The sequence below is a fragment of the Bavariicoccus seileri WCC 4188 genome (assembly GCF_000421665.1).
Taxonomy (GTDB): domain Bacteria; phylum Bacillota; class Bacilli; order Lactobacillales; family Aerococcaceae; genus Bavariicoccus; species Bavariicoccus seileri.
Genome location: NZ_ATXL01000007.1, coordinates 1 through 57,671, shown reverse-complemented (window position 1 = coordinate 57,671; position 57,671 = coordinate 1). Strand labels below are relative to the sequence as shown.

The following is a 57,671-nucleotide window of genomic DNA, read 5'->3' as shown; positions in this document are numbered from 1 at the left end:
TATGGTTGACTTCTAACTACGTGATAACGATCAATAATCTCTTGCGGAATCTTTTCACTTGCCGCATCGATGATTTCAGGTTCATTAACAATCATAACGTTCTCGGTCTTAGTCTCATCCGTTATAGCAGAAATGTCTAACCGCGAAATTTTCTCGTGAACGATATCAGCGTCCATTTGCATAAAACGATTTGGTTCTTGCTCGACACTAAAATAGCCCGATTCATTCACTAAGACTAGGCCAGAATCTAATGGTAACAGAGCATCAAGAATATGTATCGTCTCACTTTTATCCATTGTTATATGGTAGATTGTTTCATCAGGGTTGATCGATGCAATCTGCCCACCATTTTGGATGACAAGGTATTCGGTCTCGGTTTGGCGAAAACACTTCAAAAAAGGAGCAACGCCTGCATATGGTCTTCCCGTACAAAAAACGATCCGGTACCCTTTCATAATAGCTTTCTCGATAGCTTTGACATTCACATCAGAAAGAGACTTATCATCTCGTAATAATGTGCCGTCCATATCGATCGCAATAACTTTGATTTTATTAGACATATCAAATTCCTTTCACAATCACTCTTAAAAATATAAAGGGTCAAACGATTTCGCTTGACCCTTTCACCACTAATTAGCACTACGACATGCGTTGGGTTAGTTGTCGATACCGTTCGTACCATAGTTTGACAAACTCCGGTGAGAACGGTCCTTTTTCTTCCTTGATCCAATCGACTAGAATCTCAACATTGCGTTTTAAAATACAATCTATATCTTTGGAATAACCCATCTTTTTTCGATGGTATTGATACTCGTCTACATCTAACAGACGTTTCTCACCATCTGGAAATACTTTGACATCTAAATCGTAGTCAATATACTTCAATGCTTCTTGGTCAATAACATAGGGTGACGCCAAATTGCAATAATAAGATACTCCTTTGGGACGTATCATCGTAACAACATTGAACCAATAGTGCTTATGGAAGAATAAAATCGCAGGCTCTCTTGTGACCCACCTACGTCCATCCGATTCAACGACTAAAGTATGATCGTTGACAGCGATGATCGATTGGTCGCTAGTCTTAAGAACCATACTGTCTCGCCAGGTTCGATGTAACTCCCCATCATGTTTATAGCTTTTAATAGTGATGAATTCTCCTTCTTTTGGATGATACATCACTGTTGCCAACTTTCTAAGAGGTGCATGCACCTATTGTTTTCCATAGCCATTTGGCTATATTCAAAAGAAGTATACCATAATTAAGGGGTCAAAACAGTTAGTTATTTAAAAAAGCCTCCCAAATTTTATGTTGTGGTTTTGGAAACGCATACCTGGAAAAATCGCTAGCTGACAACCATTTTAGGTTAGAAACACTTGTTTGGGCATTTGCATTTTGAGGGAATCCTTGCTCAAGAGCACGAACATACCATATCTCTATGGTCCATCTTTGATGACTAAACACATGGACCACAGATTCGATAGGTTTTGTCCCAACAACGAGTTGAGAATACCCCAAGTCGTTTAAATATCTTTTGATCTTTTTTTCTTTTGTTTTGAAGATGCTGTCTTTTTCTTCGACCTCTAAAGAAACATCTGGCAACTCTTCGATCAAAGGCATCATCCAAAATCCCTTCAGCAATCCCTTATCGGGTCTCTTTTCAAATAGGTAAGCTTGATCTTCACTCTCGACAACTAACGCTATATAAGTTTTGTTAACTGGTTTTTTCTTAGGCAATTTGATAGGATATTTTGCCATCGTTTCATTGAGATAAGCCGCGGAAAATGCTTTGACTGGACTATCTTCTACATGGTATCCCTTTGCAGATTCGATATCTGTCCCTAGATCCATCAGAGCTTGATTAAAATCTCCCGGGCGATTTGGATCTAATAGTTCCTGAGTAACCGCTTCAAACACTTTTCTGTTCTTTGGATCACCAACATCGAGATCAATCTCAAATAGTCTAGCCATAATCCGCATGACATTGCCATCAACAGCTGAATAAGGTTTGTTAAATGCAATACTCATGATTGCCCCAGCAGTATAGGGTCCGATACCTTTCAAGTCTCTCACATCTTCATATTTTCTCGGGAAAATACCGTCATGCTTTGTGACGATCGTTTGGGCTGCAGCTTGAAGATTGCGTGCACGACTATAATAGCCAAGCCCCTCCCATGCCTTGATTACCTTTTCCGTATCGGCACCAGCTAGGTCCTTCGGTGTCTTGAACCACTCCATAAACCGTAAATAGTAGGGAATAACGGTCGCGACTTGTGTTTGCTGCAACATAATCTCGCTGATCCAGATTGCATAGGGGTCGGATGTTTGACGCCATGGTAAGTCACGTTTATGGTGGTCATACCACTCTAAAAGTGCCTTCCTAAAAGCTTCTTTTTTATCCTCTGACCACATCTCTATACCATATTCATTAAAATCAATTGCCACATCGCTTCCTCCTCAAAAAAAGGCACTAGGCTCAATTGAACCTAGCGTACTTTTAAAAATCAAACTCATCTCTTAGCCGAAAGAGACATCAATCTCATAGCGATAAACTTGGTTGCTGATTTATTAAAATGCAGCAATAATATAGGTAATACCAGTGACCATGAAGTAAAATCCAATTAAAAATGCCAATGATAATGCTGAAGTCACTGGATTGAATAACAACATGATACCTAAGACAACACACAAGATATTTGTAATAAGCATAAACCAATAATAACCGTTTCCAAATGCCTTATAGCTCTTAGCAAGAAATAGTTCTTCAACTGAGTCAATGATAAACCATATTGCAAAGAAATACGGTAATACCGCTAAACCGACATTCAAGTTGAATAATAAAACAATCCCGAAAATAATATCGAGCACTCCGATTGCTATTAAGCTTTTAGAATAGTAACCACCGAAAAGTCGTAATGACCGTCTAAAGAATAACTCGATAATCCCTTTCACTATTGCAGTTATCGCAAACACGACAACAACAGCTACTAAACTACTTGCAGGATTCGCAAATGCAATCAAGGCAGAAACCACAAACAAAATCCCTAATAATAAATGTCCCCACTCAAAACCTTTTTTCTCTACCATAAAAACCCCTTCTACTCAGCGTTCATTTTAATACCACTTTTTGCTTTCATTATAGAGCACTATTTTTAAAAGTGGCAACTAATAACACCTTCAAACATGGGTTTTTTTCAACCATTGAGAAATCAAATCGTTGCTAAAACCCTTTCTCAACAAAGCTTCTCTTGTCTTCTGATCAAGATCATAGCTTGAAAAGCGTTTCGAATATTTTCTGAAATACTTTTCAGCTACTGGGGCTAAGCGTTCCTCATCCGTGAGGAGTTCAACCTCATTTAGAACTGTTGAAATAGCAGATTGACCGATATCAGGTGAAAAACCTTTCTGTATCAGAAAGGTTCTTGCTTTCGTCTCTACTAGTCGTTTCGACTCTTTTTGATGAGATTTAACAAACTTTTGTGCCATTTTGATAGCATTAGCCAACTGATCTTCAATCGGATAATGGTCTTCTATATTTTCTAGGATGGCTTTTGAGACACCTAACGTGATGAGATCTCTTTGAATCACCTTTGGTCCTTTCTTACCGGCACGGTTAGCTGTTCTCGTATAGGCGGCGGCATATTCCGAATCATTGATCAGCTGCATCTCTGATAATTTCTGCATGGCTTGGTCGATAGACTCTGGGCTATACTCTTTTTCACTCAAATGATCTCTAATCTCTTTTTCAGTTCGTAACCGATGTGTCAAAAAAGAAAGGGCCTCTTGATAGGCACCAAACTCTATCTCAGCCACTTTTATATCGTCAATCGTTTCACTATCTAGTTCTTTACCTTTATAGAGTCCAAATTTTGCTAATACAGATTCGGATATACCAAAAGAGAAAACATGATTAATGAAGACGTTGAACCGTTCCTTATTCCTTTTTTGGACTTCTATTTTCGTAATAAGTTGCTTCTTGGCTTGATCTTTCTTCAAGTGTTCATTATTTGAACTATTTTCCAAAATCTGTGACACCCTCTACTTTTCAGCTCCATCATTACTGTCATCACTTGTTTCCTTAACCACATCTTTGTTGTTGATGTCCTGACTGCCGATGCTTTTTTTATCAGTTGTATCGTCTGCTACAACGGCTGCTGTATCACTACTTTCTGTCACAGTTTCCATCATACCATCAGCTGTTTCTAAGTCATCAGAACGAGGAGTGCTTTCAATCACTAGCAAGAAATTGCCAGATGCCAGATCAGACTCATAGTCCTCTAGCTCTTCTGCAGGGATACCAAGTTGTCCCAAAAATGTATCCTCATCACTGATTGACAACAGATCTTTGAACTTATCGAATAACGTTTCTTGACTCTCAACTGGCTTATCTTGCACAAAAACTTGCACACCAGTTTTGGCCCTCAACTCAGTCTCATCAGACTCGTTGATTGTGAGAATCATCAGCTGATCACTTTGATAGTCCAAATCCTTTATCAAACGATCAACCGCCTCAGCCACTTCATCTATGCTTTCATAACTACCTTCTATTTGTCGGTTCATACTGGCCTCCTGTCTAGCCTCTTCTTTTTAATGTTAGCCTAATTATATTATAATTTTATAAGCTTTCCAACTATAATACCATTATTACTGATTTGAATGACGATAAGACCAAAGACTTTCGTGGATCAATCCGTCATTCTCGTTGCCAATGATTAGAGCCCTTGCATAGCACTTATTAATACGATGAATCAATTGATCATCGAACCGCCAAATAATCTTTTCCCCGAAATAAACTTGCCAACTATTTTTCCTGAAATGCCAATAATGAGCCTTCTTCAAGTTAACCCACCCTTTATGGTTCTTATCATCCATTTCTTGCTTGGTAAATGCTTTTGGAAGATAAAAAGGAAGAAAGAAATGATTAAGATCAAAAACAGGTTTTAAATACCCATTTTCTCGCCATTTGAGATATGTGCGATAATCCGGCTCAAACCGTTGAAACAATCGATGCAATAAAGTCGAGGTTCTAAGAGGAGAGTATGACCAAGAGCCATTTTCATTGAGGACTACCGTTCCTTTGATCACAAAACGACGTGGAATCGGAAAAACTGCGATGATTGTCTTTGTATTTAGAGGACAGTAATGTCTAATGGGCTCATCAGACATTACTGTCACATGATGCGTAGCTTGGATTGTTTCAACAATAGTTTCTATAATCTTTTCTAAGGACCTAGATTTTTTGGTCATCAGCACACCTCCGCTAGTAAAAATACCGAATTATACCTCTCGAATAAAGTTTTGAATTTAACCACAACTCGGGCTAATTTTGCACACACCTAAAGAAATAATTATGCTAAAATAGAAAAGACGCCTTACTCTGGAGGTTAAGAATGAATCCTAAACATTTAATGGATACTGCATTACTCGCGGGAACAATGTTGATTGAAAGTAATGCGGAAACGTATCGTGTTGAAGAAACTATGCATCATATTCTTTCTATATCACATTTTGAAACTGTTGAAGTATATGCTGTTGGGACAGCAGTCATGGCTACTATCGACGATGAGTCGATCAATTCAATCACCGAGATTAAAGCAACAAAACGATCTGACATCAACCTCTCTAAAATAACAAAAGTCAATCAAATTTCCAGAGCTCTTAGCCAAGGCCAAATCGACCTTGAGACAGCTTATCAACAACTCTTGGTCGCTGATACCAAAGAAGTCCCTCAATATGAAAAAGATATAGCAGTGATTATAATGATTGGCGGTTTTGGGACACTATTCAGTGGCCGACTACGCGAATCAATCATAGCCATGATTGCTGGACTATGGCTACCATTAATTACTAGAATCAACGATACTTTAAAAGTAGGAACTTTCTTTTTAAACGTTGTATCTGTAGTGATCATGACCCTATCAACAGGACTGATTCAGCGGTATTTATATGCTGATTTCAACATGGGACTCTCAATCATCGGGACAATCATGCCCCTCGTACCAGGTACCGCCATCACTAACGCCATTCGGGATACATTAAGAGGAGATTACATTAGTGGCTCTGCACGCGCAATCGAAGCATTCATCGTTGCTCTGTCAATTGCATTAGGTGTTGCTTTAGGACTGCTACTATTAGGAGGTGGCGCAGGATGATCTCAACAATTACACAAGTCTCAGGGGCAATCCTGGCTTGCTTTGCAAGTTGTTATTTTTTTGAAGCACCAAAAAAACTACGATTTGTCCTAGCTGCCATGGGTGGTTTATGCTGGGGTGGTTATTTATTCTTCTTACAATGGTATTCCGTTCCCATCTCATCCTTTTTAAGCAGTGTGATCGTAGCTTTCGTCTCTCACTTACTAGCCCGTTACTATAAAATGCCCGTAACCGTATTCTTTATACCTGGATTTTTTCCACTAGTACCTGGAGCAGGCATGTATAAAACCGTCTATGGCTACCTCTTAGAATCACCAGAAAAAGGCGCCAAAGAACTAATGGAAACCATGGCAATCGCCGGAATGATAGCACTCGCAATCTTCACCGTTGATACTGCCTTTAAAGTGTATTCTCAGTTTGTCAAAAGACCCGAAATGCGTTAATATGCTATTAGTGACTTTTTCCCTTCGATCCTATAGCTCAGCGGATAGAGCACACGTTTCCTAAACGTGGTGTCGCAGGTTCAATTCCTGCTAGGATCATAACAGAGGTTGTTTAAGGAGTGTTTAAAAACTGAGGTCGTTCTTGGGGTAGTTTTTCTTAAAATCAAAGAGCTTGATTATCTTAATAGCGAACACAAATTCTTAAGGCATATACACTAAACCCCAGAGGGCTAATCCTTCTGGGGTTTGTTTGTATTTTAACTCTCTATTTTATTACTTAATTGAATTTTTCGATTAATTACTTTTCGATAAAGCATTAAGAATCCACTCAATCCGAAAAGAGATATTAGTATATATAGTAATTGAAAATTCAGCTTAATGACAACCGTGACCAATAATAAGAGTACCCCTGTTCTAACAGCAGTAACTATTGTAAACGGAAATGTATCAGTAAAAATTCTATAAGCACTCCCATTCTTTATTTCACTTGCCATGATATACAAATTGATATTATACGTAACCAAGAACAGATTAAACAGAAAAGAAATAAACTTAATTCCATTTGTAGTAAATTCCGAATGGATTGTACTTTGATAGAACAAGAATGAAAATATATTAAAAGTTAAGAAAGGTAGAGAACGGACGATATTAGACTTAACAGCATGAATATAATATACTATCAAATTTTTATAATCTAATTGCTTATTTTGACACTCAAAAGCCGCTAATAATGATGCCCCAATAGTTATAATTGGTAGACTTGTTAAAACTATTAACAGATTGAGTATAAAAAGCATGACCATTCGATTACAAAATTCATACAACTTTCCATCAATTGAGAACATTATTTCCATCCTTTTTTAGATTTCTATTCCAATTTTGATATATTATCGGCTATTTTTTCATTTCTGTACTTGATGATATCATCCCAACCATTATTTTGACGATTGTCTAAGTAGTTTTGCCAAACTTCTTTACCCTCTTGTTCATTAGGAGATTGTATGAATACTACAAGAGCTTGTACTCTTTCTGTATTAAGTTTCGTTAAATTACGAGCAGCGCGGCCGTCCTTTGGATCAATATCTTCAATTTCAAATCGTGGTTCTAGTTTATCACTTACCCACTCTACCATTTGTCTGATTGAAGTAGCAGGTTGTTGCCCCATTTGGATTGCGTAGTTATCATTTCCAACAAACCAATAAGATCCTAAACCTACTTCTTTGTCGAATTTTGCTATATCTGAATTTCTTAAAGCTTCAGTTTCTTCTGAGTATTGTACTTTGCCATCTACAATATTATAGGTTTCTCCCTCGACACCAAACGTAGTAACCATAGTTCCGTAATTACTTGCTAGGTAAGTCAATAACTCCATCGCTTTCTGTGGTTCTTTAGTGGAAGTAGTTATAAACGTTTGTGTCCATCCCCCTATATTCCCACCAGTAAATGTTGATCTATCGCCATTGCTATTTTTGGGACCATCAACGGCGATATATGTTTCTTCGGGATTACGAGCATTATTATCTGACATGAACTCGTTCAGCCCTTTCGTATTTGTATGAAGATAGGCAAAATACTTGCCTTGAGATAGTTTTTCCTTCATGGTGTTGTCGTTATCCGAAAATTGATCGTTTGTCATTAAACCGTCATTGTAAGCTTCTCTGAAAGTGTTTAACCACGTAATATACTCTTCATCGCTATCACGATCATTAAACTCTCCATCAATTGAAGGGTCTAAATTAAGAAAATCTTGTAACGTCCCCCCAAATGCACCATCCCCACCATTGGCTATATCTAAAGCAGTTGCTGCAAAAGGAACTAATTCAGCACCATCATCAGCATTAGGACTATGCTCTTTTGCATCGTTTAAAGCCTTCAAAAAGCCTTCAGGTGTTGTCATATCTGGACTACCGATAGCTTCATATATATCTTTTCTAACAATAAAGACCTGATCTCCTTGTACATTTCCCTCATCATAGTCTTTTTTTGTAGTTGAGAAGCTAGGATACCCGTATATATTGCCGTCCTCTTCTGTATACCATTTCACTGTCTCTGGTTTTGCAGCTTCGGCCAAGAAATAAGGGTCATATTTTTCTGATAGAATATTCAAAGGCAAAGCAAACTTTTTCGCATCTTGGGCAACCGCTAAATTTTTATCAAATGTCATTAAATCAGGTAAATCTCCACCTGCTAACATTGTATTTAGTTTCTCGTCGTTTCCAGATACAAATTCAACATCAATATTCATATCATCTTTGATTTTCTTTGTAACAGTGTCCTTAGCCCATCCTGGCTGAGCGTACCAATCGAAGTTTACATACCATGTTAATTTTGCAGAATGGTCAGTGTCTTTTTCCCAACTTGGAGTTGATTCATCTATTTCTACACGTGATTCTGGAAGATTTTCTGTTGCTTTCTCGCCTTTTGAAGCATCTCCTTTTCCTCCGCACCCAGTCAACAGAGCACCAAACATAGCTACTATACCAAACTTTTTAATTAAAGATTTATTTACCATAATTTCCTCCTTCTATTCTTTTACAGATCCTAGTGTCATCCCTTGAATGAAATATTTTTGCAAGAATGGGTAAATTATAACCACAGGAACAGTAGTAACAACCATGGTGGCTAATTGAAGTGATTGAGAAGTTGTGCTACGAACAACATTCGTTCCGGTTGCTACTGCGGGCGATAAATTTTCCGAAACGATTCTAAAAAGTAACATTTGTAGTGGATATAATGTTCTGTCATCAACATAGATATTTGCTGTCATGTAGTCGTTCCATTGAAATACTCCATGAAATAATGCAATAGTTGCTATAACTGGAAGTGATAATGGAAGAACAATCTTAATAAATACCGTTAGCGGATTTGCACCATCCATCATTGCTGATTCTTCTAAAGAGTATGGAATGCTTCTAAAAAAATTCATCATGATTACCATGTCGTAAAACGAAAATAAAACTGGCAATATATAAACCATAAAATTATTAAGAAGTCCTAATTGCTTAAAAATCAAGAAGGTAGGTATCATTCCACCACTAACAAACATGGTCATAATACCCATTCTCATATAAAAATTACGCCCAATTAAATCTTTTCTTGATATTCCATATGCAACAATAGCCGTCACAAATGTATGTAGACAGACACCAATAACAGTTTTTAAAACAGATATTACAAATGCCCTGTAGATTGCACTATCTTCAAATACAGTTAAATAACTTTCGAGTGAAAATTTTCGTGGCCAAAAGTAGATGCCTCCTCTTATAGCATCTGTTGCATCATTAAATGATAATGCAATGATATTCCAGAGTGGGAGGGCAATGATGCTAACAAAAAACACCATGAAAATTACATTGATTACGTTAAAGACTTTTTCATCTTTCGATAGATTCCTCATTTGTACCCTCCTTCCTAAAAAACCGACTCATCGCTTATTGTCTTAGTAACAAGATGACTACCAACTACCAATACTAGAGATACAACCGATATAAACAATCCTACGGCCGTCGCATAAGAAAAATCGCCTTGTTGAATACCCATCTTATAAACATATGAATTAATGACTTCACTGGTCTGATAATTAACCGGATTTTGGAGAACTAGTGTTTGATCCAGATTAGATCCTAACAATCCTCCAACCGATAAAACAAATGTCAAAGCTATAATATGCCTAATCGAAGGTATAGTAATATGTATTATCTGTTCAATCTTAGTTGCTCCATCTATCTTGGCTGCCTCATATAGGGCAGGATTAATACCTGTCATTGCAGCTATGTATAAAATTGTATTCCAACCAACTTCTTTCCAAACATCAGAAAGTACAGCGATCGTCCAATACTTATTAGGGTCGGTTAGAAACCTTATAGGCTTATCAATCATCCCAATGTCCATTAGAATATTGTTTACTAACCCTGCATCAGAGAGCCAAGTAATAAACATTCCTCCGAGGATTACCCATGATAAGAAGTGAGGCAAATAGGATACAGTCTGAACTACTTTTTTTAGTTTCGCATTAAGTAATTCGTGTATCATGACAGCAATAATTATTGCAGCAGGGAAGCCTACTAAAAGTTTAAAAAAGCTAATTCCAAATGTATTTTTCATAACATTCCAAAATGTAGAATCTCCAAAAAATTCTCTAAAATACTCGAGGCCTACCCAATCTGCTTCAGCAATTGAACCCAAAACAGAATAGTCCTTAAAAGCTATAATGATCCCGTACATAGGCAAAAAATTAAAAACAATCATCAAAATAACGCCTGGAAGAACCATTAACTGGTATATACTTTGTTTTTTCAGTTTATTTATAAACTTTCTTTTTTTATCTTGTTCTACCTCATTAACATCTGTGGTATGCATCTCCATCCCCCCTTTCCAATACTAAACTAAAACAAACTCTCCAACTTTTGGTGCTAAACTATCAAATCCGATATAGACATTAAAGCTACCTTTGTCAGCACTTTCCTTTAAATTGCTATGAATATACATTAAGTCCTTATCGGTAATCTCAAAAACTACTTCCTCACAACCTAGTGGTTCTACACTAACCTTTGTAAATCCTTTTAGTTCTCGCACTGGTCTAGCAACTTCAGCAATTTTATCTTCAATATACAGTTGAACAACTGTTTTACCACTGATGTTTGACAAATTCTTAATTGTTACAGTAATTTTAATTGGAGCATCCTTTGACAAAGAACCGCTAGAAAACTCTACTTTGCCACATTCAAAATTGCTAAAGCTCAGTCCAAAACCGAAAGGATACAATGGATCGTTTGCTATATCCAAATATTTAGAAATATATTTTTCATCTTTATTGCTTTCGTTTTTAGGTCTCCCTGTGGATAAATAATTATAGTAAATTGGAATTTGACCTACACTTGCTGGAAAAGACATTGGAAGCTTTGCACTAGGGTTAACTCTTCCACATAAAACGTCAGCAATTGCAGCCCCTCCACTTGTTCCTGGGAACCAACACTCAAGTATCGCTTTACAGTAATTCACAATATTGGTCAAATCTATGGGTCTCCCATTTATTAATAGGACTACCACATTCTGATTAATTTCATAAACTTTCTTCAGTAGCTCAACCTGTTCTTGTTGTAGCTGGATGGATGAGCGACTTGCAGCCTCACCACTTTCATCAGAATTCTCACCTAAAGCAACAATCACTAAATCTTGTTTTGAGATAGAGTCAGTGTCATCAATAGTCGAAAGAGTCAGTCGTTCAAATTGTTCTTGTAATCCTTCATAAATAGAAATAACTTCTGATTTATCCCCTATCCAAGACCAAGCCCCTAATAGATCTTTTGTTTGTGCTTTTGGTCCTATTAAACCGACTTTAGTCGACTTAGTTTTAATTGGTAGAATCCCCTCATTTTTTAATAGAACTAAGCTATCACTTGCCACGCTTCTGGTTATTGGTTCTAGTTCTTTTCTAATATTATCTAAATTTTGGTCCAAATTTTCTAATTTCATAAGACCTCTATATGGATCTTCAAAAAGACCTAGCTCATTTTTAAGAGTCAGTATTCGCCATACTGCCTGATTGATTGTTTCAATATTAATTTCCCCATCTTCTATGAAATCACCCAGGTGTTTAATATAACTACTTGTCATCATATCTATATCAACTCCTGCCTCAACAGCCAAACGAGTCGCTTCTTTACTATCTTCTGCTATCCGATGATTGATTAGTTCTTGAATAGCTCCCCAGTCGGAAATGATTATTCCATCAAAGCCCAACTCTTTCCGAAGCACATTCCCTAATAACCACTTATTTGCTGATGATGGGATACCTTTTACAGTATTAAAAGATGTCATAACTAACTTTACTTGAGCTTCAATAGCAGCTTTAAAAGCTGGAAGATGATTTTGGTAAAGTTCCAAATCAGATACAGATACTGTGTTGTAATCTCTACCCGCCTCTGACGAACCATAGCCTAAAAAGTGCTTTACGCAAGAAGCTAGTGTATTTTTATGTAATAGTGATTTCCCTTGATACCCTTCAACATAAGCTTGTGTCAGTTTCGAACTCAAATGTGGATCTTCTCCATTGGATTCTAACACTCGGCCCCACCTTGGATCTCTTACAAGATCAGCCATGGGTGAAAATGTTACATGGATCCCATTGCCTACCGCTTCTTTCGACGATAATTGAGCAACTTTCTTAACTAAATTCGTATCAAATGTGCTAGCTAAAGCTAACGGGATCGGAAATATGGTTTCATATCCATGTATAACATCGGCCATAAACATCAAGGGAATGCCTAGTCTATTGTTTTCCAAATATTTTTTTTGAATATCAATAACTTGCTCGGGTTTATGGGTGCCCAAAATTGAACCAATGGAATATAGTTCACCTGAATTTAGCTTCATTTCTGCCACTGGTCCTGTAATCTCTCCTTCATTAGAAAAAAAATCTGGAGTAACTTGACCCATCTGACCCACTTTTTCTGAAAGTGTCATACTATTAAATAGTTTCTTCAATTCAGAGTTATTCATTTAGCACCTCAATACCGTTTTTTTGAATTACGTCTTTATACCAGTAAAAAGAATCTTTTTTGTATCTTCTTAGCGTTCCTACGCCTTGATTATCTCTATCAACAAAAATTACGCCATATCTCTTCTCCATTTCACCTGACCCAAAACTTACAAGATCAATAATTCCCCAAAGAGTATAACCAATAACATCAACGCCATCATACTTTATTGCTTTACTAACTTCTTTAATGTGGTCTGCAAAATACTGTATCCGATAAAAATCGTGAATTTTATTACCGTTTTCAAGGATGTCATATGAACCGCAACCATTTTCTACAATGAAAATGGGTAGATTATACCGTTGATAAACTTCATTGAGAACGATGCGCAATCCCTTAGGATCAATTTGCCAACCCCAATCATTTGACTTTAAGTACTTGTTTTCAACAAATGTAGCCCCATCTAGATTAGCTACTGGCTGACCTTCACACTTTGAAGTTGTCACAACTTTAGACATATAATAGCTAATCCCAAGATAATCCACCGTTCCCTGACGTAAAATATGCGATTCAGTCTTTGAAATATCTATACTAATATTTCTGGAATTCCAATAAGCTGTCATGTACCTAGGAATTTCCCCTCTTACATGAACGTCACTGTAAAAGTATCTTCTGTTCATCACCTTTATACTTGCTAAAATATCATTTGGATTTGGTTGGTTTGGGTAAACAGGAACATACGCCACCATACCGCCCATAATAAAACTTGGATTGATTTCTCGTGCTATCAACACAACTTTTGCACTAGCAATCAATTCGTTAACACTTGATTGATATATGACTTGCTCTTTATTTTCACCCTCATTTATAAGAACAGCCGAGTTTGTCCAAGTGTGTAAAGAGTGCTCTCCATCTGCTTGGTTATTAATTTCGTTAAAGGTAAGCCAATACTTTACTTTTGATTTGTATCTTTCTAAAACGACTTCAGCAAAATTAACAAAAAGATCGATAACTTTTTTATTTTTGAATCCTCCATATTTCTTATGAATATTGTAAGGGATTTCAAAATGGGATAGCGTGATGATTGGTTCAATATCGTTTGCTATTAACTCATCAAATAGATCATCATAAAACTTCAACCCTTCTTCATTAGGACTAATATCATCTCCGTTTGGAAAAATTCTAGCCCAAGAAATGGAAGTTCTAAAAGCCTTTAAACCTAATTTTTTAAATAATTTGATATCATCTTTGTATTTATGATAAAAATCAATAGCATCGTGACTAGGATAGTATTCATCTTCCACTACACCGTCTGTAATCAACCTTTGTGTTGTACTTGAAGCAGCAGTTAAAACATCAGCGATACTTAATCCTTTATTGCCTTCTTTCCACGCGCCTTCTACTTGGTTAGCCGATACAGCGCCACCCCATAAAAAATTTTTAGGAAATTTACACTTCATTTTTCACCTCTTTCTTGACAAAACAAGTATATATTACAACCGCTTACATTTACATATATCGACCTATTTATGGTTGCGGTTTCACGAAAAAGAAAAAAACACCAGAATGGCACACATTGTACCATTCTGGTGTTTTGTTGAGTGTATATCCTAATAAGAAGACTACTTAATTAACTTATATTATTCCAACAACATTATACACTTCATCCGCTAACATTTCGATCAAGTTTATACATGGTATCTGACTTGTCATATCTTCATGATGATTCAATCTTCGGACTTCTACGTTGTAACTCAAAATATAGTTCGACATTGATGACAGAGAACTGTTAATATTGCTAGTTATTACTACAGTAGTATAATCCGTTTCATTTCTAAAACCATTGATAATTTCGACTAACTCAGTAGTATTACCTGTTACTGATAAAGTAACGATGACATTTTCCGATGTATTTTTCAATTTTGAATGAAGGGGAAAAGTAGGGTCCGTTAACGCAAAACTGTTGAATCCCAAACTTGCAAACCTTCGTGCTGCATATTCGCAAACTGATCCAGAAGCACCAATTCCAAAAAATATAATGTTTTCACAGGTTATAATTTTCTCTGCTATCTGTCTAATTCTAACTTTTATATCAGTAGCATAATTATTCAAATCAAGTAATTGTCTTCTGTCAAACTTGCTAATGTTGTTTCCATAGGATTCGCTTTTAAACTCTGCACGAAACTCGGTAAAACTACTATATCCTAGTTTTCGGATAAATCTCATAACAGATGAAGCTGAAGTATGAGATTCATTAGCTATATCTCTAACCCTCATAAAAGGGATTTTATCGCTATTACTTGACATATAATGGTATATAGATCTATCGACTTCAGATAATTCATTGAAATCTAGTTTTCCAAAAAAAGACATATAATCACTCCCCACTATTAATTAAACCATAACCATACACATATAAAAAAGCGATTACTAGTTTTTCACATTCTTATTATGCTACTAATAAATACGGTTTTTGGTTTATTTAGTGTGCACTTAATTAGTGTCTTGTAGTATAATTCGTAGGATAAAAAAAGGATATACCTCTACGATGAGATATATCCTTTTTTCTTGAAGTTAACCGCTTAGCGAACAACCCTATAGTCGGTGTTCGCTAAGCAACTTCTTCATCCATAAGTCCTTCTATCTTGAAAATTTAAGAACTTATTTTCAGATAGAACTCCTTATGGCTCGAAGTTAACCGCTTAGCGAACAACCCTTTTATTGAATAGTATATATCGAGATATAAATCAAAACTGCGCCAGCTAAGACAAATAAATGCCAAATAACATGCATCATTGGCCATTTTTTCATACAGTAGAAAATCGTTCCTACGCTATAAGTCACACCACCTGCAATCAGCAGAATGATCGGCAAGGTCGCAATAGACTGCGTCAATGAATGTAGCATAATCACTGACATCCACCCCATTACCAAGTAAATGGCAGCCGATACCCAAGCAGGAGCATTCATAATAAAATTCTTGATCACGATTCCAACAATCGCTAGTGTCCAAATACCCACCAAAAACCATCTTGAAGCATCAGTATTCAAACTAATCAGACAATATGGTGTATAAGACCCTGCTATCATCAAAAAAATCGCACTATGATCAAATCGTCTCATCACTTTCCGTGCTCTCGTAAAGCTCAATGAGTGATACAGTGTTGAAAAAAGAAACAATGCTATAAAGCAAACCCCAAAAATAATATTAGCGACCAAATAATTCGAAGATCCCGAAACGACGTTTTTATAAATTAATAAAACAAGCCCAACGATACCTAATATCACGCCAATACCATGAGTACTAGCATTTAGTACCTCTGTTATGATATCCATTTTTCTGATCGTACTCTTATTCTCCACCTTAATCCCCCTCAGGTCCTTACCTAGCGCATCAACGCTAATTCCATGTTGTTCTTTTGTGTCTCAAGGTCTAGTAAAATACGGTGTACTCTACTTTGAACCTCATGTAGTTGCTCATAAATGTCCTCTACACTAGCCTTATTGATTATCAATTGTTCAACATCATTCACTGCCTCAGAAATTTCCTCAGCACCATGATGATCAGTCACTAAAATTGATAACTGGTCAAAATCATTCAATTCCTGGTCAAATAACAACAAATGTTCTTTCAAAGGTTTGATGCTTTGACCGAGTTCCTCGTATGTACTGCTGTTTTTGGTATAACGATTTGCCAATATGAATTTGTGTTGTCGTCTCAACCCCATCAAATAATCAATCATTTGAAGTAACTCGTCGTATACGATATCTCCCATTCTTAATGCTTCATAGATATCTTTCAACACATCACGTTCTTTAGGGTCTAATGCAGCATCATTCAAAAAATTCTCCGTTTGACCAATCGTTGCCAAAGCCAACTCATCACGAATCTCTTGATAGTCTTGCTCTAATTCTACCTGTTCTTTCGACAAATTGCGATACTCTGCTTGAAGTCGATGAAGTTTCTGCTTCAAATGCGCCGTTTTAGCAGCTGCTTCTTTGTATTCTTCAGTCTGCTTTGTCAGATGATAGTGATAACTCCCAAACCGTTTTGTCACAAAAGATAGCACCGTCGATTGTTTTAGCCGCCTAATATCAGCTTTCTCCCGCTTGGCATTAGCGCGTGCACTCCGGTAAGCTTGTTCGCATTGTTCTATCCGCTGCTCTTGTTTTTTGACCTGGCTTGAGATTCTATGTAGTTTTAGCAATAACTCTTCTTGTTTTGGTTCTATTACCATAACACTAAGACTCCTCTGCTTTGGTCAAAACTTCCTTTGCAAACTTTTCGATAGCTAGTACATCTTCTTCCTCAGCATTAAGATCAACTAGAACTGGTTTGCTCCCACGGATTGCACCTGTTTTTTCAAATTGCTCATCAAAATCAAGTGCTGATTGACAAAACTTTTCATAAAAAGTGTCCCCTGACCCAAAGGCTCCAAAGACTTTCCCAGATAGATCTTCATCTGCTAAATCCTCATAAAAATCAACGATCTCATCGGGTAAGTCACCATCAGTCCCATAAGTATAGGTTCCGACTAAACAAATATCATAATCCAAGTAATCAGCTGGATCGGCTTCTATACAATTTTTTACCGTCACATCTACCCCTAAATCTTTTAAAGATTCTGCTAAGATATCAGCAATCTCTTCCGTATTACCGGTCAAAGAGGTATAAACGATCAATGCATTTGTCATCAGATATTACTCCTTCGTCTCTTTTAATTCATCAATGTCTTCTTGTAGACGTTCAATAGCTTGTTTTTGCGTCTCTACTTGTTTTTTGAGTTCTTGAAATTCTTCAGTATAGATGATATTAGTCGATCCCTTTGATGGATCAACTGCAGGTTCTTGATTCAATACACCCACCACAAAGACGATCATAAAGAGGAACAATACGATCAAAGCTATCGATAACCAACTGTTATGACGTAATTCTTTAGCTAGTTTAGCTTGTAGCTCTGAAACATCACTTTCCATCTGATTAAAAAGGTCTTTTGGCTTTTTAGGATCCTTTTTCATTGTTATATCAAAAGCTCCTTTATCAGATTGCCCAGTCACCTTGCTTGAAAATAGGGACTTCTTTACCATCTTTTGTTATACCATAAACATCCATTTTACTTGAACCCACCATGAAATCGACGTGCGCATCCGATCGGTTTAAGCCTACTTCTTCTAGTTCATCATCGGTTAAATCTGCACCGCCCACTACACTTGTTGCATAAGCAGACCCTAGAGCTAAATGGTTAGAGGCATTCTCATCAAATAAAGTATTAAAGAACACGATACCCGATTGAGAGATTGGAGATGGATCACTTACCAAAGCGACTTCTCCTAGACCGTTTGCCCCTTTTGTTTCAAAAACAAGTCTTCTGATTGTTTCTTCACCCTTGTCTGCCGTTACATCAACAACTTTGCCATCTTTAAAGGTAAAGTGCATACCTTCGATAATGTTACCTGAATAACTTAATGGACGGGTACTTGAAATATAACCCTCAGCTCTTCTATGATCTGGTGCAGTGAACACTTCTTCAGTAGGCATATTGGCAATAAAGCGAACGCCTTGTCTACTAGTGGACCCTGCAGCTTCCCAAACATGGTTCTTTGGAAGGCCAACTTTGAAATCAGTACCGGGTGCGACATAGTGTAATCCGTCAAACTGTGTGTCATTCAATATATCAGCTTTTGTGACCAAGTTATGTTCATGCTCATCCCAAGCCTTGATGGGATCTTCAGTATAGATTCGGCATGTTTTAAATATCTCTTGCCACAACCGATCAACCGCTTGATCGCTTGGAAGATCTGGGAACACTTTTTGAGCCCATTTTTCTCCAGCGGCTGCCGCTACTGTCCAGCTGATCTCGTTGCTTTGAACAGCCTGACTCATTGGTTTGAATGCCTTGCCCCTGTTCTTCATGGCTTCTGATAAAACGTCATGAGAAACACCTTTTAAAGCATCTGGATCACTGCTAACCACACTCAAACGACTTGCTCTTTTTTCGAGCAAGTAGCGCATTTTTTCTAATTCATATGTTGCAGGTTGTGTCACCCGTTCTTTCTCACCATATAAAAAGGTTTGATGCGAAATCACATCATCAGTATAAGAAACAATTACTTCAGCTGCCCCTCTTTCGTAGGCAACTTTAGTTAGAAGACGACCAAGTTCATACTGATCACTCGCTATCGTTATCCCAACCGTTTCACCGGTTTGGACATTTAACCCCTTTTCTATCAACAAATGGGCATATTTTGTAAGCAGATCTTTAAATTCAGTCACGGTAACAAATTCCTCCTATCGTAGCTTTGTTACCATTTTAGCACATTAACCTATAATGTTCCCATGCTATGAAATAAATTATCAATTGTTAAACTTTTCTTACTCTCACGATCGACTATTTTGACCAATTCACCGTGGTTCAAGATAAATAATTTATCGCCATAAGCGACCGCATCACTCAAGCTATGGGTTATCATCAAGGTCGTGATCCCATATTCTCTCACCAATTGATCTGTCAGTTGCATCACTAACCGCTGGGTATGTGGGTCAAGTGCAGCTGTATGTTCATCTAGCAGTAATAAGTCTGGCTTAGTCAGCGTTGCCATGACAAGAGACACTGCTTGTCGTTGGCCTCCTGACAATGAATCCATATCGGCATCAAGACGGTCCTCTAACCCCAAATCAAGTTGTTTCAACCGTTTCTTGAACAGTGGTAGGTCGTCCTTCTTTACGGAAGGCTTAAAGCCTCTTTTTTGTCCTCTCTTATAAGCTAATGCCAAGTTTTGTGCAATCGTCATTCGTGGCGCAGTGCCAAGTGTAGGATCCTGAAAAACCCTTGAGATAAAAACAGATCTCTTGGTCGTATCCGTTTGAGTGATGTCTTGTTTGTCTATCATTAATTTCCCGCTATCTAATTTAAGTTCTCCTGCTAGGCTATTCAGTAGTGTTGATTTTCCTGCACCGTTGCCACCGACGATCACCCCAAAATCAGCCTTATCAAGACCAAAGGAAATATGGGATAGGACCTTGTTTTCTTTGACGGTTCCCTTACCAAACGTTTTGCAAAAATCATCAATCACAATAAATTGGTCCATCATTTGTCACCTGACTTTCTAAATAACTGGGGTAAGTGCAATTTTTGACTAATAGTGGGCAAGGTCAAACAAACAGCGATGATGAGAGCAGAGAACAACTTGAAGTCATTTGCCTCCAGAATATCACTTGTGATGACGACCACTAGTAACAACCGGTAGATGATGGCGCCAACAATCACACAGGTTAAGCGAATTATGAAGCTGACATTCTGAAACAGAATCTCGCCAATGATGATAGCGGCTAAACCAACTACAATCGTACCGATTCCCATATTGACATCCGCATAACCATTGTACTGAGCAATCAAGCCACCACCCATACTGATTAAACCATTTGCGAGCATTATTCCAATAACAGTCATTTTTTTCGTATCAACTCCAAAAGAGCGTGCCATTCGATTATTGTCACCTGTTGCAATGATAGCTTGCCCTAACTCAGTCTTGAAAAACCAATCCATACCGACTACCACGACCAATGTCAGGAGTATACCGACCCAAAGCGAAGCATATTGTTTAAAATTAGGAGAGTCGCTGACTAGATCAATGATTGTTCTATGACTCAACAAATTTTGGTTTGGTCGATTCAATACTCTTAAATTGATAGAATACATTGCCGTCATGCTGAGTATCCCAGCTAATAAACTCGGAATACGACAGATGGCAATCAAGAATCCAGTCAATGCTCCTGCTAGCAGTCCACTCAAAAAAGCTAAAACTAATGCGATGATAGGCGAATACCCATGGATAATAGCTTGTACAGCAACAGCTGCACCAAGTGGGAAGGAACCTTCCGTCGTCATATCGGCAATATTCAAGATTCTAAAAGTGATAAACAAACCTAAAGATACGACACTCCATAAAATCCCTTGAACAACGGCAGATATGAGTAATGACATCTTTAATTTCCTCCCTCTTCACTCGGTACTACAATCTCAGCATCCTTTAATAGGTCATCTGGAATAGTGATACCGAGTTCCTTTGCTTTCTCTTCATTGACGTAAGTAGTGGTGGCAGTTGTTATTTTGATAGGGTAGTCACTTGGTTTTTCTCCCTTTAATATATCAACAATAACTTCAGCCGTTTGCTTTCCAACACCATATTGGTCAACCCCTAATCCCATAAAACCACCATCTTTAACCATTGTGTCAGCAGACGGGAATACTGGTATTTTATAGCTATCAGTTACATTAACCAAGGTGACCATAGCTGATGCGATACCATTATCAATGGGTACATATATAGCATCGACTTGACTAGCTAACTGTTCGGAAATTTGTTGAAGATCAGTCGTATTCGAGACTGTTTTAGTTTCTGATTTGAGTCCGAGTTCTTCTATCGCTTGCTCAGCTTCTTTTGCTTGCGTAGCCGCATTATCTTCACTCGCAGTGTATAAAACACCAATTGTTTCAGCATCTGGTAAAACTTCTTTAATTTGAGCAATTTGTTCTTTAACAGGCGTACGGTCACTAACACCTGTGACATTGCCTCCTGGTTTATTCTCTGAAGCTACTAGACCAGCTTCTTCAGGATAAGTGACTGCACTCATAATCACAGGCGTTGTTTTTTCAGCATTGGCTAAGGTTTGTGCCGCTGGTGTCGTGATTCCGACTAAAACATCTGGATCTTTCGCAATCAACGTTTGCGTCATCGTTGCCAAATTACCTTGATCCCCTTGCGCATTTTCCAAATCGATTGAGGCCTTCTCGCCGTTTTTATATCCTGCTTCTGCTAAACCATCATAAATACCTTGAGCAATAGCATCGAGAGCTGGATGACTCACTAGTTGAAGAATCCCAATTTGCACCTGTTCATCCTCGCTCTTATCGTCATCACTTGCTGTTTCTGTCGTATCTCCTTTAGAAGTTGCATCGGTATCTTTACCCTGTTTGGCATTATTGAAAAGAAATGGAAAACTGATTACCAATCCTAGAATTACTAAGCCTATAACTATCTTTTTAATATCGATTTTCATTTTTTGAGCTCCTCTTCTATTATGTCTATTATTTTTATAATGACACTTCAACTTTTTTAATGATGATTCATCTTTTTACTGCTTCTCATTTCAAGATTTATCCGCCATTTAAGCAAAAGAAAAAGCCGCACGACTTGTGCGACTGAACAAAAAATGCCGCACTTACTATGCGGTCAATCATAGGAAAAATGTCCTATTTCTGGATCACCACATAGAAACTCCCTCTACCTAAACGGAATTGGTTGTTTCTACACGTTGATCAACATGTGCGAGAACAACCAGACTATGTGCGTTGCCAGTATAATGTCACAGTAGCAAAATCCATGTGGTGTTCTCCTCTCCTTCAAACTTGTTGCCAAAATAATATAATATCTCCCACTTAATGTCAACACTATTATGAGATGTTGATGAGATTTATTTTAAATTGATATTAGAAAACTCGTATTGTACAATAGCGACATACTAGCGTGATATGAAAATAATCTCACAACGTTTTTTCTCTATTTTTCCTATCGTTTTCCCTAGTGACTGTTTTTCTTACTAATTTATAGTGCTTTTACCACTATCGAACTGCCACTACCAAACTTTACTCTAGCAAACTAGGGCTAGGCTTTTACGAACTAGAACTAGGCCATAAGGAACTCATACAAGATAACTATAAAGGTGATAAAAAATGACACATGTTCTCGCAATCAACGACCTTCCCGTATTTGGAAAAGTCGCTGGAGGGGTAACTTACCCCATCTTTAGTTACTTAGGGTTAAAAACTGCTTTATTACCCACTTGCGTCTTACCAACTCACTTGGGATATAAAGACAGCACACTCTATGTTGAAACAGATCTCTTAAAAACCAGCTTAGCCCATTCAAAAAAGTTGAACGATCCTGTCGATCATGTGGTCGTTGGCTTTGTTCCAACGGCCGAACAAGCTGAAATCATCACGAAGTATCTAGAAGAAAAACCATTGCCTCTCTATTTCGACCCAACCATTGGGGATAATGGTCATTATTATCGCTACTTTCAGACAGATTTTGCAAAGGCTCTTGTTCAATTAGCAAAAGTAGCGGATTATTTGACTCCTAACATCACTGAAGCCTGTTTATTGACTGATACGGATTATCCTGTTTTTTCTCAAAAAATCACTGTCAGTTTTCTAAAAGAACTAGCTCAAAAACTACTTGAGCTCAATCCATCAGCTAAATGGATCGTTTCTGGGATTGAACTTGAGGAGAGTGTTATCGAGGTATGGGTGATTTCACAGGGACGTGAACAACCCCTTATCAAGCGGTTTCGAGAACACTATGTGATGCAAAAATCAGTTGGCGTAGGCGATTGTTTCTCTCAAGTTGTTTTCGGACTCTTAATCAATCACTATAGCCTTGAGGTCGCTATTCCAGTAGCTATGGCCTTTATCAAAGAAAGCCTACAACTCACAACTGATCCTTTTGAAGGATTGACTTACGAGCCACTCTTTCAAAAGTTATTGCCCTATCGCCGATTTCCCATTAATGAAGAGGTAAGCGAACCCTATCAATAATTTATGCTTAACGCTTTTTATAACATTTGACCGCTATTAGCTATTATAGGAACAATTCGTTACTCTATTGAACTCAAGCAAAGACAAATTATGGAGGAAATTATGAAACAAAAACAATCTGACTCAACCTACAACATAGTAGTTACTGCTCTATATGCCGTATTGATTTTCTTAGGAATATCATTCTTCAGGATTCCCCTGCCTAGTTTTATCGGTGCTCCCTTTGTACACATCGGTAATGCCCTTGTTGCCGTCGGAGCTCTATTATTGGGGACTAAAAGAGGAACCATTGCAGCCGTCATTGGTCTAGCAGCTTTTGACATACTAAACGGCTATGCGGCAGTAGCTTGGGTAACCGTGCTTGAATCTTTGATCGTTATTTTAGTCATTCATCTTGTTTACCAAGTCGTGCTCAAGGGAACACCCACACCAGGCCATCTGATCATAACAGGTATCGCTGCAGCATTCACGAAAGTTGTCATTATATTTGTTAAATATACAGCGACCCAACTCATGATAGGAGCATCACTCTCAGTTGCCATCACTACTGCCGTATCAAGCATGAGTGCAACCGTTGCTTCTGCCATATTGACAGCAATTCTCGTCCCAATCCTTTACCCTATCCTATCTCGAATCATGCGCCACAAAGAAACACAAAGACATCACTATTAAGATCACACTTTAGATCACACTAGAAGTGTATAGATCACAAAACTTAGTCTATTATGATTGTCCAACTAAAAAATCGCTTAGCTATTTTTAGCTAAGCGGTTTTTTTCTATCAATCTTAAAAATATCACTAATGCAGCGTGTAGTAAGGCAAACATAGCTGTATAAATAATTCTATCTGGCATAAAGCTATGTAAAAATATCGTGACGACTGTTAGAGGGTGTTGGATGATATCCCAACTATTCAGTCGATCAAACCGTCCCATCACGATTCCTGCCCCAGTCAAAACACTGATACCAATGGTGAAAAATACCGTCGCCCACCAGCCTTTAAACTGTTGCTGCCAAATCAAAAGCATCTCGTAAAAAGCATGGTAGGTCAACATCACGGCTACAAATACAGTAGCAAATAGCAATAATAAGCGCGCCCAGATGACCCAACTCATTATATAACTTGCTTCAGTTTCTGAAACCGTATAAAAGACATCATTTTGGATATGGATCAAATCTGTCACGATATAAAAAGCATTGGGATAGAAAAGAAGCCATACAACCTCTAGAACACGATTCTGCCAGTCCCTCCTCTTCCTTTCACCTCTCGCGCTTCTAAACCGAGCAACATAATAAGGGATCAAAGCAAGGAACAGATTCCATAATAAGTAATTTTGTTCTAACCCGCTAACCTCAGAGACTAGAACGATCAATCCTCCTAATACCCCTACAAAAATTAGCATCAACCAATCTTGGTGCACCATTGTCACTCCTCAATCTATTACTAGTTACTCTGCTGCATCTGAAAACTGACTATTGTAAAGATCTGCATAGAAGCCATTCTTTTCGAGTAGCTCTTCATGGTTACCTTGTTCCACAATATCGCCATCTCTCATGACAAGAATAGTATCAGCATTTCTGATTGTTGACAACCGATGTGCAATAATGAAACTCGTCCTACCTGCCATTAAATGGTCCATAGCTGATTGGATTAACGATTCTGTTCTTGTATCTACACTTGAAGTTGCTTCGTCTAAAATCAAAATCGGTCTGTCTGCTAAAATAGCACGGGCTATGGTTAACAACTGCTTTTGTCCTTGTGAAATGTTATCGCTGTTCTCATTCATCAGCGCCTCATACCCATCCGGCAATGTCTTGATAAAATGATCAACATGGGCTGCTTTAGCAGCTTCAATGACCTCTTCATCGCTGGCGTTTAAATCACCATAGCGGAGATTTTCCATGATTGACCCATTAAACAACCAGGTGTCTTGAAGAACCATCCCAAAGTGCTGTCTGAGGTTCGTCCGCTTAAAATCTTGGATATTATGCTCATCAACCTTGATGGTACCCGAATCCACATCATAAAAGCGAAGAAGTAACTTGACAATCGTCGTCTTCCCAGCCCCAGTAGGACCAACGATGGCTATTTTTTGACCAGGTTTCACATCGATTGAAAAGTCATTGATGATCGTTTGGTTAGGATCGTAGCCGAATTTCACATGTTCAAAACTGACTTCACCCTTGATTTGGTTATCAGGGATTTCTAACGTGCCATTGTCACTTTCATTGTCAATCTCTAAGAAATTGAATACCCGTTCAGCTGCTGCTGCCATACTTTGGACTTGATTGATGACTTGAGCTAAGTTAGTGATTGGTTGCGTAAAGTTTCTGATATAAACAACAAAGGCTTGAATATCACCAATCGTCAATGCTCCATGGATAGATAAGTAACTTCCGGCAATGACAACTAGCACATATCCCAAGTTGCCCACGAAGGTCATTAAAGGCCACAGTAGACCTGAGAAAAATTGGCTCTTCCAACCTGATTCATATAGAAGACCGTTTTCTTTTTCAAAATCACTGATAACATGTTGCTCACGATTATAAGCCCGTACAATCAGTTGACCAGCAAAAGTCTCCTCAATCTGACCATTAACGACACCCAAATGCTTTTGTTGTTGTCTGAAATACCGTTGACTGAATTTCATGACCATACCAACTAACAACACTGATATCGGCAAAATAATCAGGGTAATCAGGGTCATCATCGGACTAATTGACAGCATCATGATTGCGACCCCGATAATCATGGTAAGACTGCTAACAGTCGTATTCAAACTTTGGTTCAATGACTGACCTAAAGTATCGATATCGTTTGTGATCCGCGATAAAATCTCCCCGATTGAATTACCTTCAAAGTAGCTGATCGGCACATGATTGATTTTCTCACTCATATCACGCCTGAGGTTATAAACGACTTGTTGGGTCACATTCGTCATGATCCATCCTTGAATGAAACTGAAGACACTTGCAACAGCATATAACCCAAGCGTCATTAGAATCAGATGACCAACCCGACTAAAATCGATACCACCTTGCCCAGATATCTTTTTGATTAAGCCATCGAACAATTCATTGATAGCACTACTGATCAAACGTGGACCAATAATAACGAAGACCGTACTACCAATTGCAGCGATAACAACGATAAGTAAGTGCCATTTAAAAGCCATCATATATCGGAATAACTTTCCAATGCTATTCTTGAAATCCTTTGGACGTTCACCGGCCATTGGAGAACCACCAACGGGACGTTTAACTTCCTTTTTATTAGAATCGCTTGTCTTACTCATTGTCTTCACCTGCCAATCCTAATTCTTTTTGCGAGAGTTGACTTTCAGCGATCTCTAGATAGGTCTTAGATGTCCGCAACAACTCCTCATGTGTTCCAATGCCGTCGATTTCCCCTTCATTCAATACGATTATCTTGTTGGCATGTAATACAGTAGAGATTCGTTGAGCAACGATAAGGACTGTTTTATCTGCCACTTTTTCGCTTAAAGCTCTTCGCAAAGTTACATCAGTTTTGTAATCAAGAGCGGAGAAACTATCGTCGAACATATAGATCTTAGGATTTCTGGCGATAGCTCTTGCGATGGCAAGCCGTTGTTTTTGTCCACCTGAAACATTAGACCCGCCTTGTGCGATTGGGCTCTCATATTGCTTTTCTTTTTCTTCAATAAAACCAGTTGCTTGTGCAATTTGTGCTGCTTCTAACATTGTCTCTTCTGGAATATCATCGCCACCATAAGTAATATTATCAGCAATTGTTCCACTAAAAAGAATTCCCTTCTGTGGGACATATCCCTCTATACGTCGTAATTCGGATTGGTTCATATCACGAATATCTTTATTATCGACGGTAATCGATCCTTCAGTGACATCATAAAATCGAGCAAGAAGATTTAAGATTGTAGATTTCCCACTTCCGGTACTCCCGATTATAGCGGTTGTCTCTCCGGGTTCAGCTGTAAACGTAATATGAGATAAGGTATTTTCAGAAGCATTGGGAAACTTGAAGGAAACATCATTAAAGGACACTCTTCCCACTAAGCTAGTGTAATCGATACTGCCATCTGGATTGTCAACAATATGATAGGTTGTATTGATGACTTCTTGGATTCTTTCGGCAGACACATTTGCACGAGGCAACATGATGGACATCATGGTCAACATCATAAAGGACTGGGTAATAATCATAGTATAGGTAATGAACGCCATCATTTCACCAACTTGCAATTGTCCAGAATCGATTCCCTTGGCTGCCGTCCAGACAATCAAAGAAACGATTGCATTGATAGAAAAGATCATAAATGGTTCCATCAGGGTCATTAAACGGTTGGTAAATAATTGCGTCTTTTTCAAATCAGTAGAAGCCTCATCAAAACGAGCTTCTTCATGCTTTTCTCGTGCAAAAACACGGATGACTTGTGTCCCGGTCAGAATCTCACGACTGACTAAGTTCACTCGGTCGATTAATTTTTGCATAATCCTAAATTTTGGCATTGCAAAACTGAATAAGGTTCCCACAAAGGTCCCTATAACGGCTACAGCAACAATAATAATCCAACTCATACCAGTTCTTGTTGTAGCAACTTGGACGATACCACTAATGGCCATGATTGGTGAGAATAAACCAATTCTTAATCCAATCGTCGTAGCCATTTGAATCTGTTGAATATCATTCGTTGATCGTGTGATTAAGGAAGCAGTGGAATATTGGTCCATTTCTTGATTAGAGAAATTCAAGACTTTCTTCAATAATGCTGACCGCTTCTCTTGAGCTATACGAGCAGCAACACGAGCAGCGATAAAGCCAGCGCCAATAGCTGCCAAAGTTGCCACAATAGTGAAGGCAATCATTTTAGCCCCTGTAGCAATCAAATAATTCATTTGCTTTTGATCCAGGTCAATCCCTAAATCACTGTATTCCGTTTGTAAACTAGCAATGGCCATCTGATCAAGTGTTGTTCCTGGCAACTTTTTGGTCTGCTCAGTTGTGACGGCCTTAAATTGTTCCAATTGTTCTGATGGTAGCTGATCTGATGCTAACGTTTGGATCAAAGTTTCCTGATCAAGTCCTGCCGTTTGTTGAATCGTAATAAAGGCTGCTAGAGGTCCCCTGGTGATAGCTGCTAATGTGTCTTGTTCTTCATCAGTCAAGCTTCGATTCAATTTGTATTTATCACCAGTTAACTCATAGAATTGTTCAAACGTCTTCTTGTCATCCTCTTTTAATAAGACTTCAATGGCTTTGTAAGTCTCTGGACTAAGCATCTCTGGAGCTGGACTCTCGATCCCTTTTTGTTGGATTCCAACGTCTACTAAGTCACTTGTATAACCTGGTAATGCCAATTCACCATATGCCCTAAAGACTAAAAGCACTAAGATAACGAAGATCCAACGAACATGATTCTTCAAAAAAGATATCAGGGTCATTTATTTGCCTCTTTTCTATCTATATCGTTATTATTATGATATATTTTTTTCATGATTTCAGTATATTTTACAGCATCTTCTTGACCTAATTGTGTCAAGACCTTAGTCAAATAGGCGACAGCTTTATCCTGCTGAGCTGCAATCACTGAATCTCCTTTTTCAGTGATAATTACTTTGGTACACCGATGGTCGGTTGTTGAAGCCTTACGGGTAACTAGACCCTTCTCTTCTAATCTTCTTAGAATCGCAGCAACACGAGCACTGGTGATTCCCATTATTTTACTGATTTCCCGAGGAAAAAGAGAGTCTTTACTATCTTTCAATAGTAAGAGTACATATTCTTCTCCTCGAGACATCTGATTGATATGACGCACTGATTTTTCACGATGCACTAAATACATCGGTTCAATCAGCTCACGTGCCAATTCGGCAAAATCCAACTTTTCTCCTCCTCTTCAGATAGATAACACTGTTAGCTATTTTAGCTATTTTTGGCTAATGAGTCAAAAAAATCTCCTCATAAAAAGGAGATTTTTTTATATCATCACATACTAGGTCTGATTCGTCCTCAATAGCCACTAATCAGATCTAATTTAAATCAAACAGCGTTCTCCACTTAAAAGAACTAAAAAAAGGCTTAGGCTTCTGTGATTGGAACCTTTTGGATCCAACCTTCTGGTCCCTCGACATCACCAAATTGGATTCCTACGAGAAGATCATACAATTTTTGAGTTACTGGACCTACTTCTGTTTCGGAGTAAAACTCGATGAACTTGTCATGATATTGCATACCACCAACTGGTGTGATGACTGCTGCTGTTCCACATGCTCCCACTTCTTTGAATTCGTCCAATTGATCTAAATAGACGGGTTCTTCTGAAGTTTCTAAACCGAGTTTGTGTTTAGCAAGATATAACAATGAATATTTAGTGATACTTGGTAGAATTGATGGTGACAATGGTGTTGCAAATCGATTATCTTTAGTAATACCAAAGAAGTTTGCCGAACCAACTTCTTCTATCTTCGAATGAGTAGCTGGGTCTAGATAAACAGCATCAGCAAAATTACGTTTCTTAGCTTCAGTCCCAGGAATTAAGCTACCGCCATAATTCCCACCAACCTTAGCGGCACCTGTTCCTTTAGGAGCTGCTCTGTCATAATCAGTAATCCAGAAATTAGCAGGTTTGATGCCACCTTTGAAATAAGAGCCAACTGGAGTTGCAAATATCGTAAAGATATATTCTGGGGCAGGGGAAACACCAATCGTGTCACCGACTCCGATCACTAATGGACGGATATATAACGTTGCGCCAGTTCCGTATGGTGGAATATATTTAGCGTTAGCATTTACAACTTCCTTAACTGCCTCGACAAACTTATCTTCTGGGAATGCAGGCATCATCAAGCGTTCACAACTAGCTTTTAATCGTTTGGCGTTTTGGTCAGGTCTAAATAAATTGACACTACCATCTTTACATTGATAGGCTTTCATTCCTTCAAAACAGTTTTGCCCATAATGGAGGGCTGTAGATGCTTCACTGATATGTAAGGTTGAATCTGTCGTTAATCCCCCTTCATGCCACTCGCCATCCTTATGTACTGACAAATATCTAAATGGCAACCTACGGTACTGAAATCCTAGATTTTCCCAATCCCAATCGACTTTCTGCATTTTCTATCCTTCCTCTCTTTTGCTGATCAGAGGCAGATCCATCCAGTGGGCACTCAATGTGTCCAACTCACATTACTTGTTACGAAATGCTGACATGAACTGTCCTAATATGGTGAACATGATAACATTAAAATTTGATGAAATAAACCACTTATTCTAATAAATTTGAACTTTTTTTACTGAACAATATATTTTATACACCGAAAAAGAGAAACTTCGCTCACTTCGCTTTCGTGTGAGGTGAGCTATCTATTGGAAAAAGTCTATTTTGGGTAAAAAGATTCACCTCCAAATAGGACAGATTAAGCGCTTTTCTTCTCATAATTGACATCATTTGACCCTCTAAAACGTCCATTCTCAAAAAAATAGACCATCACCAATCACTCATTCAACACCCTCAGTCGCAAAGAACCGATAGAACAGTTTGTGAAAACAGTCCCATTGTTGCTATAAAGACGACAATCGTTTAAAGTATTAGCAGTGAATTTATTACTATAGGGGGTCACTATTATGAGTACTGCAAACTCAGATTATCGCGTTTTACTCTATTACAAATACGTTCCGATCGAGAACGCTGAAGAATTAGCACAGAAAGAACTGGCCTATTGTAAATCTATTGGCCTAAAAGGAAGAGTCATCATAGCTGATGAAGGTATCAATGGTACTGTTAGTGGACCGACAGAAGTGACACAACAGTATATGGATCACCTGCATGACATGACTATTTTTAAAGATCTATGGTTCAAGATTAATGATGTTGCTAATTATGCTCACAAGAAAATGTTTGTCCGTTACAGACCAGAAATCGTTTCCCTTCACCTTGAAGATGATATCGATCCGCTGGAAGTAACTGGAAAACACCTGTCACCAAGCGAATTTCGTGAGGCACTCTTAGACGATGACACTGTTGTCATAGATGCCCGTAACGACTATGAATATGATCTCGGCCACTTTAAAGGAGCCGTACGTCCAGACATACGTTCCTTCCGCGAACTACCGCAATGGGTCAAAGACAATAAAGAAAAGTTTATGAATAAACGTGTTGTCACCTACTGTACCGGAGGCGTGCGCTGTGAAAAATTTTCTGGTTGGCTATTGAAAGAAGGCCATACAGACGTTGCCCAGTTAAACGGGGGGATTGAAAACTACGGCCAAGATCAGACGACAAAAGGTGACCTCTGGGACGGTGTAATGTACGTTTTCGATGAACGCATCAGTGTCCCTGTCAATAGAGTTGAGCACACTATCGTAGGAAAAGATTGGTTTGACGGCACACCATGCGAACGATATATTAATTGCGGTAACCCCGCTTGTAACCGTCAAATATTAGCGAGCGTTGAAAACGAGTATAAGTATCTTGGCTCTTGCTGCCATGACTGCCGAATTGCTAAAAATAATCGCTATGTTAGTAAACACCAGTTAACACAAAAAGATCTAATAGATCGTCTAGCAGCCATTGGGGAAACATTAGAAGAAACTACAACTTGCTTCTAGACGAAATTCAACTCTTCTTGATTTCTTAGCGCTTACGTGACTGATTGTAGGAAGATAGGGGTATGACACTATCCTTGTCATACCCCTATCTTGCAAAGAAATAAAATAATTTGGGAGAAAAAAATGGTTGGTTTAGGAACAATAGTGAACGTGGCAGCTATCATCATTGGAAGTATTATCGGTTATTATATCAATGACCGGTTTTCAAAAACACTGCAAGAATCTCTTATGACAGCCATCGGGGTGGCACTTTTAGTCATAGGGATTAGTGGTGTAATCGTCCGGATGTTGCGTGTTTCAAACGGCAGGTTCGATACTCAAGGAACCATGCTACTTATCTTAAGTTTAGTTATCGGGACACTTTTAGGTGAATGGTGGCAAATTGATCTGACGATGGCCAAATTAGGGACCATTATTCGCCAAAAAATGATTTATTTTAGAAAAGATTTAGACCACTCAGATAACCTTTTTATAGATGGCTTTGTTTCGGCTACGCTCATAACCTGTATAGGGGCAATGGCTGTAATTGGTTCTCTACAAGATGGCTTGACAGGTGATAGTGCAATGTTACTTTCAAAATCACTACTCGACCTTATCACTTGCATCGTTCTTTCTGCAAGCTTGGGCATTGGGGTCCTTTTTTCGGCCTTGCCAGTCGGAGTTTATCAAGGAACCCTGACACTACTAGCTTATTGGCTATCACCATTCTTAACCGCCCAATTAATTAGCGACCTCTCATTAGTTGGCTCTGCTTTAATCACTGCACTAGCTCTCAACTTACTTTGGGAACAAAAAATACGAGTAGCAAATATGCTACCCGCTCTACTTGTACCAATCGTATATAGTCTTATTCAATTTTTAGTTGAAAAACTATAATCGTTCCCGTCTTTTAGATAATGATAGACAGGTTCTTGTTTTTTTTCATCAAATTCGATTGCCAAATCATGACCTTCAAAAAACCATTCGTCAGCCTTTTCAATAAAGAAAGGAATATCGTCATGATATTGAATCAATAAAGGATCATTTGGTTCAAAAACTTCAACCGCTAACGAAAAGCCATCATGAATAGGACTTTTCCCATAAACTTTTCCTAAAAATCGAACACCTCTACTCGGGCTTATTCCCATTTCACTTTCGTACCATTTCACTGCTTCGTCAGAAATTGTTAGTTTCATCTCATAACCCTCCAAATAATCTTCTTGCGTTTTCGTCCTAAACATTTTTTACCTTAACATGTTATCGCGAACCAGTTATCGCGCTAATATTTATCAGCTTTCAGTGAACTTATCTTCACTTCACCTACATCTATAGCTTAGCATATAACTATTAGTTAGTTGTTTCAACTTAATTGCTTTTCACCCCATTAACCCAATAATAATTAACCTAGGTCCAACAAACACAGTGATTGAAGTCGTCTTATTTCAAGTAGATGACTAAAAACAAGCACAAAGTCATGCTTGAATTTCTGTCTAAAATCTCTATAATTAAATTGTTGTGAGAAATGACCTCACAGCTCAATATACGTGATACTTTGGAGAGTTACTCAAGCCCGGCTGAAGAGGACGCACTCGAAATGCGTTAGTCGTATCAAATACGCGCAGGGGTTCGAATCCCCTACTCTCCTTTATTTATATCTATTATTATGACAATAAGTAAACTTTTCATTTTGCACCAAGAATTTATCTGGGTGTTTTTTTTGAGTACATTTCTTTATGACATGATGTTTTAGAATGCTCATTAAACCTTTAAGGCACCGAAGACGGTTACGTTTCCAATTTAATACCTATCAAGCTAATTACTGTTAATTGTGGCATACTATTCTTTATAATCAAGGTAGGCGTTAAAGGTGAATCGCTTTAAAATTAAAAGGAGGAACTGTTTTGAAAACAATTGCAGACTTATTATCATTAAAGCACACAACCAACGACACTTATGACAATGAGTACAAACATCTCATCCGCGTTGGCGAAGAGGCTATCATCAATTCTGATGAACCAGCAATCGCCACTATTTTAAAAGATTACGATAAGGAAGCTCAAGTTTTCTTTTTACTTCAATTAGGCAGTTATGTTGAACGGATTTTAGGCTTAAAAGTGGCTGATTTGATTACTCAACTTCCTGATGATTTGGTTAATCGTGTTAAGCATGAACATGAAGCAGATATCGAACCACGTGAATACTTTGTAACTCTTGTTGAAAGAGAGCATAAAGATTAATATTCAATCATCTGACTTATAATCCATAACTGTATAAGGAGTTGTGATATCATTTATCACAACTCCTTTTGTCATGTATAAGTTTCTCCCATGTATAACTCTCTCATGTATAACACTCTCAGTATCACTCTATCAGTATAGCTTTCTCTAATAGATAATCTCTATATCTTCTCTATTCTAAATCAATCTACTTTACTAGGATTTCTAACCACTCAGAAATTCTTGAGAAGTCTCAAGAATTCTCTAAAAGTCTCAAAAATTCTCTAGAAATCTCTATAAGTTCTAAACAGTTCTATCCCTGCTTCAGTTAAGGTACAATACTTTTAGAGAGACATTACTAGAATGACACTGTTGTCGGAGGTTATTTGGATGCGGTATAGATGGTTGGATTACGCTCGTGGCCTAGGGATTATGTTTATAGTTTTAGGTCATACTGCCCCTCCTATGAAAGATTATATTTTTTGGTTTCACGTCCCCTTATTTTTTATATTAAGTGGGTTCACTTTTCGGCTACGTGACAATGAAAGTTTTATCACTTTCTTCAAACGAAAGTGTCGTAGTTTAATTTATCCTTACTTTTCATTTGGAATACTCGCTATACTATTGTATTGGTTGGTCAGTGGGGAATCCATTACTGCCTTGCCCACATGGTTCTTCAGTCTTTTATTTGGGACAAATATTGATATTACTGTTCTAGCAGCCTTTTGGTTTATCACAACTTTATTTTTTACCCAACTTCTACTCTTTCTCTTGATCAAATGGCTGCCCAAAAAAGGTGTGATTATTCTCTCCCTGATTGCTTATGCTTCTTTCTATGAGATCAATGACATCTTAGCAGATACGAATATTTTATGGGCATTGAACTTGGTTCCTATCGCGACGATTTATGTTGTCTTTGGTTATTATTCAAAGGATTTTTTGAAGAAAAAAGATGCTTCTTTAGCAACCTGGCTGTCTTTATTCGTCCTAGCTTTTTTACTGTTTGACTTACTTGCCCCTTATCATTTTCAATTCGACATGCGTGCTTTGACCGCCAATAGTATCGTCTTATCTTTGGTTATTCCCATCGCCATCAGTGTTTTAATCATCAAACTATGTCATTTTTTAGAACCGTTTGAGCTGACACTTTTAGCACACATGGGGCAAAATAGTCTTGTTATCATGTTGACACACTATATTTTCATTGAGTGGTTGAGACTACATGATATCTCGAGCTGGTGGTTGAGTTTTTTGATTGCTTTTACAGCATCATATCTTTTGAGTGAACTAATCGCTTCTACCCCTATCAAAAAAATACTCTTGCGTCTCTGACCTTATTGTCGTCCGCAAGAGTATTTTGAATAATTATGTTTTTGTCACAAATTGATGGTGGCAGTTAGAACAAGTCACTTTTATATTTCCTTTTCCTCGTGGAGCTCGCAATTTTTGATGGCATTCTGGACACTCAAAATAGGCAAATCGGCGCCAGTCGTTAATTCTTTTGAAAAGAATTTTGGTCTTATACTGGATCATTTTTTTGAACCGAATAAAAGCTGTTGCCTCTTTCACTCGTTGATAACTATTCTTGGATAAAAACCGATAGTATGCGCCTATAATGATAAGCATTGCTATACTATTAACCACCCAAAAATTATGCCTAATGTTCAACATAAAAATGATCAATCCTAACGCTAACAGGAATTGATTTAATGAGTCAAATCTACCATAACGGTCACGCATAAAGATAATGACCCAATTTTGAAACTTTGCGATCCAACCCTCTTTTGAGGGTTTACTATCAACTGGATCCTCATATATTACGCTATCTTCCGTTTGATGTGATTTTCTTTTAATCTGATCAATCATAGTCATGATCCATTCCTTGACCTTGTTCATCTTTTTACTCCTAATCTAGTCATAGTGTTTATCCGTTTCACTACATCTTTGTCATTATTCACTCTTTTTAGTATAACAAGTTTTTGGAATATCTGATATGAATATGGTGTTTAAAGTTCTCTTAATATTTGCAGAAAACCTTATGTAATAACTGACTTGATACATTATAATCAGTATCATACAATTAGCAATATGATATCACTATCGTCTGTTTTAGAAAGGAGAATACAAATGGCACTTTCACGTTATCTTTCTGTATCTGCTATTACCTCAGCAGAAAAGTACACAATCGAAGAACTTGGGATTTCGGCTATCGTTTTAATGGAACGCGCAGCTCTTGCTAGTTATGAGGAATTGAGTTTCACGTTTGATATGACACACGTGTTGATTGTTGCTGGAAACGGTAATAATGGTGGAGATGGCTTAGCACTTGCCCGTCTTTTGAAAGAGAAAAACATACCCGTTAGTATCTGCTGCCCAGGTGGTAGTAATCATGGGAGTGACCTCTTTAAAGAGCAACTACTTATCACCGAAAAACTGCATATCCCACAAATCGACTTGCAGGATCTAGACGATCTTTCACCCTACACCACTATTGTTGATGCTATTTTTGGGATCGGTTTAGACCGTGATATTATCGACACCTATGCGATTGCTATCCATCAGATCAATGCTAGTAACATTCCTGTCTTCTCGATCGATATCCCATCTGGCATCGCTGCTGACTCTGGTGAGATACTTGGGACAGCCATTAAGGCAAAAACGACCTTATGCTTACAATTCGGTAAAAATGGGTTGCTACAGTATCCGGGAGATGTCAATGCCGGTGATGTTCGGATCGCCCCTATTGGTATCTGGTCCCGCCCTTAATGCTCTAATACCTTTACTACAAAAACAATGACTCATAGAAGGAGAACACATGTCTTACCTCTCAATTAAAAATCTAAATAAATATTATAAAATAACAAACCAACCTGATTTTCACGTTTTAAAGTCTATTGACCTTGATCTTGACAAGGGAGAGCTTGTTTCGATCATCGGTGAATCTGGTAGTGGTAAATCAACTCTGATGAATGTCATTGGGGGTCTTGACTCCGATTTTTCTGGAGATGTTGTGGTTGGTGGCGACAATATCGCTAACTTTAGCCAAAAAGATATGGTTCTTTATCATAAGAAAAAAGTTGGATTCGTCTTTCAAAGTTTCAACCTCGTTTCTCATCTTAGTGTCTTAGAAAATGTCAGTCTCGCAATGACACTCTCTAATGTCTCCAAAAAAATCAGACAAGAACGGGCAAAAGAACTATTAGAAGTTCTTGGACTAAAAGAACAGCTCCACAAAAAACCAAATCAACTGTCTGGTGGTCAAAAACAACGTGTCGCTATTGCTCGTGCTCTGATTAACGACCCTGATGTGATTATTGCTGATGAGCCCACTGGAGCACTTGATTCTAAAACAACCGAACAAGTGTTAGATATTCTTGAGTCCATCGCTGCTGATGGCAAGCTCGTTATCATGGTCACTCACTCTAGCCGAGTCGCACAACGGTCCAATCGCGTTATTACGATTGCTGATGGACAAATCAAAAAAGACGAAACTTTTGAAAGGCACTTCAAAAAAGGATTTCATGTGGCTGCCAAGGCTGATCAAACTGTTAAGCAACTTTCTTTGTTTTCAGCGATTAAATTGGCACTCCTCAATATGAAGGAAAAACTTTCTCGTAATATTTTAATTGCTTTAGGAAGTAGTATTGGCATTATGAGTGTGGTTTTAATGCTTTCTCTAGGAAAAGGTGTTAACGACTATCTTAACGACCAAATGCAAAAGAATGTCAATCCCACTATTGCAGAGGCACAAATGCCAGTGGAAACGTCAACTAGTAATGGCGATGACGAGCAACCAGATTTAGCTGGACCGACTAGCAAACCCTTTGCTCAATCTGACCTCGATAAACTAGCAACCATCGACCACGTGACAGAAGTCAGCAAAGCCTACTCTAATTTTTCATTTGGTGGATCTGCATTGACCTATGGCGACCAATCCTATTCCTTTATGAATTTCTCTACGATTTCTGCCATCATCTCACCAAATGATATCGTAGCTGGAGAGATGCCAGATGATCAAACGATTATGGTAAATCAATCCTTAGCGGAAAAAATCAATCAAGATGATCCTGATAGCCTCGTTGGACAGACGGTTTCCATGGTCCTAACGGTTGATACTAAACAAATCACAGGAGACTTCAAGATCAGTGGAATCTACAATCCAAATGGCCCATCAGCTGGCATTGCTGGCGCCCTTGATAGTGTCCAATTTACATATGACCACTTGAAAAAGCTCTATGAAGATAATGGACTCGAGCTTGAACCAAATGCTGCTTACTTAGTCGTTGATGACCGGCAACATACGGATCAAGTCAAACAAGATATCAAATCCCTTGGATATAGCGGCGGGGATGCTGATATCTTAGCAGACACCTTCTCCCAAATGATCGATATTTTCACATATGTCCTGACAGGCGTTGCAGGTATCTCACTGGTTGTCTCAGCTATCATGATTTTGACTGTCATGTATATTTCTGTCGTTGAGCGAACACAAGAGATTGGGGTTATGAAAGCCATCGGAGCTCGCAAGAAAGACATTCGACGTATTTTTGTGAGCGAAGCTTTTCTAATCGGCCTATTTGGCGGCCTAATCGGTATCGGTGTAGCACTATTGTTAACGGTGATTGGGAACAACCTTATTATGGACTTGTTTGACACGACTATCTTGCATCCGACACTCGCCTACCTTTTATTTGGTATAGGTATCAGCATTTTTATCAGTATGATAGCTAGTTTGATCCCAGCGTATTCAGCTAGTCGTCTCGATCCAGTAGATGCTTTAAGACATGACTGATAGCGTGAATTTTGCTTGTTAACCTCAATCTATATTATACTGTAACTAACGAAAGGATGATCAAAAGTGCTATGAGCCCTAACAAATCAGACCAGAAAAATAAAAATCCGCGCCACATGTCTCCTTATACCTACAAGCCCTGGGGATATGTCAGGCATTATATTTTAGACTATACTCCAGGAATGCGTGTGTTCAAAACGGTGATTGGTTTGATCATTACGCTCGTAATTGGTTATTACAGGTCATCCGATACGCCTTTTCAAGCAGCTGTAGCAATGGTCGTTTGCTTAAGACCGAGTTTAGGCTCAACGAAAGAAGCCGCTCTTAACCGAGTGATGGGAACGCTGATAGCTGGTATTTATGCTTATCTCTTTGTTACGATTTTTGAATCTTGGTTACTAATCAGTACCGATTCATTACTCTACTATCTGTTAGTTGGTTTTTTTGGTTTGCCATTGATGATTTTCATCATCAAGATTAATAAAACCGGTGCTACTATAATTTCGGTCATCGTTTATTTGATTATTTCTCTGAACAATCAAACAGATGTCTCACCAATTCTATTTGCAACTGAAAGAGTTATTGAAACACTAGTTGGTATCGCCGTTGCCGTTTTTGTTAACTGGTTGCCACAATTGAACCAATTGGAACATTTTTTGAACCAAATGAAATGGCAAGATCGTCGCCGGTTTTATATCACTAAAAATAAGCCGTATATTGAAAATGGTTCGTCACAAACTAGTGATGATCTAACTGATAGCGAGGATAAAACCTCAGACAAGTCTACAACAACTAAAAATCAGTCTAAGAAAAATTAAACTCCCATTTTTTATACCCACATCTTTTAGGCTTGCGTCTCTTTTGCTTGCGTCTCTTTTGTTTATATCTCTTATGCCTACGTCTTCTATGCACACCTTAAAGATATAAACATGACACTACCGACAAAGATGTCATACAAAGATGTCATTATGAGAATAACTGCAAGATGCAATTGTGACGACAACTAAAAAGATATAACGACAACTAAAAAAAACAGGGGTGGTCCCCCACTACTGTTTTTTGTAATCTATATTAGCAACCCTAGTGTTAAGTCAGTTCATGGCTAACACTTTTTTTATGCCCATAAATTCTTGGGGCGAACCATTTATCCAACAAGGGTACTGAAGCGTTCATTACTAAGACAGCAATACCTGCGCCACCCGGTAAATTCAACAGCATCCGTATAAGACCTGTCAATAAGCCACACCCTATTCCAAAGACTTTCTGACCATTAGGAGTCAATGCTCCAGAACTATAATCAGTAGTCATAAAAACGGCTACAAATGTCGCTGAACCTGACAAGAGATGCGTCAGCATGAATTGCAGGTCAAACCCTTTTTCTGAGAAGAAAGCAACTGTAACCATTAGAGTTGCCATATACAGTAATGGAATCCATGGATTGATAATTTTTTGAAAAATGAGATAAAGCATTGCTAGTAATAATGCCAATTTACAGGTTTCGCCAACTGGTCCACCCAAGTTGTGTCCTATAAATAATTCCCATAAGCTAGGTGTGCCTGCTGGGACACTACTAGCAAAGTGACCAATAGATTCTAAGGGTGTAGCTGTTGTCACTACATCTTGACTTGGTGTCAATGGCAATACCCAATTAGTAATCCAAGGAGAAAAGAATAATTTCAAACTCACACGGGCCGCAACTGCGGGGTTAAAGGGATTCTTTCCGATACCACCAAATGGCATCTTAACAAGTAAAATTGCTATTGCTGATCCGATCACAATAGTGAATAGCGGTGCTGTGACCGGTAAACTCAAACCAATCAATACTCCCGTCACAACAGCACTGAGATCATTGATCCTCAACGTATCCCGCTTGATATAAACGTACAACCACTCAAAAAAGACAGAAGATGCAGCGCCCACTAAGATCATTAGAATGACCCGTAATCCAAAGTAGTAAACCCCTGCTGCGGCTGGCAAGCATAAGGCTAGTAAAACCTTGGCCATGATCGTATTCGTTTTATTTCGAGTGAAAAAGTGTGGTGAAGGACGTTTATTGAAAGCCTCAAAGCGTTCTTCCAGTGTTTTATCAGTCATCACTTTGCCCCCTCTAAAGCCCTAATGGCTGATTTTGCCTTTCTGATATCGCCTAATAAATCAATATGTGCGGGACAAATATAACTACAGTTACCACATTCAATACAATCAAGAGCGCCCAGCTCTTTTGCTCTTTCAATATCCCCATTGCGATAAGCTTCGCTGATCAAGATTGGTTGTAAACTAACTGGACAAACATTTAAACATTCGCTACAGCGAATACAAGGTTCCTCGGGATCAAACTGACTTTCCTCTGGTGTAAGGGCAATCACACATGAAGTCCCCTTTAAAATCGGATTGTCCGGGTGATTGAACAATCTCCCCATCATGGTACCACCATGAATCATTTTATAGGTATCATCTTTCAGACCACCACATTGTTCAAGAAGGGTTCTTAGTGGCGTCCCAATTCTTACTCTTAAGTTCTTTGCAGTCTTGATGCCACCGCCAGTCACAGTCGTTATCCGTTCTACTGATGGCTTACCTAAGACAATGGCTTCATAAATGGCATACAAGGTCGAGACATTAATGACTACTGTATGAACATCTGCAGGCAGTTGCCCTGGAGAGACCTCCCGACCCAGAACTGTTTTGATTAGCGTTTTTTCTGCTCCTTGAGGATACAGTGTTGGTAATTCCTCAATACTGATCTCTTGATGGTTTTTGATCGCGTGAGACATATTTCGAACACATTCATGCTCATTTCGTTCGATCGCAATATAGCTATGCTTTAACCCAGGATACACCTTTTCAAGGACCAATAACCCGTCAACCAATTGTGCCGAATAAGCCATCATCACACGATAATCACTAGTTGAGTAGGATTCACACTCTGCTCCGTTAACAATGATTGTATCGATTGTGCTCGCATTTTTGGGGGATAATTTGATATCAGTGGGAAAAGTTGCGCCACCCATCCCAACGATTCCAGCATCCCTAACGCGATCAATAATAGTCTGAGCATCACTCAAACGCCAATTGATTGGTGTGGCAAAGTCTTCGGTGTAGTTATGGTCATTCTGGACTACAACTGTTTTTTCCCGACCATTAACAGTTGTATGCTCTCTTATGGCAATCACCTCGCCAGAGACACTTGAGTGGATATTGGCGGAAATAGGGCCACTTTTTTTACCCAGTAGCGTACCTACTTTCACCTGATCGCCCACCTCTACAACTAAATCTGCCGGCTTACCAATATGCATACTCAGAGGGAAATAGTACAATTCACTCTCTGCGGCCTCCTCGATAGGCAATTCCGCAGTTCTCTCTTTCCTAACTGGTGGATCAATCGTCTTTCTTCCTACTTTGAATGATAGCATTAACTCATCTCCTAACTGAAAACGCACGGTAACAGGATAACATCATATGGTAAATCTTCCGTACAAAATACTGTTTTGGAATCATTACTATTATTTTTGTGAAATAGTAGTCTAACTATAATTATCATATCTATAATAATAAAAAAAGTAAACAATCGCCATAGTCGAAGTATGGCAATCATTTACTTAATAGTCACTCTAACTTTTTTTTTGTTAAGGTCCTATCAAACCCTTTTTAGAGGACCTTATCTAAGAAGTCTTTGGTTCTTTTTTCTTTAGGATTACTAAATATTTCACTTGGTTTTCCTTGTTCTACAATATAACCGCCATCCATGAATAACACACGGTCCGCTACTTCTCGAGCGAATCCCATTTCATGAGTCACGATTACCATGGTCATCCCATCATTGGCTAGTTTTTTCATGATGTTCAACACATCGCCAACCATTTCTGGGTCAAGAGCACTTGTTGGTTCATCAAAAAGCATGATATCTGGTTCCATCGCTAATGCACGAGCAATAGCCACCCGTTGTTTTTGACCACCTGACAACGAACGCGGATAGGCATCAGCTTTATCAGCCAAGCCAACCGTTTCCAATAAATGATGGGATTTTTTCGTATTTTCCTCTTTAGACCCAATCCCTAGGGTATCCGGAGCTAATGTAATATTTTCCGTTACTGTCAAATGTGGGAACAAGTTGAATTGTTGGAACACCATCCCGATTTTACGACGCGTTTTGTTGATGTTTGTTTTGGGATCAGTAAGGACCCAACCATCAACTTCTACTTCTCCACCAGAGATATCTTCTAAGCGGTTCAAGCAACGCAAGAAAGTACTTTTACCAGAACCAGATGGTCCGATTACACAGACAACTTCACCTTCAGTGATTTCAATATCGATGCCCTTTAAAACTTCATTGGTCCCGAAAGTCTTTTTAAGGTCCTTTACAGTCACTATAGTCTTAGTCATTACTTCAATCTCCTTTCAAGCCTGTTGGAAATAAAGGTTAAGATCGTGATGACAATGATATACATGATACCTATAATCATCCACATATTACCAGATGCATACGTTCTAGCAATGATGATCTTACCTGTTTGTGTCAACTCAACTAAGCCAATAACTGAAAGGATAGACGTATCCTTCAAGGTCGTTACAAATTGGTTGATAAATGACGGTACCATGATTCGAATCGCTTGTGGCAAGATGATTTTTGACATTGCTGGGCGATACGGCAACCCTAAGCTTCGAGCGGCTTCCATTTGTCCGACCGGCACGGCATTGACACCACCTCTAAATATCTCACCCATGAAGGCACCAGCATTCAAACTCAGTGAAATGATACCTGCTGCAGTAGACCCTAATTTGATGCCAAACATACTTGGAATCCCAAAGTAAACGAAGAAGGCTAATACAATCATTGGTAACCCTCTAAAGATACCTGTATAAACAACGGCAATGCCGTTTAAAATCGTATTTCTTGAAATACTCATAAAGCCAATCAACATCCCAATGATTAACGAGAATATGATTGAAACTAAGGTAATCAGTAGTGTTTTACCAAGACCATTCAATAATTGTTGCCAATTCGCTTTGATTAAGCCAAAGAATGAATTATCTGCTTTTTCTACTGTTGCATCTTCCCCAATGTACTTGTTGAGGATTTCTTCAAATTCACCGCTAGCTTGTAAGTTAGCTAACCCATCATTGAACATTTGCAATAGCTCAGCATTTTCACCCTTAGAAACGGCAAATCCTAAATCAGATTTTGCTTCTTCTGTATCCGTTGGTATCTCAAGATCTAAGCCTTGAGATTTGATAGCATAAGCCATAACAGGCGTATCTTCAAAAGCAGCATCAGAGTTTCCAGCCAGGACGTCTTCGTACATATTGGCTGAATCTTCAAACGTCGTTATTTTCAGATTGTACTCATCTTTGATCGAATTAACAAAGTCTGCACCCGTCGTCCCTGTTTTTACTGAAACAGTCTTGCCATTCAAATCATCATATGACTTGATGCCAGAATCTTTCTTAACAGCAAACGTGGTACCAGCACTGTAATAAGGATCTGAGAAATCAAATGATTGCTTTCTTTCATCCGTGATACTCATACCAGCAATAACACCATCAACTTGCTTAGCCTCTAATGCTTGAACAGCAGCATTAAAACCAAGTGGACGGATTTCGATTTCAAACCCTTGATCCTCAGCTATTGCACGGATAAGATCCATATCTATCCCAACATATTCACCATTATCTTCGTACTCAAATGGTGCATACGTGGTATCAGTTGCAATAATGTATTTCTTCTCATCTGCAGAAGCTTGATGAGACGAGGTCACTAGAAAGAAAGCTAACAATGCCATGACCATACTTATAATCGATAATCGATTTTTCATGAAGTGCACATCCTTTGTTTTATTTATAAACCACCTAATAAGATACTCCTAATTTATGACTTAGGTTATTAGAATCAATCACATTAAAATACTCTCATAATTTAAAAATCTTTGCAACCCACATCTACCACAACTTGTTATTTTAACTCACATAAAAAGGGCAGTTTTGTTAGACTAGGCGCGGACTTGATGAGGTTGACTATTTTTTGTAGCGTCTGCTCCTGTAAGAGGTCCACTTGGTCCTAATCCCATCACATCATCTCGATTATAAAGATGATAATAATAAGCTCTCTTGTCCATTAACTCCTGATGAGTGCCATGCTCAATAATACCACCTTCGGTCATCACATAGATGACGTCTGCATCCTGAACAGTTGTCAAACGATGGGCAATGGTGATTGTCGTTCTGCCAAGTGCCAATTTTTCAAGAGAAGATTGAACAATTAATTCACTTTGATTATCTAAAGCAGAAGTTGCCTCATCTAAAATAAGAATTGGCGGATTTTTCAAAAACACACGAGCGATAGATAGCCGTTGTTTTTGTCCCCCAGATAACTTGACGCCCCGTTCTCCAATATAGGTGTCATAACCATTTTCAAGACCCAGGATAAAGTCATGTGCACCTGCCAGTTTTGCTGCTGCAACGATTTCTTCTTCAGAGGCACTTTGTTTGCCATAACGAATGTTCTCCCTGACATTACCGGAGAATAGGTAAACATCTTGTTGAACAATACCGATATTATTTCGCAAAGACTTGATGGTAACATCCCTAATGTCGTGACCATCTACCAAAATAGAGCCAGCAGTTACATCATAAAAACGCGGAATCAAGTTACAAATGGTCGATTTTCCTGCTCCACTAGGACCAACAAATGCAATTTTTTGCCCTTTCTTGACCTCTAAGGAAACTTTATCAAGCACTTTGTTATCATGACCCGGATAAGCAAAACTGACATGATCAAACGTGATATTTCCCTCTGTTTTTTTGATGATAGCCGCGTTTTCTTTATCATAGATATCTGATTCAGTCGCCATAACCTCGTGGAATCTTTCGATTCCGGTCATTCCTTTTTGAAATTGCTCTGTAAACTCAACGATTCGCTTTATTGTTGCAAATAATAGGTTCACATACATGATAAAGACTAGTAGATCACCCGGGTCCATACTACCAATCATCATTAAGTAGCCACCGCCGACCAAAACAACTAAGTACATCAGACCATCAAACGTCTTTGTGATCGTTTGAAATCCGGCCATTGCCCGATAGAAATGACGCTTGATAAATAAGAAATGTTGGTTGTCTGCCTCAAACTTTTGCTTTTCAACGGATTCGTTAGCAAAACTTTTCACCACTCTAATTCCTAGCAAAGAGTCCTCAATGTTAGCATTCAAATACCCGACTTGTTGACGTTGTTCTTGTTGTGCTCGCCTCATCTTATGCCTGAATCGGGTAGCCGACCAAAACATGAGAGGAATCAGCGCAAATAAAATGAGGGTCAAAGGCAACTGAATACTTCCCAGTACAATTAAGGAGACTACCAATTTGATAAATCCGATAAAATATTCTTCTGGACAATGATGAGCAAACTCTGTGATATCAAATAAATCGTTGGTCAAGCGAGACATCAGTTGACCAACCTTATTCTCGTTATAATAGGCATCAGGTAAAGACTGCAAATGGTTGAAGATATCACTCCTCATATCCGTTTCAATCTTCGCACCCATCATGTGACCAACATTCGTCATATAATATCCAGCTGCCACTTCAATGATTTTCATCAGCGTATAGATTATGGCTAATTGGGTAACAAATGACAGTGTTACCTGTTGAATGGGATTCTGAGCACGATTTGTTAGTTGCCTCAATAAAATTGAATTGGCAACCCCATCTCTGCCACCGTAGTCAGCGCTGCACAAGCTAAATCTAAATAGAGCGTAGCCTGATATTTTTTAAAATATGGGAATACGATTGAAATCAATTCTTTCGACGATTTTTGCTCCATGACAACTCTTTTCCTCCACATCGATCAACAAATTTTTCATCTTTAGTTATTTTAGTGTAAAATAGTAATTGTTCCGATTTACATCTATATGATGTCGAATTGTACTATTATTTTTAGGGAGTTTTACGTATGAACGACATAGATAAAAATACCATTGATAAAGGTACTATTAATAAAATTGCTATTGATAAAGATACTATTAAACGAGCTACACAACTATTTAAAGCTCTAGGTGATCAAACACGCTTGTCGATTGTCACGCTACTTTTGACAAAAGAATGGCGTGTATCTGACTTACAAAATGCTTTAGGAATGGAACAATCCGCTGTTTCCCATCAGTTGAAGACCTTAAAAATAGCCCGACTTGTCAAAAGCAGACGCAAAGGCAAGTCCGTCTACTATAGCCTAGATGATCAACATGTCATAGACCTATTGCACGGTGTTTATAATCACTTGACAGAGGACTAATTGCGACTAAAAGCAAAAACTAGTCATAACTACTGTATCACTACATCCATTTATTGCGACGTAACCATATTGCTAGAAGAATTGAAATGATAAATGAGATGATGACCACGATATGAAAGCCATTGATTGTCTGAGCGAATGGCACACCGTCATTAGAAACATTCATCCCATAAAACCCTGAAATAATGGTTGGTATAGCCATGACAACAGTGATGGATGTCATAAATTTCATGATATTGTTCAAGCTGATATCGATCAATGTTGAAAGCAATTCTCTCGTATTCCCCATAATATTTCGATAAATTGACGCCATCTCTATCGCTTGCTTGACCTCCAAGAAAACGGCAGAGAATAAGTCTCTTTCATAGGAGATCATTCGTTTTGGCAGACTCAACTTCAGTTCATTCAACACAACCTCTAAAGAACGCAATGACGTTTCAAAATAAACAATAACAGATTCCAATTGGTGCGCTTTAATCACATCGTTTTTTGATGTATCACTCGCACCTTTATTTTCTAGATTCAACCGTTCATGGTCTATCTGACGCAAAAGCCGTTGATATTGGTTGATGATCGTTAATACAATCTTAAGGACTAGGACCTCCGTTGTTTCTTTAGCATCTAATACCAAACGTTCTCTTGTAGCCTCATCAAAAAGATCATGATCAACTGTAGTGGCTGTTACAACACGATTCCCAACAACTGAGATTGACAACGGCACCGTATTATAATCCATGAGATCATTCCCACCAAGTTTCGCTGGAATATCGACAATGATGTACTTATTATCCTCAAGTGCTACCATTCGTGAATACTCTTCATCATCTAAAACATAAGCCAAGTGCGTAGGATCTATGCCTAATTCTGTCGCTACATTTTCGAGATCACCTAGAGTTGCATGGGTCAAATTTATCCAATTAGCTTCGCTTTTTTCGGTCACAGCCGTCACTGCTTTATCCGTACACTTATAAAATTCTATCATATTTTTATATACTCCATTTATTAGTTTACGACCTACATCACTAATTAGTCATGGTCTTATCTTACTATATATCGTCATTCTTTCAAAATATCAAAAGAAACTAGCCTGCAACCTGCTTCTCATGGTTGTTCAGCCAGTTTCTTTTTTCTATCATATTTTTTTATTCAGTTCTTTTACTCGGTTCTTTTACTCAGTTCTTTTATTCAGTTTTCTATTCGCTTTTTCTCTTCAGTTATTTTCTAGTAAACAATTATTCCAACAATTTACTTTCTCGCATCAATTAAAGTTGATTACTTTTTTTAGTAGCATCACTACAATTGTTGAAATAGCTGCTGCAACAAAGATTGCTACCCACGTAATCAACCCAATTGGAGCGGTTCCCAATACAGCATTCATAAATGGTAGATATACAGCAAGCATTTGTAACACTACAGAGAGTAGCAAGGCAAAAACCAATGCTCTATTTTTAAATAGTGACTTATCAAAGCCGAAACTATTTTGTTTACGAACGTTAAAAATATGCATTAATTGGCCAATAGCCATAAATGTAAATGTAGCAGTTTGAGCGTAGATCAACTGGTAATTATTTGCCATCAGGACTGTAAATAAGCCAAAAGCAGTTAAACCAATCACAGATCCACTGAGTATGATACGGCCCAAGAATAGTTTATTGACTAAGCTCTCTGACCGTGATCTTGGGTTTCTCTCCATCAGGTTTGCTTCTGCCGGTTCAAATGCCAAAGACATTGCTGGAGCAATATCAATCACTAAGTTCAAGAAAAGTATATGTAGTGGTTGAATTGGCATTGGCAGTAAGAAGACGACACTGAGTAAAATGGTAATGATCTCGACCATATTACATGAAAATAGAAATGCGACGTATTTTTTAATATTATCAAAAATAATACGTCCTTCTTTAATAGCGTCTACAATCGTTCCAAACCGATCATCCGTCAGAATCATATCAGAAGACTCTTTGGCTACTTCAGTACCTCTGATCCCCATAGCAACACCAATATCCGCACCGTTTAGCGCTGGTGCATCATTGACACCATCACCCGTCATTGCTACCACTTCGCCTTGCTCTCTTAAAGCTCTGACGATTTGCAGTTTATTCTCAGGTGACACACGCGCAAATACTGCTGTTTCTCTGACTTGTTCTTCAAATTCTGGTGTATCAACTGCATGATCAATCTCGCGACCAGTCATCGTTTTTTCATAATTCTTAAGACCAATATCTCTTGCAATGATTGAGGCGGTCTTTGGATGATCACCAGTGATCATTTTAACTTGAATCCCTGCGGCTTGAGATAGTGCAATTGAATCAAAGACATCGGTTCTTGGTGGATCAATGATTCCTACCAAGCCATTCAGACTCAAGTTATCCAGTGAATCCTTCAGTTCAGTATCCTCTATACTACCTTGATAGTCTGAGATACTAGCAATTGCAATAACACGATGCCCATTTGCAGCAATCTCCTCGTTAGCAGATTGCCATTTTTGATAGGTTTCATCGGTATGTACAGAGAGATCCATCAATACATCTGGAGCTCCCTTCATGATCAGAGTCCTTTTGCCGTTATCGTGATCATAAACCGAGACCATAAATTTATTTTCGGAATCAAAAGGCAACTCTGCGACTTTCTCCCAGTTATCTTCTTCAAGATGACGTCTTCTAAGACCAACTTTCGCCCCAAAAACCACGAGTGCCCCATCTGTAGGATCGCCGACGATATCATACTGATCGTCACTTTGCTTCAATTGGGCGGTATTACATAGCACACCGTCACGAATTAGCTCGATCAAATCCTCATTGTCATTCGGATCAATCTCTTTGCCGTCTTTTTCAATAGAACCAACTGGCTCATAACCATTACCAGACACCTCGAAATGATCGCCATTAGCAAGAACGACCTCGACAACAGTCATTTGATTTTCAGTCAGAGTTCCTGTTTTATCACTACAGATAATACTTGTAGACCCTAACGTTTCTACTGCTGACAAGGATTTAACTAATGCCTTATGCTCAGCCATCGTTTTCATACCACGTGATAAGGTGATTGTCGATACAGCTGGCATTGCCTCAGGTATAGCGGCAACAGCTAAAATGATTGAAATATGAGCCATTTCGGTAAACGGCTGATTAGTCAATGTCCCAGCAATTAATACAGCAATACCAGCGATCAAAGCTACAATAATCAAGGCTTTCCCTAACTTGTCTAGTTCTAAATCAAGCGGCGTCTTATCACCACCACTATTAGTCAACATACCACTAATTTTACCAACTTCAGTTTTCATGGCAGTTTCAGTGACAACAACATAAGCACTCCCGCGCGTCACAGCAGTACCAGCAAAGACAACATTACGCCGATCTCCTAAAGGAATCTCGTCATCATAAGTCTCGCGCCAACTCTTCTCAACAGCTTCTGATTCACCTGTCAAAGCTGACTCGATACAAGCAAAATTACGACTAGTGATTATCCTACCATCAGCTGCAATAGCATCACCCTCTTCGAGGACCATAATATCGCCTGGGACTAACTCACTTGACTTGATCTGCTCAACATCACCATCTCTGATGACTTTTGACGTCGTGTAGATCATACTTTGCAATGAATCCACAGACTTTTGAGCCTTTAACTCCGTAAAGAAACCTGTCAATACCGCTAACGCAACTGCAATCAATACAGCGATACCTTCAACAGTTTCCCCCATCGCGAACGATAAAATCGCTGCTGCTAATAATAGATAGACAATCAAATTATTTAAATTATGCCATAAAAGATCCCAAGCAGATTTGGACTTCTGTTGCGTGATAGAATTCGGACCATACTCCTCAAGTCGCTCGTGAGCCTCCTCAGTTGTTAACCCACTCTTTTTGTCTGAATTAAACATTTCTAATGCCTCATCGGCAGTTTTTTGATAAAAATCTGTCATAAATAGCCTCCTTCGAATTTTCTTTACCAGTTTTACTATGAGAAAATACTTATAACTGATAAACACTAGTATTATTAAACAACGGGTTATGACAACATTCTAACTATCTTATCCTTAAAACTTACAATAAGTTGAAGTTAAAGCTATTTGACTAGCCTCTTGTCATAGCCTCTTGTTTAATAGTCACCTAATCCTGTGGTAAATATTACCTTTCTTTGTCTTATTACTAGACACAAACCTCCTCCTAAATTCATTTAGCAATTCATCTCCTTATTTTATAGTAACAGGTTACGTTACCGTGGTAAAATAATCTGTTTAGATACCCTTACAATTCATCAAAATCGTATTGTTAGAGTTTTGATATCGTTGGCGGTACACTGATAGTAGGAAATAAAATACTACTAGAAAGAAGGAGATATTATGGCAGATGAAACAAAACACAAATTAGATGGCTTGAAAGATAAAGTATTCGGTAAAGTTGAAGAAGAATACGGTAAATTGACTGATGATGATAAGAAGAAAATCGAAGGTCGTGCCAAACAATTAGGCGGAGACATCAAAAAGGCTGCTGCTGAAATTGTTGAAGAATTAAAGGGCAAGAAACAATAAGACTTGATTTAACGAAAAATGTCGAACCCTACATTTGGGTTCGACATTTTTGTCTCTAATTTTTCATCACTGTTTTTGTCTCTGTTTTTAGTTATTACGGATTAGAATCTCTAGAGTAGCTGTCCTATCAGGACTCATGACCCCTACTACTAATGTTCCTTTACCTATTTTGCACTTCTACACGAAAGTCAGTGTATGGTTTCAAAGCTTTCAACAAAACTTTGCTACCTTCTGTCAGTTTTCCCAAGTGGTTGATACGCGTGTCTCCTGGCCTATTTCTAAGTGCCAGTTGGATTTCTCCTATATACTAAGCATACTGCTCATTCAAAAGTAGCACATCTCCAAAGATGATTGGCTCTCCATTATTATTTTCTGGGACACCTTCTTCGTAATAGTAATAGCGCGTCACCGATGATCTGACCATATAATTTGAACGGTCTCCACGATAGGAATGCTGATTTTCAAAAAGGATGCTCTTCTCTATTGGCAGTAAATTATCACGTGGTATGATTTCTAGCACTGTTTCTTGTCTCTTAAATGTCTCACTAGCTTTTTTAAGCTCTTCTTCGCTGGCATAAGCATTCCCAATGATTATATCGAGACGACTAGTCCAAGTGTCGCTCCTTGTCCACCAAATCCTGTCCCACAGGCAAGTCCTACAACAGAAAATAGTACATATGGCATGGGTTGACCAGCTGTATAGGCCGTAATATTGGCAATTGAATTGGCCATCACGATTGGAGTAATCACACTATAGACCACTTGGGGATGAATCCCAAAATACCAGAATAAGTTTGCTAACGATAGGATCAAGATCAAGGATAAGGGTGAACCAACAATATCTTGTAGTGGCACTTGGATAATCCCAGAAATGAAAGAAAAGATGTCTCCAAAATTTGACAAGATTGGTGCAAATTTGAACAAGAGTCTAATCAAGAATACGATGATTAAGATACCACCAGCTAAAAATGACGGACTTAATGATTCCGATACGTTTGTCGGCACACTGGATGGTAATTTAACGACAAAATTTTTGTGGAAAAAGCGGATAATTCAGTGCCACTTGTAATGGATCCCTCATTTAGTAAGATAATGAGTAACAACGATTTGATTACTTCCAGTGATCTATTGACCACTTCAAGCGCTTATACACCTATCTAATGATTCTTTTTTTGCACTTGATTGATCAATTTCATTTTACGATATAAAGCGCTTTCTTTATATCACTATTTTTAGTATTATAGTATTATTATTAGATGTCTGGAGGCATTGTTATGACAACTACTGATAAAATAGCTGCATTGACCCACTTTATTACAGAGCCATTTGCCGTTTATCAAGATAGAATCCGTGTTTATCAAAGTTCCAAGATGGAATCTGTTTTGACCGATAAAGCGACAGCAGATATCCTGTCTACAGCATCCCTTACTCATATTGCTCTGATTTCTTCCTATAAAACCTATCTCTTTGTCGTTTCCGCTAGCACCAAGGACACCACTTACACCTTACTTATCCATTCAGATATTCCTGTCGAAGAAGATGAAAAAACAATTGCTGAAATAACAACTGAAGAACAGTTTCAACACTTACAAAAAACCTGTTCAATTGCCGCTAGTATTTTAAGTTGTAACGATGCACTTCCTGTAAAAAGTGTGACCTTCAAAAAAACAGAGAATACTAAAAGACAACAACCAACTCAACTTCGGACAGCATTACCAGACATGGTCTCAGAACAATTAGATTTCACAGATAACTACGAATTAGAGAAAATATTTTTCAAACAATTAAAGTCTGGCAATTACGTTGCAATCCAAAATATATTGAAGAACATCCTGAAAGTGAATACCTCAAAACTGGCTGAAGATGATTTGACAAGCAAAAAATATCGATTGATATGCTTCATCGCCTTATTGACACGTGAGGCCATTAAAGATGGTTGTCCTGCAACAATCGCTTATCGCCTATCTGATCGCTTGATCCGCCAAATCGATAAAATTCAAGGAGTCCACGATATTAGACCTTTCCTGAATAACGTCGTCACCGATTTTTCCTTGTTGATCAAGAGTCACCAGTACCGCTATAAATCCGTTATCGTCAATAATGCTATTGAATTTATCTATCGCAGCCTATACCACGACTTCAATAATGAAGACATTGCCACTGACGTGTCTGTCAATGCAGCTTATTTATCATCCCTGTTTAAACGTGAAACTGGCCATTCTCTTAAAAAATTTATCCATCAAGCACGGATAAATGAATCGAAATACCTGTTAGCTAATACAGACCTCTCCCTTAAAGAAATTGCTGAACAACTTCACTTTAGTAACCAGAGCCATTTTTGTAAGATTTTTAAACAAGAAGCAAATTATTCCCCAAAAGAATACCGCATCTTATTTACCTGATAGGTAGATAGACTACTCATAGATAACTAGAAAAAGAGACGGCGAATTTTCGCCGTCTCTTTTCTAGTTTACTTGTATTTTCACCATATCACCCAAATGAGTTATTTAAGAATGAGCTTAGTCCTTAATCATTACTCAAATCTTCACCATTTGTAGCGATTACTTTTTTATACCAATCAAACGATTTTTTCTTCGTACGTTTCAACGTCCCATGTCCCTCGTTATCACGGTCAACATAGATGAAACCATACCGTTTCTTCATCTCACCTGTCCCCGCAGAAACTAGATCAATACAACCCCAAGTCGTATATCCTAATAAATCGACACCATCTAGTTCTACAGCGTCTTTCATAGCCTTGATATGTTCTGCTAGATAATTGATGCGATAGTCATCTTGAACATAACCATTTTCATCTGGAGTATCCACAGCCCCTAAACCATTTTCAACGATAAATAGTGGTTTTTGATAACGGTCATAAATATCGTTTAAAGTGATTCGTAAGCCTAGAGGATCGATTTGCCATCCCCACTCGCTTGCTTCTAGATATGGATTCTTAACTGATTCAAAGATATTACCGGCAGTCTTTTCTAATAATTTTGGATCTGTTGTAGCAACACGTGATGAATAGTAAGAGAATGATACAAAATCTACTGTATTTTCTTTCAGTAATTCAAGATCCCCATCTCTAATATCCAGTTCTATCCCAGCTCTTTCCAATTTTTTCAGAGCATATTGAGGATATTCCCCACGAGATTGAACATCGATAAAGAAATAGTTTTCTCTATCCGCTTGACGACTCGCCCAGACGTCTTTTGGATTACTGGTATATGGATAGTACGCTCCAGCTGCTAGCATACAACCAACTTTGTTTTCAGGATCTACTTCATGAGCGATTTTTGTTGCGATCGCGGAAGCCAATAATTCGTGATGAGCAGATTGATACTTCACTTGCTCAACATTGTCATCTTCCTCAAAATAAAGACCTGCTCCCATAAATGGAGCATGAAGAATCATATTGATTTCGTTGAAGGTCAACCAATATTTAACTAATCCCTTATAACGATTGAAAATAACATGACAGAGATTTTCATAAAATCCCACTAATTCACGTGAACGCCAAGCACCATACTTTTCAACCAGATGCATTGGACAATCAAAGTGCGTAATCGTTACTAATGGCTCGATACCATGTTTGTGACACTCTTTGAATAAGTCTTCATAAAACTGTAACCCTGCTTCATTGGGTTCTGTTTCATCACCTTTTGGAAAAATACGTGACCAAGCAATAGACAAGCGGTAAGTCTTGAATCCCATCTCACCAAACAAGGCAATGTCTTCCTTATAACGATGGTACATATCGATTGCTTCTTTTGCGGGGTAGAAATGATCATCATCGAAATCAAATGATTTCTTTTGTCCAGTGATGATAGGTAGACGATCCTCGCCGATTGGAACAACATCAACATTCGCTAGACCACGACCATCCTTATCGTAACCACCCTCACATTGATTCGCGGCAGTAGCGCCCCCCCATAAAAAGTCTTTTCTAAATGCCATTTATCTTTCCATCCTCTCTTTTTTATCACTTACAGTTGATAATACCTGAGTTGATAACAACTTAGTTTACAAGTCTATTATCGATTACGTAAACACACAACACAAGTCATATGGTAAAAACTCCAAAAAGATTTACAACTTTTTAACGTCTATTCTCCCTTTTTGTAAACGACATTTGCAAAAAGATGCTTACATGAGCTATTAATTTTTTACTGCCATCAATCTACGTCAATCAAACACTAACATCGTCTCAAACAACGTCAAACAAGCATAAAAGCTCTAAAAACTATTAGAATCGTATGTTCTAGAGTATCAAACGTATTTTTTTTGAGCCACATTTTATAGACCGAGTTCCCTTATTCTAGTATGATAGTACCAATCTAGTATTTATGATGTAGCACTTGGTTGATTGTCACATCGGAGAAAAAATGGAAAAAAATATAAATTGTAGCGATTACAAAATTTACATAAAATACAAATTTTTTCGAAATATATCATCTTATCTGATTATTTTTCACTCCTAGCTACTTATCCCAGAAACGTCTGATAGATAACCTAAACTCAATTTGAAAAACCAATTAAATACTGATTAGGAGGCACTTATGTTACTTCAAGAAAAAATGAGACAGGCTAAATTAGCTCCAGCAGAACGGTCTGTCATCGATTATTTACTACTTTATCCAGATGCTGTGAAACAAGTTACCATCAAACAACTAGCTGATAAAACCTATGTTCACCCTTCTACCTTCATTCGCGTTGCTAAAAAACTAGGATTTGATGGTTGGCTCGACCTCAAATCCGCTTATTTAGAAGAATTGGATTATATCAATAGTCACTTTGGCGACATTGATGCTAACCTACCTTTTTCTTCTAATGATAGTATTATGACTATTGCTCAAAAATTAGCAAAACTCGAACAAACCACTATAGAAGACTCACTCTCCCTCATCCACCACAATAGCCTAGAGCACGCCAAAAAATTGCTACACGAAGCAAATACTATCAAAATATTTGGTAGTAATGTGAATACGCTCATCTCAAGAGACTTCATTCTAAAGATGAGGCGCCTGAAAAAGAACGTTACAATCTCAAACATTGATGGTGAACAAGCTTATGAATCCGTTAATACCGATGAAAAAACCTGTGTCATATTGATTTCTTACACAGGTGAGAATGCTATGATATTAAAAGTGGCTGAGATACTACAAACAACTGGGGCTAAAATGATTGGCATCACTAGCATTGGAGATAATAAACTAACTGAAGCCGTCGATTGCGTCTTAAACATTACAACCAGAGAAAGACTGTACTCAAAAATCGCTAACTTTACAATCAATACTTCCATTTGCTACCTGTTGGATGTCTTATATGCAGTCGTATTTGCAGAAAACTATCACCATAACCTCGATCAATTAATCAAAATTGGGACACGATTTGATACCAGACCTACTACATCGGCGATAATAGCAGAACCCAAATCAAGTTGTTCCTGAAGTGATTAGCTTTGAGCCATAAGACGAGATAGCAGAAAATTTGTAATTTTCTTGCTAGATTGACTTATGGATGAAAAAGCTACTTCAGGAACACGGATTATAAAGTTGTTCCTGAAGTGATTAGCTTTGAGCTATAAG

General features: G+C 38.2%; 53 protein-coding genes, 2 tRNA genes and 1 pseudogene (1 of these 56 running past the window's edge). 17 read left to right on the top strand and 39 right to left on the bottom strand.

Annotated elements, in window-relative coordinates; all coding sequences use genetic code 11:
• The 7 genes from H541_RS0102840 to H541_RS0102810 all read right to left on the bottom strand — a co-directional run.
• Positions 1-560 carry the 5' portion of a Cof-type HAD-IIB family hydrolase gene (locus H541_RS0102840; RefSeq protein WP_022795837.1) on the bottom strand. It extends 256 nt beyond the left edge of the window, so 560 of the gene's 816 nt are visible here — the first part of the coding sequence; the start codon lies at positions 558-560; its stop codon lies beyond the left edge, outside the window.
• Between the two features lie 79 nt (positions 561-639).
• Positions 640-1,179 (bottom strand): nucleoside tri-diphosphate phosphatase, encoded by a 540-nt coding sequence (ntdP, locus tag H541_RS0102835; RefSeq protein WP_026501568.1) that lies wholly within the window; start codon positions 1,177-1,179, stop codon positions 640-642.
• 100 nt (positions 1,180-1,279) lie between these two features.
• Positions 1,280-2,413: an A/G-specific adenine glycosylase gene (gene mutY, locus H541_RS0102830; protein ID WP_033420742.1), complete on the bottom strand. Its 1,134-nt coding sequence runs from the start codon at positions 2,411-2,413 to the stop codon at positions 1,280-1,282.
• Between the two features lie 156 nt (positions 2,414-2,569).
• Entirely contained in the window at positions 2,570-3,088 is a 519-nt protein-coding gene (locus tag H541_RS0102825) for an HdeD family acid-resistance protein (protein WP_022795834.1), read from the bottom strand.
• A 90-nt stretch (positions 3,089-3,178) separates the two neighbouring features.
• Positions 3,179-4,024 (bottom strand): recombination regulator RecX, encoded by an 846-nt coding sequence (gene recX, locus H541_RS0102820; RefSeq protein ID WP_022795833.1) that lies wholly within the window; start codon positions 4,022-4,024, stop codon positions 3,179-3,181.
• A gap of 15 nt (positions 4,025-4,039) precedes the next feature.
• The gene (locus H541_RS0102815) at positions 4,040-4,561 is read right to left on the bottom strand and encodes a general stress protein (RefSeq protein ID WP_022795832.1); all 522 of its coding nucleotides are present in this window, start codon (positions 4,559-4,561) and stop codon (positions 4,040-4,042) included.
• A gap of 84 nt (positions 4,562-4,645) precedes the next feature.
• Positions 4,646-5,248, bottom strand: coding sequence for a hypothetical protein (locus H541_RS0102810; protein ID WP_022795831.1), 603 nt, complete (start codon positions 5,246-5,248; stop codon positions 4,646-4,648).
• A gap of 143 nt (positions 5,249-5,391) precedes the next feature.
• On the opposite strand from H541_RS0102810, the gene H541_RS0102805 reads away from it, so the two are divergent.
• The 3 genes from H541_RS0102805 (at position 5,392) to H541_RS0102795 (ending at position 6,695) form a co-directional block, all read left to right on the top strand.
• A complete protein-coding gene (locus H541_RS0102805; protein ID WP_022795830.1) occupies positions 5,392-6,153 on the top strand; it encodes a threonine/serine exporter family protein in 762 nt (253 codons plus the stop codon).
• Positions 6,150-6,596, top strand: a complete 447-nt coding sequence (locus H541_RS0102800; protein ID WP_022795829.1) for a threonine/serine exporter family protein — start codon at positions 6,150-6,152, stop codon at positions 6,594-6,596. The genes H541_RS0102805 and H541_RS0102800 overlap by 4 nt, the downstream gene beginning before the upstream one ends.
• Before the next feature lie 26 nt (positions 6,597-6,622).
• Positions 6,623-6,695: transfer RNA gene (locus tag H541_RS0102795), tRNA-Arg, on the top strand.
• A gap of 769 nt (positions 6,696-7,464) precedes the next feature.
• On the opposite strand, the gene H541_RS0102785 is transcribed toward H541_RS0102795, so the two are convergent.
• The 14 genes from H541_RS0102785 to trpX form a co-directional block, all read right to left on the bottom strand.
• Positions 7,465-9,108 (bottom strand): type 2 periplasmic-binding domain-containing protein, encoded by a 1,644-nt coding sequence (locus H541_RS0102785; protein ID WP_022795827.1) that lies wholly within the window; start codon positions 9,106-9,108, stop codon positions 7,465-7,467.
• 12 nt (positions 9,109-9,120) lie between these two features.
• Positions 9,121-9,993 (bottom strand): carbohydrate ABC transporter permease, encoded by an 873-nt coding sequence (locus tag H541_RS0102780; RefSeq protein ID WP_022795826.1) that lies wholly within the window; start codon positions 9,991-9,993, stop codon positions 9,121-9,123.
• Positions 9,994-10,007: 14 nt separating this feature from the next.
• On the bottom strand, positions 10,008-10,955 hold the full coding sequence (locus H541_RS0102775) for an ABC transporter permease (protein WP_022795825.1): 948 nt from the start codon (positions 10,953-10,955) through the stop codon (positions 10,008-10,010).
• A gap of 21 nt (positions 10,956-10,976) precedes the next feature.
• On the bottom strand, positions 10,977-13,097 hold the full coding sequence (locus tag H541_RS0102770) for a glycoside hydrolase family 3 N-terminal domain-containing protein (protein ID WP_022795824.1): 2,121 nt from the start codon (positions 13,095-13,097) through the stop codon (positions 10,977-10,979).
• On the bottom strand, positions 13,090-14,535 hold the full coding sequence (locus tag H541_RS0102765; protein WP_022795823.1) for a 6-phospho-beta-glucosidase: 1,446 nt from the start codon (positions 14,533-14,535) through the stop codon (positions 13,090-13,092). Before H541_RS0102765 ends, H541_RS0102770 begins: the two co-directional genes overlap by 8 nt.
• A 175-nt stretch (positions 14,536-14,710) precedes the next feature.
• Positions 14,711-15,448 carry a MurR/RpiR family transcriptional regulator gene (locus H541_RS0102760; protein ID WP_022795822.1) on the bottom strand — a complete coding sequence of 246 codons (738 nt, stop codon included), beginning with the start codon at positions 15,446-15,448 and terminating at the stop codon, positions 14,711-14,713.
• A 345-nt stretch (positions 15,449-15,793) separates the two neighbouring features.
• The gene (trhA, locus tag H541_RS0102755) at positions 15,794-16,438 is read right to left on the bottom strand and encodes a PAQR family membrane homeostasis protein TrhA (protein WP_022795821.1); all 645 of its coding nucleotides are present in this window, start codon (positions 16,436-16,438) and stop codon (positions 15,794-15,796) included.
• Positions 16,439-16,461: 23 nt separating this feature from the next.
• Complete coding sequence (locus H541_RS0102750; RefSeq protein ID WP_022795820.1) at positions 16,462-17,313, bottom strand: hypothetical protein; 852 nt, start codon at positions 17,311-17,313, stop codon at positions 16,462-16,464.
• A 4-nt stretch (positions 17,314-17,317) separates the two neighbouring features.
• Positions 17,318-17,770: a flavodoxin gene (locus tag H541_RS0102745; RefSeq protein WP_022795819.1), complete on the bottom strand. Its 453-nt coding sequence runs from the start codon at positions 17,768-17,770 to the stop codon at positions 17,318-17,320.
• Positions 17,771-17,776: 6 nt separating this feature from the next.
• Positions 17,777-18,094: a hypothetical protein gene (locus H541_RS0102740; protein ID WP_022795818.1), complete on the bottom strand. Its 318-nt coding sequence runs from the start codon at positions 18,092-18,094 to the stop codon at positions 17,777-17,779.
• Between the two features lie 22 nt (positions 18,095-18,116).
• Complete coding sequence (locus tag H541_RS0102735) at positions 18,117-19,349, bottom strand: aminopeptidase (RefSeq protein WP_022795817.1); 1,233 nt, start codon at positions 19,347-19,349, stop codon at positions 18,117-18,119.
• A gap of 50 nt (positions 19,350-19,399) precedes the next feature.
• Complete coding sequence (locus H541_RS11370) at positions 19,400-20,164, bottom strand: ABC transporter ATP-binding protein (protein WP_022795816.1); 765 nt, start codon at positions 20,162-20,164, stop codon at positions 19,400-19,402.
• Positions 20,164-21,060 carry an ABC transporter permease gene (locus H541_RS0102725; protein WP_022795815.1) on the bottom strand — a complete coding sequence of 299 codons (897 nt, stop codon included), beginning with the start codon at positions 21,058-21,060 and terminating at the stop codon, positions 20,164-20,166. Before H541_RS0102725 ends, H541_RS11370 begins: the two co-directional genes overlap by 1 nt.
• Positions 21,061-21,062: 2 nt before the next feature.
• Complete coding sequence (gene trpX, locus H541_RS0102720) at positions 21,063-22,136, bottom strand: tryptophan ABC transporter substrate-binding protein (protein ID WP_022795814.1); 1,074 nt, start codon at positions 22,134-22,136, stop codon at positions 21,063-21,065.
• Positions 22,137-22,809: 673 nt separating this feature from the next.
• On the opposite strand from trpX, the gene H541_RS0102715 reads away from it, so the two are divergent.
• Both H541_RS0102715 and H541_RS0102710 read left to right on the top strand, forming a co-directional pair.
• The gene (locus H541_RS0102715; RefSeq protein ID WP_022795813.1) at positions 22,810-23,673 is read left to right on the top strand and encodes a bifunctional hydroxymethylpyrimidine kinase/phosphomethylpyrimidine kinase; all 864 of its coding nucleotides are present in this window, start codon (positions 22,810-22,812) and stop codon (positions 23,671-23,673) included.
• A gap of 102 nt (positions 23,674-23,775) precedes the next feature.
• The gene (locus tag H541_RS0102710) at positions 23,776-24,345 is read left to right on the top strand and encodes an ECF transporter S component (protein ID WP_022795812.1); all 570 of its coding nucleotides are present in this window, start codon (positions 23,776-23,778) and stop codon (positions 24,343-24,345) included.
• A 77-nt stretch (positions 24,346-24,422) separates the two neighbouring features.
• Here H541_RS0102710 and H541_RS0102705 read toward each other — a convergent pair whose 3' ends face one another.
• The 5 genes from H541_RS0102705 to H541_RS0102685 all read right to left on the bottom strand — a co-directional run bounded on the left by H541_RS0102705 (position 24,423) and on the right by H541_RS0102685 (position 30,787).
• Positions 24,423-25,097: a DUF1361 domain-containing protein gene (locus H541_RS0102705; RefSeq protein WP_022795811.1), complete on the bottom strand. Its 675-nt coding sequence runs from the start codon at positions 25,095-25,097 to the stop codon at positions 24,423-24,425.
• 24 nt (positions 25,098-25,121) lie between these two features.
• On the bottom strand, positions 25,122-26,969 hold the full coding sequence (locus H541_RS0102700; protein ID WP_022795810.1) for an ABC transporter ATP-binding protein: 1,848 nt from the start codon (positions 26,967-26,969) through the stop codon (positions 25,122-25,124).
• Positions 26,962-29,115 (bottom strand): ABC transporter ATP-binding protein, encoded by a 2,154-nt coding sequence (locus H541_RS0102695; RefSeq protein WP_022795809.1) that lies wholly within the window; start codon positions 29,113-29,115, stop codon positions 26,962-26,964. The genes H541_RS0102700 and H541_RS0102695 overlap by 8 nt, the downstream gene beginning before the upstream one ends.
• Complete coding sequence (locus H541_RS0102690; protein ID WP_022795808.1) at positions 29,112-29,555, bottom strand: MarR family winged helix-turn-helix transcriptional regulator; 444 nt, start codon at positions 29,553-29,555, stop codon at positions 29,112-29,114. The genes H541_RS0102695 and H541_RS0102690 overlap by 4 nt, the downstream gene beginning before the upstream one ends.
• Positions 29,556-29,752: 197 nt before the next feature.
• Complete coding sequence (locus tag H541_RS0102685) at positions 29,753-30,787, bottom strand: branched-chain amino acid aminotransferase (RefSeq protein ID WP_022795807.1); 1,035 nt, start codon at positions 30,785-30,787, stop codon at positions 29,753-29,755.
• A 510-nt stretch (positions 30,788-31,297) separates the two neighbouring features.
• Between H541_RS0102685 and trhO the strand changes: the two genes are divergently transcribed.
• Both trhO and H541_RS0102675 read left to right on the top strand, forming a co-directional pair.
• Entirely contained in the window at positions 31,298-32,281 is a 984-nt protein-coding gene (gene trhO, locus H541_RS0102680; protein ID WP_022795806.1) for an oxygen-dependent tRNA uridine(34) hydroxylase TrhO, read from the top strand.
• A 123-nt stretch (positions 32,282-32,404) separates the two neighbouring features.
• Positions 32,405-33,157 (top strand): DUF554 domain-containing protein, encoded by a 753-nt coding sequence (locus H541_RS0102675; RefSeq protein WP_022795805.1) that lies wholly within the window; start codon positions 32,405-32,407, stop codon positions 33,155-33,157.
• Here H541_RS0102675 and H541_RS0102670 read toward each other — a convergent pair.
• The gene (locus H541_RS0102670; RefSeq protein WP_022795804.1) at positions 33,133-33,456 is read right to left on the bottom strand and encodes a HesB/YadR/YfhF family protein; all 324 of its coding nucleotides are present in this window, start codon (positions 33,454-33,456) and stop codon (positions 33,133-33,135) included. The two genes, H541_RS0102675 and H541_RS0102670, sit on opposite strands and share 25 nt — an antisense overlap.
• Positions 33,457-33,814: 358 nt before the next feature.
• On the opposite strand from H541_RS0102670, the gene H541_RS0102665 reads away from it, so the two are divergent.
• From H541_RS0102665 to H541_RS0102655, 3 genes are all read left to right on the top strand, one after another.
• Positions 33,815-33,905 (top strand) — tRNA-Ser (locus tag H541_RS0102665).
• A gap of 256 nt (positions 33,906-34,161) precedes the next feature.
• Positions 34,162-34,497, top strand: a complete 336-nt coding sequence (locus tag H541_RS0102660; protein ID WP_022795803.1) for a hypothetical protein — start codon at positions 34,162-34,164, stop codon at positions 34,495-34,497.
• Positions 34,498-34,866: 369 nt separating this feature from the next.
• On the top strand, positions 34,867-35,808 hold the full coding sequence (locus H541_RS0102655; protein WP_022795802.1) for an acyltransferase family protein: 942 nt from the start codon (positions 34,867-34,869) through the stop codon (positions 35,806-35,808).
• Between the two features lie 33 nt (positions 35,809-35,841).
• Here H541_RS0102655 and H541_RS0102650 read toward each other — a convergent pair whose 3' ends face one another.
• Positions 35,842-36,372 carry a zinc ribbon domain-containing protein gene (locus H541_RS0102650; RefSeq protein ID WP_022795801.1) on the bottom strand — a complete coding sequence of 177 codons (531 nt, stop codon included), beginning with the start codon at positions 36,370-36,372 and terminating at the stop codon, positions 35,842-35,844.
• A 231-nt stretch (positions 36,373-36,603) separates the two neighbouring features.
• Here H541_RS0102650 and H541_RS0102645 point away from each other — a divergent pair, with 231 nt between their 5' ends.
• The 3 genes from H541_RS0102645 (at position 36,604) to H541_RS0102635 (ending at position 40,086) form a co-directional block, all read left to right on the top strand.
• Positions 36,604-37,242, top strand: coding sequence for an NAD(P)H-hydrate epimerase (locus H541_RS0102645; protein WP_022795800.1), 639 nt, complete (start codon positions 36,604-36,606; stop codon positions 37,240-37,242).
• A gap of 49 nt (positions 37,243-37,291) precedes the next feature.
• Positions 37,292-39,268 carry an ABC transporter ATP-binding protein/permease gene (locus H541_RS0102640; RefSeq protein WP_022795799.1) on the top strand — a complete coding sequence of 659 codons (1,977 nt, stop codon included), beginning with the start codon at positions 37,292-37,294 and terminating at the stop codon, positions 39,266-39,268.
• 71 nt (positions 39,269-39,339) lie between these two features.
• Positions 39,340-40,086 (top strand): FUSC family protein, encoded by a 747-nt coding sequence (locus H541_RS0102635; RefSeq protein WP_022795798.1) that lies wholly within the window; start codon positions 39,340-39,342, stop codon positions 40,084-40,086.
• A 268-nt stretch (positions 40,087-40,354) separates the two neighbouring features.
• Here H541_RS0102635 and H541_RS0102630 read toward each other — a convergent pair whose 3' ends face one another.
• The 6 genes from H541_RS0102630 to H541_RS13490 form a co-directional block, all read right to left on the bottom strand.
• Positions 40,355-41,362 carry an RnfABCDGE type electron transport complex subunit D gene (locus tag H541_RS0102630; RefSeq protein WP_022795797.1) on the bottom strand — a complete coding sequence of 336 codons (1,008 nt, stop codon included), beginning with the start codon at positions 41,360-41,362 and terminating at the stop codon, positions 40,355-40,357.
• A complete protein-coding gene (gene rsxC / locus H541_RS0102625; protein ID WP_022795796.1) occupies positions 41,362-42,681 on the bottom strand; it encodes an electron transport complex subunit RsxC in 1,320 nt (439 codons plus the stop codon). The genes H541_RS0102630 and rsxC overlap by 1 nt, the downstream gene beginning before the upstream one ends.
• Positions 42,682-42,916: 235 nt before the next feature.
• Positions 42,917-43,651 carry an amino acid ABC transporter ATP-binding protein gene (locus H541_RS0102620; RefSeq protein WP_022795795.1) on the bottom strand — a complete coding sequence of 245 codons (735 nt, stop codon included), beginning with the start codon at positions 43,649-43,651 and terminating at the stop codon, positions 42,917-42,919.
• Positions 43,651-45,081: an amino acid ABC transporter substrate-binding protein/permease gene (locus H541_RS0102615; protein WP_022795794.1), complete on the bottom strand. Its 1,431-nt coding sequence runs from the start codon at positions 45,079-45,081 to the stop codon at positions 43,651-43,653. The genes H541_RS0102620 and H541_RS0102615 overlap by 1 nt, the downstream gene beginning before the upstream one ends.
• Before the next feature lie 174 nt (positions 45,082-45,255).
• Positions 45,256-46,947, bottom strand: coding sequence for an ABC transporter ATP-binding protein (locus H541_RS12475; RefSeq protein WP_205617798.1), 1,692 nt, complete (start codon positions 46,945-46,947; stop codon positions 45,256-45,258).
• Complete coding sequence (locus H541_RS13490) at positions 46,944-47,084, bottom strand: hypothetical protein (RefSeq protein ID WP_205617797.1); 141 nt, start codon at positions 47,082-47,084, stop codon at positions 46,944-46,946. The genes H541_RS12475 and H541_RS13490 overlap by 4 nt, the downstream gene beginning before the upstream one ends.
• Positions 47,085-47,213: 129 nt before the next feature.
• Here H541_RS13490 and H541_RS0102605 point away from each other — a divergent pair, with 129 nt between their 5' ends.
• Positions 47,214-47,552, top strand: coding sequence for an ArsR/SmtB family transcription factor (locus H541_RS0102605; protein WP_022795793.1), 339 nt, complete (start codon positions 47,214-47,216; stop codon positions 47,550-47,552).
• Between the two features lie 40 nt (positions 47,553-47,592).
• On the opposite strand, the gene H541_RS0102600 is transcribed toward H541_RS0102605, so the two are convergent.
• Entirely contained in the window at positions 47,593-48,534 is a 942-nt protein-coding gene (locus H541_RS0102600; RefSeq protein WP_022795792.1) for a magnesium transporter CorA family protein, read from the bottom strand.
• A gap of 276 nt (positions 48,535-48,810) precedes the next feature.
• Positions 48,811-51,471 carry a cation-translocating P-type ATPase gene (locus H541_RS0102595; protein WP_022795791.1) on the bottom strand — a complete coding sequence of 887 codons (2,661 nt, stop codon included), beginning with the start codon at positions 51,469-51,471 and terminating at the stop codon, positions 48,811-48,813.
• A gap of 420 nt (positions 51,472-51,891) precedes the next feature.
• Here H541_RS0102595 and H541_RS0102590 point away from each other — a divergent pair, with 420 nt between their 5' ends.
• Positions 51,892-52,080: a CsbD family protein gene (locus tag H541_RS0102590; RefSeq protein WP_022795790.1), complete on the top strand. Its 189-nt coding sequence runs from the start codon at positions 51,892-51,894 to the stop codon at positions 52,078-52,080.
• Between the two features lie 160 nt (positions 52,081-52,240).
• Here H541_RS0102590 and H541_RS13585 read toward each other — a convergent pair.
• Both H541_RS13585 and H541_RS0102580 read right to left on the bottom strand, forming a co-directional pair.
• Positions 52,241-52,600 (bottom strand): annotated as a pseudogene (locus tag H541_RS13585) (DUF871 domain-containing protein).
• Between the two features lie 71 nt (positions 52,601-52,671).
• On the bottom strand, positions 52,672-53,130 hold the full coding sequence (locus H541_RS0102580; RefSeq protein ID WP_276202754.1) for a PTS transporter subunit EIIC: 459 nt from the start codon (positions 53,128-53,130) through the stop codon (positions 52,672-52,674).
• A 224-nt stretch (positions 53,131-53,354) separates the two neighbouring features.
• Between H541_RS0102580 and H541_RS0102575 the strand changes: the two genes are divergently transcribed.
• The gene (locus H541_RS0102575) at positions 53,355-54,482 is read left to right on the top strand and encodes a helix-turn-helix domain-containing protein (RefSeq protein WP_022795787.1); all 1,128 of its coding nucleotides are present in this window, start codon (positions 53,355-53,357) and stop codon (positions 54,480-54,482) included.
• A gap of 124 nt (positions 54,483-54,606) precedes the next feature.
• Here the strand turns inward: H541_RS0102575 and H541_RS0102570 are convergent, their stop codons facing one another.
• A complete protein-coding gene (locus H541_RS0102570; protein ID WP_022795786.1) occupies positions 54,607-56,040 on the bottom strand; it encodes a 6-phospho-beta-glucosidase in 1,434 nt (477 codons plus the stop codon).
• A gap of 602 nt (positions 56,041-56,642) precedes the next feature.
• Between H541_RS0102570 and H541_RS0102565 the strand changes: the two genes are divergently transcribed.
• A complete protein-coding gene (locus tag H541_RS0102565) occupies positions 56,643-57,533 on the top strand; it encodes a MurR/RpiR family transcriptional regulator (protein ID WP_022795785.1) in 891 nt (296 codons plus the stop codon).
• The last annotated feature ends 138 nt before the right edge of the window (positions 57,534-57,671 follow it).

Coding starts and splice junctions, on each gene's coding strand:
- H541_RS0102760 (WP_022795822.1), bottom strand. CDS start 15,448: ATGTCTTTTTTTGGAAAACTAGATTTCAATGAATTATCTGAAGTCGAT.
- H541_RS0102715 (WP_022795813.1), top strand. CDS start 22,810: ATGACACATGTTCTCGCAATCAACGACCTTCCCGTATTTGGAAAAGTC.
- H541_RS0102725 (WP_022795815.1), bottom strand. CDS start 21,060: ATGTCATTACTCATATCTGCCGTTGTTCAAGGGATTTTATGGAGTGTC.
- H541_RS0102785 (WP_022795827.1), bottom strand. CDS start 9,108: ATGGTAAATAAATCTTTAATTAAAAAGTTTGGTATAGTAGCTATGTTT.
- H541_RS0102745 (WP_022795819.1), bottom strand. CDS start 17,770: ATGACAAATGCATTGATCGTTTATACCTCTTTGACCGGTAATACGGAA.
- H541_RS0102740 (WP_022795818.1), bottom strand. CDS start 18,094: ATGAAAAAGGATCCTAAAAAGCCAAAAGACCTTTTTAATCAGATGGAA.
- H541_RS0102650 (WP_022795801.1), bottom strand. CDS start 36,372: ATGAACAAGGTCAAGGAATGGATCATGACTATGATTGATCAGATTAAA.
- H541_RS0102575 (WP_022795787.1), top strand. CDS start 53,355: ATGACAACTACTGATAAAATAGCTGCATTGACCCACTTTATTACAGAG.
- H541_RS0102570 (WP_022795786.1), bottom strand. CDS start 56,040: ATGGCATTTAGAAAAGACTTTTTATGGGGGGGCGCTACTGCCGCGAAT.
- H541_RS0102565 (WP_022795785.1), top strand. CDS start 56,643: ATGTTACTTCAAGAAAAAATGAGACAGGCTAAATTAGCTCCAGCAGAA.
- H541_RS0102765 (WP_022795823.1), bottom strand. CDS start 14,535: ATGAAGTGTAAATTTCCTAAAAATTTTTTATGGGGTGGCGCTGTATCG.
- trhO (WP_022795806.1), top strand. CDS start 31,298: ATGAGTACTGCAAACTCAGATTATCGCGTTTTACTCTATTACAAATAC.
- H541_RS0102605 (WP_022795793.1), top strand. CDS start 47,214: ATGAACGACATAGATAAAAATACCATTGATAAAGGTACTATTAATAAA.
- H541_RS0102700 (WP_022795810.1), bottom strand. CDS start 26,969: ATGAGTAAGACAAGCGATTCTAATAAAAAGGAAGTTAAACGTCCCGTT.
- H541_RS0102780 (WP_022795826.1), bottom strand. CDS start 9,993: ATGAGGAATCTATCGAAAGATGAAAAAGTCTTTAACGTAATCAATGTA.
- H541_RS0102800 (WP_022795829.1), top strand. CDS start 6,150: ATGATCTCAACAATTACACAAGTCTCAGGGGCAATCCTGGCTTGCTTT.
- H541_RS0102630 (WP_022795797.1), bottom strand. CDS start 41,362: ATGACTGATAAAACACTGGAAGAACGCTTTGAGGCTTTCAATAAACGT.
- H541_RS0102595 (WP_022795791.1), bottom strand. CDS start 51,471: ATGACAGATTTTTATCAAAAAACTGCCGATGAGGCATTAGAAATGTTT.
- H541_RS0102590 (WP_022795790.1), top strand. CDS start 51,892: ATGGCAGATGAAACAAAACACAAATTAGATGGCTTGAAAGATAAAGTA.
- H541_RS0102805 (WP_022795830.1), top strand. CDS start 5,392: ATGAATCCTAAACATTTAATGGATACTGCATTACTCGCGGGAACAATG.
- H541_RS0102815 (WP_022795832.1), bottom strand. CDS start 4,561: ATGAACCGACAAATAGAAGGTAGTTATGAAAGCATAGATGAAGTGGCT.
- rsxC (WP_022795796.1), bottom strand. CDS start 42,681: ATGCTATCATTCAAAGTAGGAAGAAAGACGATTGATCCACCAGTTAGG.
- H541_RS0102710 (WP_022795812.1), top strand. CDS start 23,776: ATGAAACAAAAACAATCTGACTCAACCTACAACATAGTAGTTACTGCT.
- mutY (WP_033420742.1), bottom strand. CDS start 2,413: ATGTGGTCAGAGGATAAAAAAGAAGCTTTTAGGAAGGCACTTTTAGAG.
- H541_RS0102775 (WP_022795825.1), bottom strand. CDS start 10,955: ATGCATACCACAGATGTTAATGAGGTAGAACAAGATAAAAAAAGAAAG.
- H541_RS0102670 (WP_022795804.1), bottom strand. CDS start 33,456: ATGAAACTAACAATTTCTGACGAAGCAGTGAAATGGTACGAAAGTGAA.
- H541_RS0102750 (WP_022795820.1), bottom strand. CDS start 17,313: ATGGTAATAGAACCAAAACAAGAAGAGTTATTGCTAAAACTACATAGA.
- H541_RS0102705 (WP_022795811.1), bottom strand. CDS start 25,097: ATGGTGCACCAAGATTGGTTGATGCTAATTTTTGTAGGGGTATTAGGA.
- H541_RS0102620 (WP_022795795.1), bottom strand. CDS start 43,651: ATGACTAAGACTATAGTGACTGTAAAGGACCTTAAAAAGACTTTCGGG.
- H541_RS0102655 (WP_022795802.1), top strand. CDS start 34,867: ATGCGGTATAGATGGTTGGATTACGCTCGTGGCCTAGGGATTATGTTT.
- H541_RS0102635 (WP_022795798.1), top strand. CDS start 39,340: ATGAGCCCTAACAAATCAGACCAGAAAAATAAAAATCCGCGCCACATG.
- H541_RS0102825 (WP_022795834.1), bottom strand. CDS start 3,088: ATGGTAGAGAAAAAAGGTTTTGAGTGGGGACATTTATTATTAGGGATT.
- H541_RS0102640 (WP_022795799.1), top strand. CDS start 37,292: ATGTCTTACCTCTCAATTAAAAATCTAAATAAATATTATAAAATAACA.
- H541_RS0102600 (WP_022795792.1), bottom strand. CDS start 48,534: ATGATAGAATTTTATAAGTGTACGGATAAAGCAGTGACGGCTGTGACC.
- trpX (WP_022795814.1), bottom strand. CDS start 22,136: ATGAAAATCGATATTAAAAAGATAGTTATAGGCTTAGTAATTCTAGGA.
- H541_RS0102685 (WP_022795807.1), bottom strand. CDS start 30,787: ATGCAGAAAGTCGATTGGGATTGGGAAAATCTAGGATTTCAGTACCGT.
- H541_RS0102675 (WP_022795805.1), top strand. CDS start 32,405: ATGGTTGGTTTAGGAACAATAGTGAACGTGGCAGCTATCATCATTGGA.
- H541_RS13490 (WP_205617797.1), bottom strand. CDS start 47,084: ATGGAGCAAAAATCGTCGAAAGAATTGATTTCAATCGTATTCCCATAT.
- H541_RS0102695 (WP_022795809.1), bottom strand. CDS start 29,115: ATGACCCTGATATCTTTTTTGAAGAATCATGTTCGTTGGATCTTCGTT.
- H541_RS0102770 (WP_022795824.1), bottom strand. CDS start 13,097: ATGAATAACTCTGAATTGAAGAAACTATTTAATAGTATGACACTTTCA.
- H541_RS0102645 (WP_022795800.1), top strand. CDS start 36,604: ATGGCACTTTCACGTTATCTTTCTGTATCTGCTATTACCTCAGCAGAA.
- H541_RS0102615 (WP_022795794.1), bottom strand. CDS start 45,081: ATGAAAAATCGATTATCGATTATAAGTATGGTCATGGCATTGTTAGCT.
- ntdP (WP_026501568.1), bottom strand. CDS start 1,179: ATGTATCATCCAAAAGAAGGAGAATTCATCACTATTAAAAGCTATAAA.
- H541_RS0102810 (WP_022795831.1), bottom strand. CDS start 5,248: ATGACCAAAAAATCTAGGTCCTTAGAAAAGATTATAGAAACTATTGTT.
- H541_RS11370 (WP_022795816.1), bottom strand. CDS start 20,164: ATGGACCAATTTATTGTGATTGATGATTTTTGCAAAACGTTTGGTAAG.